This window comes from Nocardioides pantholopis (genome assembly GCF_003710085.1).
In the GTDB taxonomy this organism is placed as follows: domain Bacteria; phylum Actinomycetota; class Actinomycetes; order Propionibacteriales; family Nocardioidaceae; genus Nocardioides; species Nocardioides pantholopis.
The window spans coordinates 1,920,491-1,976,188 of record NZ_CP033324.1 but is presented as its reverse complement, the minus strand read 5'-3'; the positions used below and the strand labels follow the sequence as shown (position 1 = coordinate 1,976,188).

Annotated in this window: 53 protein-coding genes (1 of these 53 running past the window's edge); 28 read left to right on the top strand and 25 right to left on the bottom strand. The window is 73.4% G+C overall.

What is annotated here, in order from left to right; all coding sequences use genetic code 11:
- Positions 1 to 34: 34 nt before the first annotated feature.
- Positions 35 to 199: a hypothetical protein gene (locus EBO35_RS19455; RefSeq protein WP_164477893.1), complete on the top strand. Its 165-nt coding sequence runs from the start codon at positions 35 to 37 to the stop codon at positions 197 to 199.
- 13 nt (positions 200 to 212) lie between these two features.
- Here EBO35_RS19455 and EBO35_RS20195 read toward each other — a convergent pair whose 3' ends face one another.
- Positions 213 to 1,079 (bottom strand): hypothetical protein, encoded by an 867-nt coding sequence (locus EBO35_RS20195; RefSeq protein WP_127481146.1) that lies wholly within the window; start codon positions 1,077 to 1,079, stop codon positions 213 to 215.
- 41 nt (positions 1,080 to 1,120) lie between these two features.
- Between EBO35_RS20195 and EBO35_RS09430 the strand changes: the two genes are divergently transcribed.
- Both EBO35_RS09430 and EBO35_RS09425 read left to right on the top strand, forming a co-directional pair.
- Positions 1,121 to 1,888: an HAD family hydrolase gene (locus tag EBO35_RS09430; RefSeq protein ID WP_206422729.1), complete on the top strand. Its 768-nt coding sequence runs from the start codon at positions 1,121 to 1,123 to the stop codon at positions 1,886 to 1,888.
- Positions 1,885 to 4,467 (top strand): glycoside hydrolase family 65 protein, encoded by a 2,583-nt coding sequence (locus EBO35_RS09425; protein WP_122817483.1) that lies wholly within the window; start codon positions 1,885 to 1,887, stop codon positions 4,465 to 4,467. The genes EBO35_RS09430 and EBO35_RS09425 overlap by 4 nt, the downstream gene beginning before the upstream one ends.
- A gap of 117 nt (positions 4,468 to 4,584) precedes the next feature.
- Here the strand turns inward: EBO35_RS09425 and EBO35_RS09420 are convergent, their stop codons facing one another.
- The 9 genes from EBO35_RS09420 to EBO35_RS09380 all read right to left on the bottom strand — a co-directional run bounded on the left by EBO35_RS09420 (position 4,585) and on the right by EBO35_RS09380 (position 13,665).
- Complete coding sequence (locus EBO35_RS09420; RefSeq protein ID WP_122817482.1) at positions 4,585 to 5,232, bottom strand: hypothetical protein; 648 nt, start codon at positions 5,230 to 5,232, stop codon at positions 4,585 to 4,587.
- 135 nt (positions 5,233 to 5,367) lie between these two features.
- Positions 5,368 to 6,876: a hypothetical protein gene (locus tag EBO35_RS09415; RefSeq protein WP_122817481.1), complete on the bottom strand. Its 1,509-nt coding sequence runs from the start codon at positions 6,874 to 6,876 to the stop codon at positions 5,368 to 5,370.
- Complete coding sequence (locus tag EBO35_RS20190; protein WP_164477892.1) at positions 6,873 to 9,221, bottom strand: penicillin-binding protein; 2,349 nt, start codon at positions 9,219 to 9,221, stop codon at positions 6,873 to 6,875. The genes EBO35_RS09415 and EBO35_RS20190 overlap by 4 nt, the downstream gene beginning before the upstream one ends.
- Positions 9,222 to 9,243: 22 nt before the next feature.
- Positions 9,244 to 9,483, bottom strand: coding sequence for a DUF3099 domain-containing protein (locus EBO35_RS09405; protein WP_122817479.1), 240 nt, complete (start codon positions 9,481 to 9,483; stop codon positions 9,244 to 9,246).
- A 32-nt stretch (positions 9,484 to 9,515) separates the two neighbouring features.
- Complete coding sequence (locus EBO35_RS09400) at positions 9,516 to 11,303, bottom strand: thiamine pyrophosphate-requiring protein (RefSeq protein WP_122817478.1); 1,788 nt, start codon at positions 11,301 to 11,303, stop codon at positions 9,516 to 9,518.
- On the bottom strand, positions 11,300 to 11,812 hold the full coding sequence (locus EBO35_RS09395; protein ID WP_122817477.1) for a DUF2243 domain-containing protein: 513 nt from the start codon (positions 11,810 to 11,812) through the stop codon (positions 11,300 to 11,302). The genes EBO35_RS09400 and EBO35_RS09395 overlap by 4 nt, the downstream gene beginning before the upstream one ends.
- Positions 11,813 to 11,873: 61 nt before the next feature.
- Positions 11,874 to 12,287 (bottom strand): ATP-binding protein, encoded by a 414-nt coding sequence (locus EBO35_RS09390; protein WP_164477890.1) that lies wholly within the window; start codon positions 12,285 to 12,287, stop codon positions 11,874 to 11,876.
- 48 nt (positions 12,288 to 12,335) lie between these two features.
- Positions 12,336 to 12,641 carry an STAS domain-containing protein gene (locus tag EBO35_RS09385; protein ID WP_122817475.1) on the bottom strand — a complete coding sequence of 102 codons (306 nt, stop codon included), beginning with the start codon at positions 12,639 to 12,641 and terminating at the stop codon, positions 12,336 to 12,338.
- Between the two features lie 82 nt (positions 12,642 to 12,723).
- Positions 12,724 to 13,665, bottom strand: coding sequence for a universal stress protein (locus EBO35_RS09380; RefSeq protein WP_164477888.1), 942 nt, complete (start codon positions 13,663 to 13,665; stop codon positions 12,724 to 12,726).
- A 175-nt stretch (positions 13,666 to 13,840) separates the two neighbouring features.
- Between EBO35_RS09380 and EBO35_RS09375 the strand changes: the two genes are divergently transcribed.
- Positions 13,841 to 15,019 carry an acetate/propionate family kinase gene (locus EBO35_RS09375; RefSeq protein ID WP_122817473.1) on the top strand — a complete coding sequence of 393 codons (1,179 nt, stop codon included), beginning with the start codon at positions 13,841 to 13,843 and terminating at the stop codon, positions 15,017 to 15,019.
- Between the two features lie 25 nt (positions 15,020 to 15,044).
- Here EBO35_RS09375 and EBO35_RS09370 read toward each other — a convergent pair whose 3' ends face one another.
- Together EBO35_RS09370 and EBO35_RS09365 are read right to left on the bottom strand one after the other, a co-directional pair.
- Positions 15,045 to 17,468 (bottom strand): phosphoketolase family protein, encoded by a 2,424-nt coding sequence (locus EBO35_RS09370; RefSeq protein ID WP_122817472.1) that lies wholly within the window; start codon positions 17,466 to 17,468, stop codon positions 15,045 to 15,047.
- Positions 17,469 to 17,564: 96 nt separating this feature from the next.
- Positions 17,565 to 20,375 (bottom strand): cation-translocating P-type ATPase, encoded by a 2,811-nt coding sequence (locus tag EBO35_RS09365; protein ID WP_122817471.1) that lies wholly within the window; start codon positions 20,373 to 20,375, stop codon positions 17,565 to 17,567.
- A 107-nt stretch (positions 20,376 to 20,482) separates the two neighbouring features.
- Between EBO35_RS09365 and EBO35_RS09360 the strand changes: the two genes are divergently transcribed.
- The 5 genes from EBO35_RS09360 (at position 20,483) to EBO35_RS09340 (ending at position 25,489) form a co-directional block, all read left to right on the top strand.
- Positions 20,483 to 21,160, top strand: a complete 678-nt coding sequence (locus EBO35_RS09360; protein WP_241153946.1) for a nucleoside/nucleotide kinase family protein — start codon at positions 20,483 to 20,485, stop codon at positions 21,158 to 21,160.
- The gene (locus EBO35_RS09355; protein WP_122817470.1) at positions 21,157 to 22,629 is read left to right on the top strand and encodes a mannitol dehydrogenase family protein; all 1,473 of its coding nucleotides are present in this window, start codon (positions 21,157 to 21,159) and stop codon (positions 22,627 to 22,629) included. The genes EBO35_RS09360 and EBO35_RS09355 overlap by 4 nt, the downstream gene beginning before the upstream one ends.
- A gap of 28 nt (positions 22,630 to 22,657) precedes the next feature.
- Complete coding sequence (locus EBO35_RS09350) at positions 22,658 to 23,368, top strand: YoaK family protein (RefSeq protein WP_241153945.1); 711 nt, start codon at positions 22,658 to 22,660, stop codon at positions 23,366 to 23,368.
- Positions 23,369 to 23,538: 170 nt separating this feature from the next.
- Positions 23,539 to 23,967: a hypothetical protein gene (locus EBO35_RS20185; RefSeq protein ID WP_164477886.1), complete on the top strand. Its 429-nt coding sequence runs from the start codon at positions 23,539 to 23,541 to the stop codon at positions 23,965 to 23,967.
- A 190-nt stretch (positions 23,968 to 24,157) separates the two neighbouring features.
- Positions 24,158 to 25,489, top strand: a complete 1,332-nt coding sequence (locus EBO35_RS09340; RefSeq protein WP_122817468.1) for a hyaluronate lyase N-terminal domain-containing protein — start codon at positions 24,158 to 24,160, stop codon at positions 25,487 to 25,489.
- A 7-nt stretch (positions 25,490 to 25,496) separates the two neighbouring features.
- Here the strand turns inward: EBO35_RS09340 and EBO35_RS09335 are convergent, their stop codons facing one another.
- Entirely contained in the window at positions 25,497 to 26,030 is a 534-nt protein-coding gene (locus tag EBO35_RS09335; protein WP_122817467.1) for a pyridoxamine 5'-phosphate oxidase family protein, read from the bottom strand.
- 207 nt (positions 26,031 to 26,237) lie between these two features.
- Here EBO35_RS09335 and EBO35_RS09330 point away from each other — a divergent pair, with 207 nt between their 5' ends.
- Together EBO35_RS09330 and EBO35_RS09325 are read left to right on the top strand one after the other, a co-directional pair.
- Positions 26,238 to 27,677 (top strand): basic amino acid/polyamine antiporter, encoded by a 1,440-nt coding sequence (locus EBO35_RS09330; RefSeq protein ID WP_122817466.1) that lies wholly within the window; start codon positions 26,238 to 26,240, stop codon positions 27,675 to 27,677.
- Between the two features lie 53 nt (positions 27,678 to 27,730).
- Entirely contained in the window at positions 27,731 to 28,984 is a 1,254-nt protein-coding gene (locus EBO35_RS09325; protein WP_122817465.1) for an arginine deiminase, read from the top strand.
- A 69-nt stretch (positions 28,985 to 29,053) separates the two neighbouring features.
- Here EBO35_RS09325 and EBO35_RS19445 read toward each other — a convergent pair whose 3' ends face one another.
- Complete coding sequence (locus EBO35_RS19445) at positions 29,054 to 29,227, bottom strand: hypothetical protein (protein ID WP_164477885.1); 174 nt, start codon at positions 29,225 to 29,227, stop codon at positions 29,054 to 29,056.
- Between the two features lie 3 nt (positions 29,228 to 29,230).
- A complete protein-coding gene (locus tag EBO35_RS09320) occupies positions 29,231 to 30,310 on the bottom strand; it encodes a glycosyltransferase family 2 protein (RefSeq protein WP_122817464.1) in 1,080 nt (359 codons plus the stop codon).
- 214 nt (positions 30,311 to 30,524) lie between these two features.
- Between EBO35_RS09320 and EBO35_RS09315 the strand changes: the two genes are divergently transcribed.
- The 5 genes from EBO35_RS09315 to EBO35_RS09295 all read left to right on the top strand — a co-directional run bounded on the left by EBO35_RS09315 (position 30,525) and on the right by EBO35_RS09295 (position 34,724).
- The gene (locus EBO35_RS09315) at positions 30,525 to 31,190 is read left to right on the top strand and encodes a class F sortase (RefSeq protein WP_122817463.1); all 666 of its coding nucleotides are present in this window, start codon (positions 30,525 to 30,527) and stop codon (positions 31,188 to 31,190) included.
- A gap of 9 nt (positions 31,191 to 31,199) precedes the next feature.
- The gene (locus EBO35_RS09310; RefSeq protein ID WP_122817462.1) at positions 31,200 to 32,345 is read left to right on the top strand and encodes a sensor histidine kinase; all 1,146 of its coding nucleotides are present in this window, start codon (positions 31,200 to 31,202) and stop codon (positions 32,343 to 32,345) included.
- Positions 32,342 to 33,037 (top strand): response regulator, encoded by a 696-nt coding sequence (locus tag EBO35_RS09305; protein WP_241153944.1) that lies wholly within the window; start codon positions 32,342 to 32,344, stop codon positions 33,035 to 33,037. The genes EBO35_RS09310 and EBO35_RS09305 overlap by 4 nt, the downstream gene beginning before the upstream one ends.
- A gap of 137 nt (positions 33,038 to 33,174) precedes the next feature.
- Complete coding sequence (locus EBO35_RS09300) at positions 33,175 to 34,215, top strand: AI-2E family transporter (protein WP_122817461.1); 1,041 nt, start codon at positions 33,175 to 33,177, stop codon at positions 34,213 to 34,215.
- The gene (locus EBO35_RS09295) at positions 34,212 to 34,724 is read left to right on the top strand and encodes a potassium channel family protein (RefSeq protein ID WP_122817460.1); all 513 of its coding nucleotides are present in this window, start codon (positions 34,212 to 34,214) and stop codon (positions 34,722 to 34,724) included. The genes EBO35_RS09300 and EBO35_RS09295 overlap by 4 nt, the downstream gene beginning before the upstream one ends.
- Here the strand turns inward: EBO35_RS09295 and EBO35_RS09290 are convergent.
- Complete coding sequence (locus tag EBO35_RS09290; protein WP_122817459.1) at positions 34,651 to 35,541, bottom strand: YhjD/YihY/BrkB family envelope integrity protein; 891 nt, start codon at positions 35,539 to 35,541, stop codon at positions 34,651 to 34,653. The two genes, EBO35_RS09295 and EBO35_RS09290, sit on opposite strands and share 74 nt — an antisense overlap.
- A 181-nt stretch (positions 35,542 to 35,722) precedes the next feature.
- On the opposite strand from EBO35_RS09290, the gene EBO35_RS09285 reads away from it, so the two are divergent.
- From EBO35_RS09285 to EBO35_RS09265, 5 genes are read left to right on the top strand one after another with little or no spacing between them, the layout of a single operon-like run.
- Positions 35,723 to 37,336 carry an ABC transporter substrate-binding protein gene (locus EBO35_RS09285; protein WP_122817458.1) on the top strand — a complete coding sequence of 538 codons (1,614 nt, stop codon included), beginning with the start codon at positions 35,723 to 35,725 and terminating at the stop codon, positions 37,334 to 37,336.
- 1 nt (position 37,337) lies between these two features.
- Positions 37,338 to 38,357 carry an ABC transporter permease gene (locus tag EBO35_RS09280; protein WP_206422728.1) on the top strand — a complete coding sequence of 340 codons (1,020 nt, stop codon included), beginning with the start codon at positions 37,338 to 37,340 and terminating at the stop codon, positions 38,355 to 38,357.
- Positions 38,354 to 39,256 (top strand): ABC transporter permease, encoded by a 903-nt coding sequence (locus EBO35_RS09275; protein ID WP_241153943.1) that lies wholly within the window; start codon positions 38,354 to 38,356, stop codon positions 39,254 to 39,256. The genes EBO35_RS09280 and EBO35_RS09275 overlap by 4 nt, the downstream gene beginning before the upstream one ends.
- Positions 39,253 to 40,170, top strand: a complete 918-nt coding sequence (locus EBO35_RS09270) for an ATP-binding cassette domain-containing protein (RefSeq protein WP_241153942.1) — start codon at positions 39,253 to 39,255, stop codon at positions 40,168 to 40,170. Before EBO35_RS09275 ends, EBO35_RS09270 begins: the two co-directional genes overlap by 4 nt.
- Entirely contained in the window at positions 40,164 to 40,766 is a 603-nt protein-coding gene (locus EBO35_RS09265; RefSeq protein ID WP_122817457.1) for an ABC transporter ATP-binding protein, read from the top strand. The genes EBO35_RS09270 and EBO35_RS09265 overlap by 7 nt, the downstream gene beginning before the upstream one ends.
- Positions 40,767 to 40,787: 21 nt before the next feature.
- On the opposite strand, the gene EBO35_RS09260 is transcribed toward EBO35_RS09265, so the two are convergent.
- From EBO35_RS09260 to EBO35_RS09240, 5 genes are read right to left on the bottom strand one after another with little or no spacing between them, the layout of a single operon-like run.
- Complete coding sequence (locus tag EBO35_RS09260) at positions 40,788 to 41,171, bottom strand: nuclear transport factor 2 family protein (RefSeq protein ID WP_122817456.1); 384 nt, start codon at positions 41,169 to 41,171, stop codon at positions 40,788 to 40,790.
- Positions 41,172 to 41,225: 54 nt separating this feature from the next.
- On the bottom strand, positions 41,226 to 41,588 hold the full coding sequence (locus EBO35_RS09255) for a DoxX family protein (protein WP_206422727.1): 363 nt from the start codon (positions 41,586 to 41,588) through the stop codon (positions 41,226 to 41,228).
- Positions 41,585 to 42,070, bottom strand: a complete 486-nt coding sequence (locus EBO35_RS09250; protein WP_122817455.1) for an SRPBCC family protein — start codon at positions 42,068 to 42,070, stop codon at positions 41,585 to 41,587. Before EBO35_RS09250 ends, EBO35_RS09255 begins: the two co-directional genes overlap by 4 nt.
- Before the next feature lie 3 nt (positions 42,071 to 42,073).
- Positions 42,074 to 43,588 carry a DHA2 family efflux MFS transporter permease subunit gene (locus EBO35_RS09245; protein WP_122817454.1) on the bottom strand — a complete coding sequence of 505 codons (1,515 nt, stop codon included), beginning with the start codon at positions 43,586 to 43,588 and terminating at the stop codon, positions 42,074 to 42,076.
- On the bottom strand, positions 43,585 to 44,190 hold the full coding sequence (locus EBO35_RS09240) for an NADPH-dependent FMN reductase (protein WP_122817453.1): 606 nt from the start codon (positions 44,188 to 44,190) through the stop codon (positions 43,585 to 43,587). Before EBO35_RS09240 ends, EBO35_RS09245 begins: the two co-directional genes overlap by 4 nt.
- 94 nt (positions 44,191 to 44,284) lie before the next feature.
- On the opposite strand from EBO35_RS09240, the gene EBO35_RS09235 reads away from it, so the two are divergent.
- Together EBO35_RS09235 and EBO35_RS09225 are read left to right on the top strand one after the other, a co-directional pair.
- Positions 44,285 to 44,689, top strand: coding sequence for a MerR family DNA-binding transcriptional regulator (locus tag EBO35_RS09235; protein WP_122817452.1), 405 nt, complete (start codon positions 44,285 to 44,287; stop codon positions 44,687 to 44,689).
- A gap of 609 nt (positions 44,690 to 45,298) precedes the next feature.
- A complete protein-coding gene (locus EBO35_RS09225; protein ID WP_122817450.1) occupies positions 45,299 to 45,856 on the top strand; it encodes a hypothetical protein in 558 nt (185 codons plus the stop codon).
- Positions 45,857 to 45,949: 93 nt separating this feature from the next.
- On the opposite strand, the gene EBO35_RS09220 is transcribed toward EBO35_RS09225, so the two are convergent.
- A complete protein-coding gene (locus tag EBO35_RS09220) occupies positions 45,950 to 47,191 on the bottom strand; it encodes an HNH endonuclease signature motif containing protein (protein WP_164477884.1) in 1,242 nt (413 codons plus the stop codon).
- A gap of 197 nt (positions 47,192 to 47,388) precedes the next feature.
- On the opposite strand from EBO35_RS09220, the gene EBO35_RS09215 reads away from it, so the two are divergent.
- From EBO35_RS09215 to EBO35_RS09200, 4 genes are all read left to right on the top strand, one after another.
- A complete protein-coding gene (locus EBO35_RS09215; RefSeq protein ID WP_122817448.1) occupies positions 47,389 to 48,507 on the top strand; it encodes an AI-2E family transporter in 1,119 nt (372 codons plus the stop codon).
- A gap of 49 nt (positions 48,508 to 48,556) precedes the next feature.
- Positions 48,557 to 49,018 (top strand): SRPBCC family protein, encoded by a 462-nt coding sequence (locus EBO35_RS09210; protein WP_122817447.1) that lies wholly within the window; start codon positions 48,557 to 48,559, stop codon positions 49,016 to 49,018.
- Positions 49,019 to 49,123: 105 nt separating this feature from the next.
- Positions 49,124 to 50,638, top strand: coding sequence for an MFS transporter (locus EBO35_RS09205; protein WP_122817446.1), 1,515 nt, complete (start codon positions 49,124 to 49,126; stop codon positions 50,636 to 50,638).
- Positions 50,635 to 51,213 (top strand): TetR/AcrR family transcriptional regulator, encoded by a 579-nt coding sequence (locus EBO35_RS09200; protein ID WP_122817445.1) that lies wholly within the window; start codon positions 50,635 to 50,637, stop codon positions 51,211 to 51,213. The genes EBO35_RS09205 and EBO35_RS09200 overlap by 4 nt, the downstream gene beginning before the upstream one ends.
- Positions 51,214 to 51,239: 26 nt before the next feature.
- Here EBO35_RS09200 and EBO35_RS09195 read toward each other — a convergent pair whose 3' ends face one another.
- Both EBO35_RS09195 and EBO35_RS09190 read right to left on the bottom strand, forming a co-directional pair.
- Positions 51,240 to 53,078, bottom strand: a complete 1,839-nt coding sequence (locus EBO35_RS09195) for a carboxypeptidase regulatory-like domain-containing protein (RefSeq protein WP_164477883.1) — start codon at positions 53,076 to 53,078, stop codon at positions 51,240 to 51,242.
- Between the two features lie 63 nt (positions 53,079 to 53,141).
- Positions 53,142 to 53,753: a TetR/AcrR family transcriptional regulator gene (locus EBO35_RS09190; RefSeq protein WP_122817443.1), complete on the bottom strand. Its 612-nt coding sequence runs from the start codon at positions 53,751 to 53,753 to the stop codon at positions 53,142 to 53,144.
- A gap of 73 nt (positions 53,754 to 53,826) precedes the next feature.
- Between EBO35_RS09190 and EBO35_RS09185 the strand changes: the two genes are divergently transcribed.
- A complete protein-coding gene (locus EBO35_RS09185) occupies positions 53,827 to 54,864 on the top strand; it encodes a hypothetical protein (RefSeq protein WP_122817442.1) in 1,038 nt (345 codons plus the stop codon).
- 14 nt (positions 54,865 to 54,878) lie between these two features.
- Here EBO35_RS09185 and EBO35_RS09180 read toward each other — a convergent pair whose 3' ends face one another.
- Positions 54,879 to 55,698 carry the 3' portion of a site-specific integrase gene (locus EBO35_RS09180; RefSeq protein ID WP_164477881.1) on the bottom strand. It continues 50 nt past the right edge of the window, so only the last 820 of its 870 coding nucleotides appear in the window; its start codon lies off the right edge, out of view; its stop codon occupies positions 54,879 to 54,881.

Below are 55,698 nucleotides of genomic sequence, written 5' to 3'. Positions count from 1 at the left end.
TGCGTCCGGCCGCCGGCTGGGTACCGGCGCGGGCATGGGAATCTTCAAGAAGGCAGCCACGCTCGGGATCGTCAAGAAGGTCTATGACGAGTCGCGCAAGCCGCAGAACCAGCAGCGCATCAAGAGCGCGGTGGACCGGGTGCAGTCGCAGGTCCGGTCCCGCCGCGGCGGGGGCGGCCGGCCTCCGCAGGGCCACTGACCCGGCCGGCTCCTCACAGGCCGCAGTGCACGGCGAAGAACCCGCGCAGCGCGGACCGGTCCGGCTCCCCGAGGGGCAGGTAGTACGACGAGCCCGGCGGCAGCTCGGGGGCGTCGACCCGGACCCCGACCAGCGTGCCGACCTTGTCCTCGGCCAGCGCGTGCGGGTCGCACCGGGCCGGCACCAGCCGAAGCACCACCCGCACCGGCTCCCCCGTCACCGGCACCGGCTCTCCGCCGGCCGTCGGTGACCGGGGGGCGTTGCGGAACAGCACGGTGTCCTCGAACCCGGCGAACGCCACGTCCGCGCGCTCGCCGGTAGGCACGAAGCGGACCGGCAGCTCGAAGACCGCGCCCCGCCCCCGTCCGGTCACCGACGGCTCGCCGACCTCGACGTCGGCCGCCTCGGCCAGGGTGGCCTCGGCGCAGTCGCGGGCCAGGAACAGGCCGATCGCGCCGTACCGGTCGCGCGCGGTGGTGGTGGAGACCCGCTCGGGCCCGTCGTCGAGGCGGTACGTCAGCCGCACCGTCGCGTCCGAACCCCGGCCGCAGCGCCCGGGCGGCAGCTCGAACTCCAGGTCGGCCTCGTTCACGAAGGACTTCTCCCCCGTCCAGGTGCGCTCGGGGAACCGCGGCGAGCCCACGACCGCCTGCGTCACCGTGACCCGCTGCCCGGTGTCGTTGATCAGCCGGACGAAGACCGTCCGGCCCTGGCGCTGCACCCGGGACTGGTCGACGAAGGCGGTGAGCCCGTCGGGGAGAGCTGTCTGGTCCGGGCCGGTGCCAGCGCCCTCGTCGGCGCAGCCGGCAGCCGTGAGTCCCGTGGCGATGCTCACGCCGAGCAGCGCCCCGGCGACGACGGCTCGGCGACGGCCCGGCACGGGATCCACCATAAAGCCTGTCCGACCCCTAGCCTCGTGGAATGCAGACCGGAGCTGACCTGGTGGACTGGACCGCCTACCGTGCCGCCCTCTTCGACCTCGACGGCGTCGTGACGCCGACCGCGGAGGTCCACATGCGGGCGTGGGCGGAGATGTTCAACGCGTTCCTGACCCACGACGCGCCGGTGCTGGCGCCGACGGCCGACCTGACGCCGTACACCGACGCCGACTACTTCGCCCACGTGGACGGCAAGCCGCGCTACGACGGGGTCCGCGACTTCCTCGCCTCCCGCGGCATCGTGCTGCCCGAGGGAAGCAGCGACGACCCGGCCGAGGAGACCACCGTCCGGGGCCTGGGCAACCGCAAGAACGAGGCCTTCAACGCCGTCCTCGAGCGGGACGGCGTCACGGCGTTCCCGGGCTCGGTGCTGCTCCTGGACCACCTGCGGAGCCTGGGGATGCCGCTGGCCGTCGTCTCGTCCTCGGCCAACGCCCCGGCGGTGCTGCGCGCCGCGGGGCTCGCCGACCGGTTCGCGACGGTCGTCGACGGCCGGGTGGCCGGGGAGCTCGGACTGCCGGGCAAGCCGGCGCCGGACACCTTCACCCACGCCGCGCAGGCTCTCGGTGCGAGCGCCCCCAAGAGCGTGGTCCTCGAGGACGCGGTCTCCGGGGTCCGGGCCGGCGCCGCTGGCGGCTTCGGCCTGGTGATCGGCGTGGACCGGGGCGCCGGTGTCGAGGTGCTGCGCGAGGCCGGTGCCGGCGTCGTCGTCGCCGACCTGGCCGAGCTGGTGCCCGGGAGGTCGTCGTGAACCGCCGCACCCACCTGCGCCGCCCGCTGAACAGCGGCCGCTTCCCCATCGACCCGTGGCGGCTCGTCGAGACCTCCTACGACCCCGAGGACCTCGGCACGACCGAGACGCTCTTCAGCGTCGGCAACGGCTACCTCGGCTTCCGCGGCAATCCCGAGGAGGGCCGCAACGCCTACGCGCACGGCACCTTCATCAACGGCTTCCACGAGACCTGGCCGATCCGGCACGCCGAGGCGGCCTTCGGGTTCGCCCGCACCGGCCAGACCATCGTCAACGCCCCGGACTCCAAGCTGATGAAGCTCTACGTCGACGACGAGCCGCTGATCCTCGGCTCCGCCGACCTCGAGGACTACGAGCGCAGCCTGGACTTCCGCGACGGCGTGCTGCGCCGCCGCCTGGTGTGGCGCACGCCGTCGGGCAACCGGGTGCTGGTCGAGTCCAGCCGGATGGTCTCGATGGCCCAGCGTCACCTCGCGGTGCTCAGCCTCGAGGTGACCCCGTTGGACGCCGACGTGCCGATCGTCATCTCCTCGCAGCTGCTGAACCGGCAGGACGGCGAGGACGAGTACCACGTGCCGCACGCCGCGATGGGCGAGGGAACCGACCCGCGCAAGGCGGCGATGTTCGACGAACGGGTGCTGCTCCCCCGGCTCTCCTACGTCCGCGACGACCGGATGCTGCTGGGCTACCAGTGCGCCCGGTCGCAGATGACGATCGCCGTCGCCGCCGACCACCGCATCGACACCGCCGACGAGGTCGAGACGGTCGTGCGCGGCGACGAGGACCAGGCCAAGCTGATCCTCCGCGTCGAGGCCGGGCAGGGCCGGACGGTGCGGCTGGACAAGATGGTGGCCTACCACACCTCGCGCGGGGTCCCGGTCCGCGAGCTCGCCGACCGCTGCGACCGGACCCTGGACCGGGCCCGGCGGCACACGCCGGAGCACTACCGTGCCGAGCAGCGGGAGTGGTACGACCGGTTCTGGGCCACCAGCGACGTCGAGGTCGACGCCGGCGCCGGGATCCAGCAGGCGATCCGCTTCAACCTGTTCTCGCTGGCCCAGGCCAGCGCGCGGGCGGACCGCCAGGGCGTGCCGGCCAAGGGGGTCACCGGGTCGGGCTACGAGGGCCACTACTTCTGGGACTCCGAGATCTACGTGGCGCCGTTCCTGACCTACACCCAGCCCAACGTGGCCCGCAACCTGATGCACTTCCGGACCCGGATGCTGCCGGCGGCCCGCACCCGGGCCCGCGAGATGGCCCAGACCGGGGCGCTCTTCCCGTGGCGCACGATCAACGGCGAGGAGGCCTCGGCGTACTACGCGGCGGGCAGCGCCCAGATGCACATCAACGCCGACATCGCCTACGCGCTGGTCCAGTACGTCGGGGCGACGAACGACCTGGGCTTCATGCTGCGCGACGGGGCCGACCTGCTGGTCGAGACCGCGCGGATGTGGGCCGAGCTGGGCTTCTGGCGCAGCAACGGCACGCCGTCCTTCCACATCCACGGGGTCACCGGGCCCGACGAGTACACGACTGTCGTCAACAACAACCTGTTCACGAACGTGATGGCCCGCTACAACCTCGAGCGGGCGGCCCTCGTCGTGGAGCGCATCCGGGAGCGCTACCCGGAGGCGTACGAACGGCTGGTGAGCCGGGTCGACCTGCACCCCGAGGAGGTCGAGCAGTGGCGCCGCTGCGCGGCCGGGATGGCGATCCCGTTCGACGCGGGACTGGGCATCCACCCCCAGGACGACTTCTTCCTGGACCGGGAGGTCTGGGACCTCTCCCGGACCCCCCAGGAGCTGCGTCCGCTGATGCTGCACTACCACCCGCTGGTGATCTACCGGTTCCAGGTGCTCAAGCAGGCCGACGTGGTGCTGGCGATGTTCCTGCAGGGCGACCGGTTCTCGCTGGACCAGAAACGGGCCAACTTCGAGTACTACGACCCGATCACGACCGGTGACTCCACGCTCTCCGCGGTGGTGCAGTCGATCGTGGCGGCGGAGGTCGGCTACCACGAGGTCGCCATGGACTACTTCCACGACGCCCTCTACGTCGACCTCGGGGACCTGCACGGCAACACCGTCGACGGCCTGCACATCGCCTCGGCCGGCGGCGTCTGGAGCGCCCTGGTCTTCGGGTTCGCCGGCCTGGGCGACCGCAACGGCCGGCTGCGCTTCGACCCGCGCCTGCCCGACGGGTGGGGCGCCATCCGCTTCTCCCTGGCCTGGCGCGGGTCCCGGATGCGGGTCGAGCTGGACCAGGAGTCGATCACGTTCACGGTCACCGAGGCGAACGAGCCGGAGGTGCGGGTCCGGGTGCGCGGCGAGCGCTACTCGGTCACCCTCGACAGCCCGGTCCGGGTCCCGCTGGAGGGCCAGGGGCCGCGCATCGACGGCCTGCTCGGCGACCGCCCGCAGACCGGCGGCCGGCGCGCCGACGGGACCCGGATCACCGCCGGGGTGCCGGAGCCGATCGTGCTCGCCGAGGATGCCGCGGCCATCGACCACGAGACGCCCCCGGAGCCCGAGCCGCAGCCCGAGACCCCCGAGCTCGGCCCGCACGACCCCGGCTCCTGAGCCGACCCGGAGACGACGAACGGCCGGTCCCGCAGTGCGGGACCGGCCGGTTTCGTCACCGGGTCTTGCTGGTGCGAGGGCTCAGTACTTGATGCTGTACTCGGCCCAGTACTTGGCTCAGTACTTGTACGTGTAGTACCGGTGCACCGTCTTCGAGAACGCCTTGTTCGCGGGCAGGATCAGCCGGTAGTTGGTGCGCGAGCCGAAGACCTTGTGCGTGGTCGAGAACTTGCCCTTCTTGTTGGCGCGCATGGTCTTGTACTTCTTCCACTTCTTGCCGACCTTGCGCTGGATCACGACCTTGCCGCGCTTGTACTTCGGCTTGACAGTGCCCTTGATGAGCGTGCCGCGCGGGTTCTTGATCGCCAGCTTGCGCTTGACCTTGATGTTCACCGCAGCGGAGGTCGACGGGGAGAACCGGGCGCTGCCGACGTAGGCGACGCGGTACAGGGCGTTGCGGGTCGCCTTCACGTTGAAGTAGAGGTAGCCCGGAGCGGTGTCGACGGCGACGTTGGTCCAGGTCGAGCTGCCCTTGGGCAGCATCTGGAGGTACGCCGCACCCTCGTACGCCGTGCCGGTGGCGGTGTTGACGGAGCCGCCGAGGTACAGGCCGAGCGGGTCGCCGTAGGTGAAGGACTTCTTGGTGGCCGAGAAGGACGTGGACGTGCCCTCAGCGGCGGCGGCCGGGCTGGCCGAGGTGGCGAGAGGGACGAGACCGAGGAGGGCCGCCGAGATGAGGCCGGCAAGCGGTCGGGAGATCCGCACGGAGGTTCCTTTTCTGACTGGAGCGGGAGGACTGGAGCAGACCCCGAGGTCACCCAGCCGGGCGCCGTGCGCCCGGACCCAGTACCTGTCCCGTAAGAGCGGTCTTGAAACCTCGGTGGACGAACTTCGTGCCGGCTACTGTCCGGCCGGACGAGGATCGGCCGGCGGCTGCGGCTCGGGCAGCGGGACCGGGACCGGGATCGAGAGCACCTGCGGCACCTCGGGCGGGCAGTTGAGGAGGTAGTCGACGCTGTTCGGGTCGGCTTCGTACCAGACCAGGCACTGGGCCCCCTGGTCCGCGTACTGCTCGCGGGCTTGGTCCTGGTCCTCGAGCAGGTCGGTGCGGTCCTTCTCGGTGACCTCCCACTGCGCATGGGCGGCCTCGTAGGCCGCCCAGGCCTGCTCGGTCACCGCCCAGGCGGCGGCGACCGCCTCGACCTCTGCGGCGTAGGCGTTCCAGGCGGCGACCTGGTCCAGGTAGGTCCGGTGGGCGATCCAGTAGGCCAGCACGTCGACGCGCCAGCGCTCGCCGTCGGCGGTCAGCGCCTCACGGGTCCGGCGGATCGCGGCGGTGTTCTCGCGCTCCACCGACGCCGTGTCGTAGTCGGGCTCCGCGGTCGCGGTGAACGCCCACCCGCAGCCGGGCCCGTCCGCGTCGGGCACCCGCTGCGGGGCCCGCATCTCGGTGCGCTGCGGCACCACCGGCTCCGGGCGGACCGGCTCGGCCACGGGCGCGGGCAGGTCCGGCCAGTGCGGATGCGCCGGCACGGCCGGCAGGTCCACCTCGACCGCCTCGGCGGGCGGGGCGGGCAGCGGGGTCGCCACGACCCCGGCGGTGGCGTACGCGGGCGGGACCTCCGGCACCGGCACCCGGTCACCGCGCAGCAGCCGCCGCTCGACGCGACCGGTGAACCGTCCGCCGGCGTACGCCGCGTTGCGCAGCGCGTCCTCACGGGTGGAGCCCTCGGTGACGCAGTGCGCGGCCAGCTCGGGGGCGAGCGCGTCGTCCGCGGCGGCCGCGGCGGCGTCGAGGGACTGCTCCACCGTGCCCGAGACGAAGCCCAGCACGTCGCCGCGGCGCCAGACCAGCACCCGGTAGTCGGTGTCGGTGCCGGACACGGCGAGCCGGACCCCCTCGGCGCCGAGGTCGAGCTCGCCCACGGGGGTGACGCCGACGGCGCTGGGGGCGCATGCCGCCACCTCCTCGACCATCCGGGCGAGCGCGTCCGCGCCGACGCCGGCGGCGTACGCGGCCACCGTGACCTGGACGTCGTCGCCGCCGAGCTGATGGGTGCGCGACAGCGCGACCGTCGGCACCACGTCCACGCACGCCAGCGGGTGCGGCACCGACGCGGCGGCGAGCAGCTCGCCCTGGGGCTCCCAGTCGCCGGGCAGCGCGGCGAAGGTGCGGGCGAGGACGCGGTGCGCCGGGGTGCGGGCCGCGGCGACGGAGAGCCCGTCGGGTCCCGCGGGCGTCGCGTCGGGGCCGCCACGCTCCCCGTCGTCGCCGCCGCCGAGGCCGAGCACCGGAAGGCCGAGCAGGACCAGGCCGACCACGCTCAGCAGCGCGACCGCGGCGGCCGCGGCCGGCAGGCCGACCAGCGGGTTGCCCACCCAGGCGCGCCAGCGACGGGGCGGGCTCACGGCGACCGCTCGTTCCGGTCCAGCCCGCTCAGGTCCAGGTCGGTGCGGGAGCCGTCGGTGAGGGTGAGCGTCACGACCTGCTCGCGGCCCGCGGTCGCGCCGGCGGCCGGCTCCTGGTCGGCGACCACGTCGGCGGGCAGGTGGTCCGCGGCCGCGGTGCGGCGCCGCACCCGCAGCTCGAACCCGGCGTCGGCGAGCAGCGTCGCCGCCTGGGCGGTCGCGAGCCCCTGCACCGAGGGCACTGTCCGGTTGACCAGCGTCGCCGCGGCTCCGGCGACGCTCGGGTACCACCGTGGCTCGAGCCCCTCGTGCACCGCCTCCATCGTCTGCCGCCACACCGGGCCGGCCCCGGAGCCGCCGTACAGCACCGAGTGCGTGTACCCGTGCGCCCAGACCCCGGTGAGCGGGTGGGCCTGCCCGCCCCGGGGGTCGCCCACCCACACGGCCGCGGCGTACTGCGGGGTGTAGCCGGCGAACCAGACGGCTGCGTTGTCGTCGGTGGTCCCGGTCTTGCCCGCCGCCGGCCGGCCGCCGGCGAGGCGGACGGCCCGGGCGGTGCCGCCCGGGTCGAACGGCGCCTGGAGCACGTCCGAGGCCTGGATCGCCACCGCGGAGCTGATCGCCTGGTGGCAGTCCCCGTCGGGCACGGGGAGGTCCTCCCCGGTCGTCACGGCCTTCGCGGAGAGCACCAGCACCGGGTCGCAGCGCTTGCCGCGCGCGGCCAGCGTGGCGTACGCCGTGGCGAGCTCCAGCGGCGAGGACTCGTAGGCGCCGAGCGTGAGCGCCCCCTCCCGGCCGCTGAGGTCGTCCGGGATGCCGGTGAGCCCGAGGCGGCGAGCGACCGAGGCGGTCTGCTTCACGCCGACGTCGGCCAGCAGCTGCACGAAGTAGGTGTTCGTGGAGTTCCGCGTCGCGCCGTAGGCGTCCAGCACGCCGTGGCCGCTGCGATCGTCGTTCTTGAACCCGCCGTCCGGCTCGTCGAGGGCGTCGAGGTAGAGCCCGTTCGGGGTGTCGTAGGCAGTGCGCACGCCCAGGCCCTGCTCCAGCGCCGCCGCGAGCGTGAGCGGCTTGAAGGTGGACCCGGTCTGGAACCGCCGCCCCGCGTAGACCACCTCCGTGTGCGAGCGGTCCTCGGCGTCGTCGGGGGCGCCGAACGTGCGGTTCTGCGCGACGGCCACGACCTGCCCGCTGCCGGGCTGCATCACCGCCACCGCCGCAGCCACCCGGTTCTCCCGGCCGAAGCCGGCGTCGGCCGCCTGCTCGGCTGCCCGGGTCGCCGCCGGGTCCAGCGCGGTGCGGATCACCAGGCCCCCGCCGCTGAGCAGGTCCTGGCGCTGCTCGCGGGTCCGGCCGAACTCCGGGGAGGACAGCACGTGCTCGATCAGCAGCGCGCAGTAGTAGGGGAACTGCGAGGCCGCGCACCCCGACCGGGGCCGCGACTCGGTGAGCCGGGTCGGGCGGGCCCGGAGCCGCTGGTAGGTGTCGCGGTCCAGGAAGCCCTCCGCGACCATCCGGGCCATCACCACGTCACGGCGCTGGCGCGAGGCGGCGGGCCGGTCCACCGGGTCGTACGCCGCCGGCGACTTCAGCATCGCCACGAGCGTCGCGGCCTGGTCCGCGCTGAGCTCGCGGGCCGAGGTCGAGAAGTACCGCCGCGCGGCCGCTTCGACGCCGTACGCGCCGTTGCCGAGGTACACCGCGTTCAGGTACGCCTCGAGGATCTGGTCCTTGGTGTAGGTCCGCTCGAGCTCCGTGGCGAGCTTGAGCTCGGCGAGCTTGCCGCCCAGCGAGGCCGCCTTCGCCTCGCCGCGCTGCTCGTCGGTGGTGGCCGAGAGCACCCGCAGGTTCTCCACCAGCTGCTGGGAGAGCGTCGAGGCACCCTGGAGGTCGGCGCCCGCCACGTTGTTGACCACGGCCCGGGCCAGGGCCCGCAGATCGAGGGCGCCGTGGTCGTAGAAGCGCCGGTCCTCGGTCGCGAGCAGCGCGTCGACCACGTGCGGGCTGATCTCGTCGAGGCTGGTGGCCACGCGGTTCTCGGTGAACAGCTGGCCCCACTTGCGCCCGTTCCGGTCCAGCAGCACTGTGCGCTGCTTGGCGACCACCGGCGGCAGCTCGGCGTCGATCTCCTCCCACCCCTCGACGGCCCGCTGCGCAGTGCCGCCCAGCACGAGCGTCGCCGGCAGCAGTCCGAGCGCGAGGACCAGCGTGAGCGACCCCAGGACTGCCAGCAGGGGGCGCAGCAGCTGGCGGGCGCGGACCCGCGGGGCGGCGACGGGCTCCCAGGTCAGGTCCTCCAGCCCAAGGCCGGTCGGACGCGCCTCGTCCCGGCCCGAGCTCTCCCCCACGCCTATATCGTATCGTCGGGAGTCAGCCACCGGCGCGCCAGTTGGCCACGAGCGCCGCGACAGGTGCCAGCACCGCGGCCACCGCCGACATCGCCACGGCCGCCGGAACGGACCAGAACCGCACCAGGTTCCAGGCCAGGACGATGAGCAGCAGGCAGGTGCCCATCAGCGCGAAGTACCAGCGCCGCCGGCGCTGCTGGCGCTCGCTCAGCGCCACCTTCGCATCGGTGACGCGCGGTACGGGGGGACGGTCCCGGAGCATCTGCCCAGTCTGCCCCGCGGCCGTGGCGCAGGTCACGACCGGTGCGGAAGCAGCTCCTGCGCCTTGGTCCTGATGCCCTCCTTGATCACCTGCCACCGACCGACGTCGCCCTGCGCCAGCGCCGAGACCAGGTCCTTCATCTGCTCGAACGTCGCGTGCGGCGGGATCGGCGGCACCTCGGGGTCGCAGTGCACGTCGAGCAGGAAGGGCCGGTCCGCGGCCAGCGCCTCGGCCCAGGCGTCCCGCAGCTGCTCGGGCGCCGTCACGGTGATGGCGCCCAGCCCGAGCGAGGCGGCGAAGCCGGCGTACGAGACGTCCGGCAGAGCCTGGGACTCCACGAACTTCGGCGTGCCTCCCATCGCGCGCAGCTCCCAGGTGACCTGGGTGAGGTCGTTGTTGTGCAGGACGGCCACGACCAGCCGGGGGTCCGCCCAGTCGCGCCAGTACCGGGCGATCGTGATCAGCTCGGCCAGACCGTTCATCTGCATCGCGCCGTCACCCTCGAAGGCGATCGCCGGGCGGTCGGGATGGGCGAACTTGGCGCCGATCGCGTACGGCACCGCCGCCCCCATCGACGCCAGGGTCCCGGAGAGGGACCCCCGCATCGCGCCCCGGAAGCGGACCTGGCGGGCGTACCAGTCCGCCGCCGACCCGCTGTCGGAGGTCACGATCGCGTCCTCGGGCGCCTGCCGGGAGAACTCGCTGAAGATCCGCATCGGGTTGACCGGGTCGGCGGCGACGTCGGCCTCCGCGTCGACCACCTGCCACCACCGCCGCACCGTGTCGGTGACCTCGTCGCGCCAGGAGCGGTCCTCCTGCCGGCGCAGCAGCGGCAGCAGGGCGCGCAGGGTCGCGCCCGCGTCCCCGACGAGGTTGACCTCGTAGGGGTAGCGCATCCCCACCATCGTGGCGTCGAGGTCGATCTGGACGGCCCGGGCCTGGTCGTACGGCGGCAGGAACTGGGAGTACGGAAAGCTGGAGCCGACGGTGAGCAGCGTGTCGCAGCCCATCATCAGGTCGTAGCTGGGCCGGGTACCGAGCAGCCCGATGGCGCCGGTCACCCATGGCAGCTCGTCGCTGAGCACGTCCTTGCCCAGCAGCGCCTTCGCGACCCCGGCCCCCAGCACCTCGGCGACCTGCGCGATCTCGGCCTCGGCGCCCCGGGCGCCCTGCCCGACCAGCATCGCCACCCGGGTGCCGGCGTTGAGCACCTCGGCGGCCCGGCGCAGGGCCTCGTCGTCGGGGACGACTGTCGAGCGGCTGAGGTCGAGGCTGCTCGGGACCATCTTGAACTCGTGGCCGGGCGCGACGTACTCCAGCTCCTGCACGTCGTTCGGCACGATGATCGCCGTGGGCGCGCGCCGGGTGATCGCGATCCGCATCGCCCGGTCCAGCACGTTCGGGAGCTGCTCGGGCACCGTGACCATCTGCACGTAGTCGCTCGCCACGTCCTTGAACAGCGTGAGCAGGTCGACCTCCTGCTGGTAGCTGCCCCCGATCGCGGTGCGGTTGGTCTGGCCGACGATCGCGACCACCGGCACGTGGTCGAGCTTGGCGTCGTAGAGGCCGTTGAGCACGTGGATGGCGCCCGGCCCCGACGTCGCCAGGCAGACCCCGGGCCGGTCGCTGAACTTGGCGTAGCCGACCGCCTCGAACGCGCTCATCTCCTCGTGCCGCGACTGGACGAACCGCGGCTGGTCCTCGGCGCGGGAGAAGGCGCCCAGGATGCCGTTGATGCCGTCGCCGGGATAGCCGAAGACGTGCTCGACGCCCCAGGCACGCAGCCGCTCCAGCAGGTGGTCGGCGACCGTGGTGCTCATGCGCGGGCCGGGTCCGGCAGGGCGGCGATCCGGCGGGCGCCACGGCGCTGTAGGGCCCAGCCGGCGAGGGCGAGGGCCGCGCCGAAGGCCAGGAAGCCCAGGTCCCAGGAGAGCGGGGACCCGAGGTCGTCACGCACGTGGTGCACGCCGAGCAGCTGGTGGTTGACCAGCCCCTCGGCGAGGTTGAACAGCCCCCAGCCGAGGAGCATGCCGCCGACGTGGAAGGTCCAGGTCGGGGCCAGCCGCCCGGCGCGCCACTGGGAGTGCGTCACCAGCGAGGCGGCGAGCAGGAAGACCCAGGTCGCCACGTGGAAGAGCCCGTCGGCGAGCGTGTTGGCCTCCAGGCCCGCGAGGGTGGTGGGCGAGCGACCCTCCACATCGCTGACCATGTGGTGCCACTGGAGGATCTGGTGCAGCACGATGCCGTCGACGAAGCCGCCGAACCCGACGCCGTACAGGAGACCGGGAAGTCGCGAGGGCGGCTGCCGGTGCTCGGCCTGGGAGCTCATGGGCTCCGGGTGCCCCACCCGGAGCCGGGCGAAACGGGGCGGCGGCCCGCGCCGGGACGGCTCAGCTCGCGGTGAGGACCGTCGGGATGGCAGCCGTCACCCGGGTGCCCTCGCGGTTGTCGTAGCCCCACTGCAGGCAGAGCAGGTCGACCATGCCGAGACCCCGGCCGCCGTGCTCGGTCGGCGCCGGCATCCGCGCCTCGAGGTGGTCGACGCGGCCGCCGTCGCAGACGCTGAACTGCAGCGCGTCACCGGTCAGCGTCCAGGACACCTCGACGGTGTTGTCGCCGTGCGGTCGACCGTGACGGACGGCGTTCATGACCAGCTCGCCGACCACGATGTTCGCGTCGTCGATCACGCGCCGATCGACGCCGCGGTCCGCCAGAGCCCGGGTGACCGCACCGCGAGCCACGGTCACCGACGCCACATCGAAAGGCAGCCGCAACGTGGCCTCCTCCTTGCCTGCCTCGCTCATGCCCGTCATGGCGTCCTTGTGCCCCGACCCGGCCGCGCGCATTCGGGGTCAGGCCGTCCGGTGCGGCAGACCGCACAGCTGGAGGACCCGCTGCGCGATCGTGCCCTGCCCGGCGACCAGCTCGACCTTGCCGGCGCCAGCGTCGTTCCTCATCAGGTCCACCAGGACGCTGACCGCGACGCTCGGGAAGTAGTCCACGTCGGTCAGGTCCACGACCAGGACGTCGGAGACCTGGCCGGCAGCGACGGCCAGGTCGCTGCTGAACGCCGACCGGGCCACCTCGTCGACGGCGCCCACGACCCTGAGGGTGCCGGTGGACTCGTGGAAGGTGGAGGAGAAGGGCCGTTCCTGCATGGCTCGACTGTATCGAGAAGCGGCCGCGCCGCCGACAGGGCCCGGGCACGCTGCTGCCGGTTGCCGCTGCCGGGGCGCCGGGTCACTCCTTCTTCAGCTGCCCGGCCTCCTCGAGCACCAGCCCGGGCAGCGCCACGACGTGGCCCGGGGGCACGACCCGGACCGGGCAGTGCGCGTCGCGCAGCACCGCCCGGGCGGTCGACCCGAGGTGGGCGGCCGCGGGAATGCCGTGGGCCCGGCGCACGAGCACGATCTCGTCGGCCTCCCGCGAGGCCTCGATGAGCGCGTGGGCGGCCTGGTCGTGGACGGGGCGGATCTCCAGATCGACCTCCGGGTAGCTGGAGGCCCACTCCTCGAGCAGGCCGGACAGCTCGACGCGGGCCCGGTCGGCCCACTCCTGGGGCGCGACCCGGTCGGTGATGATGTCGTCGTAGCCCGACGGCATCCGCCACGAGTGCAGGACGACCAGCCGGCTCCCCCGCGACTGCGCCAGCGCGAACGCCTCCCCGAGCAGCTCCGTGGCGTGCACGGGACTCTTCACGCCGACCACGACCGCCCCCGCACCGGTGCCGGGACGCCAGGTCTCGGGGACCGACACGACCGGCGCCACACAGCTCGCCGCGACCCCGTTGCTGGTGTTCCCGGTCAGCACCCGGGCAGCGACCGGGCGCCGGTCGGTCCCGACGACCAGCGCGCGGGCGGCGCGCGCGGCCGAGGAGAGGGTGGCCACGCGGGACCCGCGGCGCAGCACGGTCTCCATCGTCACGTCGGTGACCGGCGCGCCGAGGTCCTCCACGACGCCGCGCAGGACCTCCCGGCCGGCTTCGGCGAGGTCCTCGGGCGGGAGGGGGTAGAGCGCGGTCATCACCCCGTAGTCCGGGACGACGTGCACCAGCCGCAGCACGCCACCCCCGCGGCGGACCTCCTCCAGGGCGTACCGCACGGCGTTCAGGCTGGCGGGCGAGCCGTCCACGCCGACGACGACGTCGCCGCTGCGGGCCTCGAGCGTGATGGTGTCCGGCATCCTCATCCACCTCCGAGAGTTCCGGCGAGCTCTTCGCCTCCCCCATGCTCCGCGCAGGTGGCCCACGGCGGCAAGGACCGAAGGCGCCAACCTGCCGGCCGGGCCCGGTCGCTGCACGCCACGACGTCTCCCGCGCCGGGCACTATCGTGGCCGGAGGCGACGAAGGGACGACCCATGACCGCCAGCCCTGGCAGCCCCGCCAGCCCCGCCGGCCCCGGCACCCCGGGCGGGCCCGTGCTCGTCCTCAACGCCGGCTCCTCGTCGCTGAAGTACCAGGTGGTCAACCCCGCGGGCGGACGCGCACTGGTCCGCGGCCACGTCGAGCGCCTCGGGGCGCACGGGCTCGCCGATGCGCTGGAGCAGGTCACCGCCGAGGTCCGCGCGGCGGGCCTGAGCATCGACTCCCTCGCCGCGGTCGGCCACCGCCTGGTGCACGGCGGGGCCCGGTTCGTCGCCCCCACGCTCATCGACGACGAGGTGCTCGGTGCGCTCGAGGACCTGGTTCCGCTCGCGCCTCTGCACAACCCACCGGCGATCGCCGGGATCCGCCAGTCCGCGGCGACCTACCCGGGGCTGCGGCAGGTCGCGGTGTTCGACACCGCGTTCTTCGCGGACCTGCCGCCCGAGGCGGCCACCTACGCCCTGGACCGCGCGGTGACCGAGCCGCTGCAGATCCGCCGCTACGGCATGCACGGGATCAGCCACGAGTACGTCGCGCAGGAGGCCGCCCGGTTCCTGGGCCGACCGGTGGGCGAGCTCGACCAGATCGTCCTCCACCTCGGCAACGGCGCCTCCGCGGCCGCCGTACGGCGGGGCCGGCCGGTCGACACCTCGATGGGCCTGACTCCGCTCGAGGGGCTGGTGATGGGCACCCGCGGCGGCGACGTCGACCCCGGCGTCCTGCTGCACCTGATCCGCGTCGGCGGCCTGGACGCCGGGGACCTCGAGGACCTCCTGCACCACCGCTCCGGGCTGGAGGGACTCAGCGGGCATCACGACTTCCGCGACCTCGAGGACGCCGTGGACGCCGGCGACCAGCTCGCCGCCCGGGCCTACGCCGTCTACTGCCACCGGCTGCGCAAGTACGTCGGCGCCTACCTCGCCGTCCTCGGCGGCGCTGACGTCATCACGTTCACCGCCGGCACCGGGCAGAACGTGCCCCGGGTCCGCGCCGACGCGCTCCGGGGCCTCGAGGCCCTGGGGGTGCGCGTCGACCCGGCCCGCAACGACCGGGTGCGGGGCGGGCCGGCGCGGATCAGCACCGACGACTCCTCCGTCACCGTGCTCGTCGTCCCCACCGACGAGGAGCTCTCGATCGCCCGTCAGGTGGCCGCGCTGCTCGCCGGCTTGTGAGCGCCCGCCCGTCCCGGCAATCCGCTCAGTTGTCGTCCTCCGTCGTGCCCGGCTGGGCAGTGGTCGACGGGGACGCCGACCGGTCCGGCCGGGCCGCGGGCGTCCAGGACCAGTCCCGCACCTCGGGGAGGTCCTCGCCGTGCTCCCGGGTCCACATCCGGGCGCGCCGGCGGGTGTCGACCATCTCCTGGCGCAGGTTCGCGGCCCGAGCGCCCAGTCCCGGGACCCGGTCGATGACGTCGATCACCAGGTGGAAGCGGTCCAGGTCGTTCATCATCACCATGTCGAACGGCGTGGTGGTGGTCCCCTCCTCCTTGTAGCCCCGCACGTGCACGTTCGCGTGGTTGGTGCGCCGGTAGGTCAACCGGTGGATCAGCCACGGATAGCCGTGGTAGGCGAAGATCACCGGCTTGTCGGTGGTGAACACGGTGTCGAAGTGCCGCGAGGACAGCCCGTGCGGGTGCTCGGTGTCGTCCTGGAGCCGCATCAGGTCCACGACGTTGACGAAGCGCACCTTCAGGTCGGGCAGCCGGTCGCGCAGGATCGAGGCGGCGGCGACGGCCTCGACCGTCGGGACGTCACCCGCGCAGGCCAGCACGACGTCCGGCTCGCCGTCGGTGGTGGAGGCCCACTCCCAGATCCCGAGCCCGCGCGCGCAGTGCAGGTCGGCGGCCTCGGCGTCGAGCCAGTCGAACGTCGGCTGCTTCCCGGCCACCACGACGTTGACGTAGTGGCGGCTCTCCAGGCAGTGCCGCATCGTGGAGAGCAGCGTGTTGGTGTCCGGCGGCAGGTAGACGCGGACGACCTCGGCCTTCTTGTTCACGACATGGTCGATGAACCCGGGGTCCTGGTGGGAGAACCCGTTGTGGTCCTGGCGCCACACGTGGGAGGTGAGCAGGTAGTTCAGCGAGGCGATCGGCGGACGCCACTCCAGCTCGCGGGTCGTCTTCAGCCACTTCGCGTGCTGGTTGAGCATCGAGTCGACCACGTGGATGAAGGCCTCGTAGCAGCTGAACAGCCCGTGCCGACCGGTGAGCAGGTAGCCCTCGAGCCAGCCCTGGCACATGTGCTCGGAGAGCATCTCCACGACCCGGCCGTGCGGGCCGAGGTGCTCGTCGCTGTCCAGGATCTCGCCGGCGAACACCTTGTCGGTCACCTCGTAGACCGCGTCGAGCCGGTTGGACGCCGTCTCGTCGGGGCCGAAGATGCGGAAGTTGTCGGGGTTCTGGCGCACGACGTCGACCAGGTAGCGGCCCAGCACCCGGGTCGCCTCGTGGATGGAGACCCCGGGCGCCCCGACCTCCACCGCGGCGGTCCGGAAGTCCGCGAGGAAGAGCGGACGGCGCAGCAGGCCCCCGTTGGCGTGCGGGTTGGCGCTCATCCGCCGCAGGCCCTGCGGGGCCATGGCCCGCAGTCGCGGCACCGGCCGCCCACCTTCGGTGAAGAGCTCCTCCGGGCGGTAGGAGCGCATCCACTCCTCCAGCAGCTTGCGGTGCTCGTCGTTGTCGCGGGTGCCGGCCAGCGGCACCTGGTGGGCGCGCCAGGTGCCCTCGACCTGGACGCCGTCGACGACGTCCGGTCCGGTCCAGCCCTTGGGCGTGACCAGCAGGATCATCGGCCAGGGCCGGCGCTCGAGGTCGCCGTCCTCCCGGGCCGCCCGCTGGATCTCCCGGATCCGGTCGTGGGCCCGGTCCAGCGCACCGGCCATCTGGCGGTGCACGTCCATCGGGTCCTCGCCCTCCACGGTGAAGACCTCGTGGCCGAAGCCGTGCAGCAGGTCCAGCAGCTCCGGGCGCGGGATCCGCGCCGGGATCGTCGGGTTGGCGATCTTGTAGCCGTTGAGGTGCAGGATCGGCAGCACCGCGCCGTCCTGCACCGGGTCCACGAACTTGTTGGCGTGCCAAGAGGTCGCGAGCGGCGCGGTCTCGAACTCGCCGTCGCCGACGACCGCGGCGACCACGAGGTCGGGGTTGTCCATGGCAGCGCCGTACGCGTGGGAGAGGACGTAGCCCAGCTCGCCGCCCTCGTGGATCGACCCGGGGGTCTCCGGCGCGACGTGGCTGGGCACCCCGCCGGGGAAGGAGAACTGGCGGAACAGCGCCTGCATCCCGCGGACGTCCGCACTGACGTGCGGGTAGACCTCGCTGTAGCTGCCCTCCAGCCAGGTGTTGGCCAGGACCGCCGGCCCACCGTGCCCGGGACCGGCGAGGAAGATCGCGTCGACGTCCCGCTCCCGGATCAGCCGGTTCAGGTGGGTCCACAGCAGGTTCAGGCCCGGCGTGGTCCCCCAGTGGCCGAGCAGGCGGGGCTTGATGTCCTCATGGCTGAGCGGACGTTCCAGCAGCGGGTTGTCCATCAGGTAGATCTGGCCCACCGACAGGTAGTTGGCCGCCCGCCACCAGCTGTCGAGGTCGGCGAGCTGGTCGGCGTCGAGATCGGTGGTCGTCATGGGAGCTCCTGTGCGACAGAGAGGCGCCTGGACTTGCAGGCTAGGTCTCCGCACGGCCGATGGGAACGCCCGAATCGGGCCAGACCGCTCGCCCGCTCAGCCCGTCCGTCGCCGGGCCCCGGCCCGGAGCACCACCTTGCGCAGCTCGTCGTACCAGAGCACGGCGGAGCCGAGCGCGACGCAGGTCGCCCAGTGGACGGCGTCCATCGAGTCGGTGCCGAACGCCACCTGGAGGAACGGCAGCTCCACCACGGCGACCTGCAGCACGGCTCCGAGCACCAGCGCGCCCCACAGCCACCGGTTCGCGAACAGCCCGTGGAAGGCGCTGGAGGTCTCGGACCTGGCGTTCAGCGCGTTGAAGAGCTGCGCGAACACCAGGGTGGTGAAGCCGGCGGTCCGGGCGACGTCGAGCGAGTCGTCGCCCTCGACCAGTCCACCGGGCAGGAACACGTCGATCGCGGCCAGCGTCGCCAGGGCCATCACCAGCCCGACCGTGACGATCCCCGACCACATCCGAGCGTCGATCGCCCGGTCGGTGAGCCGGCGCGGCGGCCGGGCCATCACGTCGTCGATCTCGGGGTCCACCCCCATGGCGAGCGCCGGGGTGGAGTCGGTGATCAGGTTGATCCACAGGATCTGGGTGGCGAGCAGCGGCACCACGACCGACGCGGAGTCGCTCGCGTCGCTCAGGCCGATCAGGTCGGCGAAGACCACGCCGAGGAAGACCGCGAGGACCTCGCCCATGTTCGAGGACAGCAGGTAGCGCAGGAACTTCTTGATGTTGTCGAAGATGACCCGGCCCTGCCGGACCGCCGCCACGATCGTCGCGAAGTTGTCGTCGGCGAGGATCATCCGGGCGGCCTCCTTGGTCACCTCGGTGCCGGTGATGCCCATGGCGACGCCGATGTCGGCCGACTTCAGGGCCGGCGCGTCGTTGACCCCGTCACCGGTCATCGACACGATCTGGCCGTCGGCCTGCAGCGCGTCGACGAGCCGGAGCTTGTGCTGCGGGGCCACCCGAGCGTAGACCGACACCTCCCGGGTGACCGCCCGCAGCGACTCGTCGTCGAGGGCGTCCAGCTCGGTTCCGGTGACGGCCCGGCCACCGGGCTCGATCAGCCCCAGGTCCTCCGCGATCCGGATCGCGGTGGCCGGATGGTCCCCGGTGATCATGATGACCCGGATGCCGGCCCGGTGGGCGTCCCCGATCGCGGTCGCCACCTCCGAGCGGGGCGGGTCGATGATCCCGACCACGCCCGCGTAGGTGAGGTCGCGCTCCCAGGACTCGTCGATCCCGGCTTCGGTCGGGACCTCGTCGGGGATGACGCGGTACGCCACGCCGAGGGTCCGGAAGGCCTCCTCGGAGAGGCTCTCGACCTCGGCCAGCCGGGCCGCCCGGGCCTCGTCGGTGAGCGGTACGACCCGGTCCGCGACCTGGAGCCCGGTGCAGCCGGCGAGCAGGACGTCCGGCGCGCCCTTCGCCACCAGGACCCGGACGCCGTCAGCGCGCCGCAGCAGCACCGACATCTTCTTGCGGTCGGAGGTGAACGGGACCTCCGCCAGCCGCTGGAACCGGCCCAGCACACCCGCCTCGCCGAGCTTGCGCTCCGCGACCAGGAACGCCGCCTCGGTCGGGTCCCCCACGATCTCCCACTGGCCGTCGTGCTCGGAGAGCTGCGCGTCGTTGGCGAGCGAGCCACCGCCCAGCACGAGCCGCACCTCGTGGAGCACTGCCTCGTCCAGCTCGGCTCCGCCCCGGCGTACCTCGCCCTCCGGCCGGTAGCCGACGCCGCTGACCTGGGCCGTGCCCGACGCCGTGACGACCCGCTGGATCGTCATCTCGTTGCGGGTCAGGGTGCCGGTCTTGTCGGTGCAGATCACCGACGCCGAGCCGAGTGCCTCCACCGAGCTGAGCCGCTTGACCACGGCGTTGCGCCGCGCCATCCGCTGGACACCGATCGCGAGGACGACCGAGAGGATCGTGGGCAGGCCCTCGGGAACCGCCGCCACCGCGAGCGAGACGCCCAGCAGCAGGACCGTCACCAGGTCCTCCGCCTCGGTGATCCCCTCCGTGAGGATCACGGTGGCCATCACGACCAGCGCGATGACGACCACCGCCACGCCGAGCATCCGGCTGATGCCCGCGACCTCCCGCTGCAGGGGCGTGGGGTCCTCGACGGTCGCGTCCAGCATCCCGGCGATGGCCCCGACCTCGGTGCCCATCCCGGTCCCGGTGACGACCGCGCGCCCGGAGCCCTGGGCCACCGCCGTGCCCTTGAAGACCATGTCGAGGCGGTCGCCGAGGGGGACGGGCCCCGGGAGCGTCGTGGGGTCCTTCAGCACCGCCTCGCTCTCCCCCGTCAGCGAGGCCTCCTGCACCCGCAGCGTGCTCGCACTCACCAGGCGGGCGTCCGCGCCCACCGCGGCACCCTCGTCGAGGACCAGCACGTCCCCGCGCACCAGCTCCTCGGCGGGGATCCGGTGGAGCCGCCCGTCGCGCAGGACTGTCGAGGTCGCCGCGGTCATCCGGCCCAGGGCGGCCACGGCGTCCTCCGCCCGCGCCTCCTGGGTGTAGCCGAGCACTGCATTGAGGACCACGATCGCGGCGATCACCAGCGCGTCCACCGGGACCCCGTCGCCGCCCTCGATCAGCCACGCGCCCAGCGAGATCGCGACGGCCGCCAGCAGCAGGTAGATCAGCGGGTCCTGGAGCTGGGCGAGCAGCCTTCGCCAGGCCGGCACCGGGGGCCGCTCGCGCAGCCGGTTGGGTCCGTCGGCGGCGAGCCTGCGGGCCGCCTCCGCCTGGGTAAGCCCGGAGTCCGGGTCGACGCCCAGCTCGCGGGCGACCACGTCCGCCCCGACCTGCGAGACGTCCGTGCCCGGTGTCTTGACCTGGTCCCGATCCATGTCGTTCCCCTTCGTGCTTCGCCGTACCCGTCGACGCGCCACGGTCTCGACGCTAACGTCGGGCCCATGAGCGCGCGAGGAACGACGACCCGCCCGCTCCCCCGCCGGTGACGCGTTCCGGGCCGCCGCCCGCTCCGCTGCCGGCCGCGGACCTTCCCGAGCTGGTCCGCCGGGCCCGCGTCCTCGTGGCGGCACGCGGGGGATCCCGGACCATCCTGGGGATCGCCGGCGCGCCCGGGAGCGGCAAGTCCACCCTCGCGGCCGCGCTGGCCGAGGCGCTGGCGCCGGACGCGACCGTCGTGCCGATGGACGGCTTCCACCTCGCCGAGCGCGAGCTGGCGCGGCTGGGCCGGCGGGGACGCAAGGGTGCGCCCGACACCTTCGACGCCGCGGGGTACGCCGCGCTGCTGACCCGGCTGCGCACCGACCGCGACGACCGCGACGACCGCGACGACATCGTCTACGCCCCGGCATTCGATCGGCACCTCGAGGAGCCGATCGCGGGATCGATCCCGGTGCCCCCCGACCGGCCGCTGGTGATCACCGAGGGCAACTACCTGCTCCTCGAGCAGGGCGCCTGGGCGAGGGTCCGTGGACAGCTGGACGCGGTGTGGTTCATCGAGGCCGACCACGACCGGCGCGTCGAGCGCCTCGTGGCCCGGCACGCCCGGCACGGGAAGTCGGCCGAGGCGGCCCGCGCCTGGGTCCTGGACAGCGACGAGAGGAATGCAGTGCTGGTGCAGAGGACGAAGTTCCGGTCCGACCTGGTGGTCTCGGTCGCATGAGCCGGGACCCGGTGCCGCTGGGCACGAGCCGGCTGGCGTCCCTCGGTGAGGGCGTCGCGGTCCCCGGCTACGACCGTGCCGGTCTCGCCCCCGGCATCGTCCACCTCGGGGTCGGAGGGTTCCACCGGGCCCACGAGGCCCGCTACGTCGACGAGCTGCTCGCGGGCGGCGGCGCCCGCGACTGGGGCATCTGCGGGGTCGGGGTCCGCCCCGAGGACCAGCGGATGCGCGACGTGCTGCGCGCCCAGGACCACCTCTACACGCTGGTCGAGCGGCACCCGGACGGTTCGGCCGACGCGCGCGTCATCGGCTCGCTGGTCGACTACCTGTTCGCGCCCGACGACCCGGAGGCGGTGGTCGAGCAGCTGGCCGCGCCGACGACGCGGATCGTGTCGCTGACGATCACCGAGGGCGGCTACCACCTGCGTCCCGGCGACGGCGAGTTCGACACCGAGGACCCCGAGATCCGTCGCGACCTGGAGCCCGGCGCGCCCCCGCGCACGGCGTTCGGGCTGGCCACCGAGGCCCTGCGCCGGCGTCGTGCCCGCGGCCTCGCGCCGTTCACCGTCCTCTCCTGCGACAACATCGAGGAGAACGGGCACGTCGCCCGGCGGGCGTTCGAGGGCTTCGCGGAGCTCCGGGACCCGTCGCTGGCCGCCTGGATCTCCGAGGCCGTGGCGTTCCCGAACTCGATGGTCGACCGGATCACGCCCGCGACGACCGACGAGGACCGCTCCTTCGTCGCCGAGGCCTTCGGCATCGCGGACGGGTGGCCGGTGCTGTGCGAGCCATTCTCGCAGTGGGTGATCGAGGACCGGTTCAGCGCCGGGCGACCGCCCTGGGAGGACGCCGGCGTCCAGGTGGTCGACGACGTGCGGCCCTATGAGCTGATGAAGCTGCGGCTGCTGAACGCCGGTCACCAGGTGCTGGCCCACCTCGGGACCCTGGCGGGCCACACGTTCGTGCACGAGACCAGCGAGAACCCAGCCTTCGCCGACCTCCTCCTCGGCTACCTGGAGCACGAGGCCGGCCCGACCCTCGACCCGGTGCCGGGCGTGGACCTCGGGGACTACCGGCGCACGCTGCTGAGCCGCTTCGGCAACGCGTCGATCGCCGACACCCTGGCCCGCCAGCGCGTCGACGCCTCCGAGCGGATCCCGAAGTTCCTGCTGCCGGTGCTGCGCGAGCAGCTGCGCACCGGCGGCGAGATCAGGCGAGCGACCCTGGCGGTGGCCGCCTGGGCGCACTGCGCCGCCGGCGTCGACGACCAGGGCAGGCCGATCGAGCTCGTCGACGTACGGCGCGAGGAGATCCGCGCCGCCGCAGCGCGCCAGCGCGACGACCCGGAGGCCATGCTCTCGCTCGGCATGTTCGCGGGCCTGCGAGACGATCCGCGCTTCGTCGACGCGTTCGTGACCTCCCTGAAGTCGCTCCAGACCGGCGGGGCCCGGGCCGCACTGGACGCCTAGGTCCGCCGGTCGCGCCTACGATCACCGGGTGACCAGCCCACCGCGGGCCGCGCCTCGTGATCGGACCCACCTGGGCCTGATGCTCGCCCTCACCTTCGGCTCCGGGGTCGTCGACGCCGTCAGCTATCTCGCCCTGGACCAGGTCTTCACCGCCAACATGACCGGGAACGTGCTGATCCTCGGCATGGCGCTCGCCGGCGGCGCCGACCTGCAGGTGCTCGGTCCACTGCTGGCGCTGGCCGGCTTCATGGCCGGGGCCGCCCTCGCCGGCCGGGTGCTGCGGCGCACCGACGACGCCTGGACGGGGCGGACGACAGCACTGGTCGCGCTCGTCGGGAGCGTGCTGCTCGGGATCGCCGCCGCCCTTCTCGTCACCGGCAACGACCCGCCCCGCTCCCTGGTCCTCACCGTGACCCCGGTGCTGGCAATCGTCATGGGGGTGCAGACGGCCACGGCCCGGCACATCGCCGTGCCCGACGTCACCACGGTCGTGGTCACCTCGACGATCGCCGGGCTCGCGGCCGAGTCGGCCCTCGGGAGCGGCCGCGCCACCCGCACCGGCCGGCGCATCGCGGCCGTGCTGCTCCTCCTCGCCGGCGCCGCCGCCGGGACCGGGCTGCTGCGCTGGCACCTCGGCGCCGCACCGGTCCTCGCCGGCGCCATCGTGCTCACGGTCGCTGCGCTCGGCGCCCGGCACGAGCGCAATGCCGCTAGCCGGCCGGCCGCGGCCGGTCCCTGAGCGTCCCGGCCCCGAGGCCCGCGATCCGGTTCGTGTCGACATCCCTGTCTCGGAGGACCCGCCCGTCGGGACCGAAAGCGGTCTGGACCGGTACGCCGAGTTCGCCGCCGCCGCCCCCGGTCCACCCGGACGTGCCACACGCGACCCGGCGACCGGCATGATGGCCCACCATGAGCACCCGAAGCGTCGTCCTGGTCGTCCTGGGCGCCCTGCTCGTCGCCGGGGGCGGCGTCTCGACGGCGGTCGTGCTCACCTCGGGCGAGGACCAGCGCCCCGCGACCAGCGTGCGCGCCTGCGTGACGAAGGGGAACGTGGTCGTGGCGGCGTCCGCACGTGGCCGGTGCCCGAAGGGATCGCGGATGGTCCGGGTCGGGAGCCGCGGCCCGCGCGGCGGCAGCGGCCCGGCCGGACCGCAGGGTACGGCGGGACCGCCCGGAGCACCGGGCGAGCAGGGGACCTCCGGGGTACCGGGCGAGCAGGGGCCCTCCGGGGCACCGGGCGAGCCGGGGCCCTCCGGGGTACCGGGCGAGCCGGGGCCGGCCGGCCCCTCGGGCCCCCCGGGCGAGGCGCCCACAGTGATCGACGGAGGAACACCATGACCGAGCCACAGCGCCCGTCGCGTACTCGGACCCAGGCCGGGTCGCAGCCGGTGGCTTCGCGACCCGACCCCGCAACACGCAGCCACCGGCGCGGCCTCCTCGGCCTGGTGCTGGGCTCGGCGGCTGCGGCGACTGCGGTCGCCGCCACCCCGGCAGCGGCCGCCGACGACGTCATCGACGGCGGCGCTCCGTGACCCGGATCCAGCACCGGCGGGGCACGACTGCGGAATGGACCGCGGCGGACCCGGTCCTCGCCGCCGGCGAGCTCGGCTTCGAGACCGACACCGGGCGGCACAAGATCGGCGAGGGCACCGCCCGGTGGAGCACGCTGCCCTACTTCCTCGCGGAGAACGCGCTCAGCACCTGGGCCGAGGACCAGGACCGGCTGCTCGCGCGGGTCGCGCCGATCCGGGTCTCCCGGCGCGCCGACCGGGTGCTGACCAACACCGCTGTGGGGTTCGTCGACTGGAACAACATCGGTCGCATCGAGCAGACCACCGAACGCAAGGCCGGCGCCGGCTCGGTGGCGATCATCACCCCGGACGGGTCCGCGGACATGGCCATCGCGCTGCGCGAGTTCGACCCCGTCGACATGAGCAGCCAGCACCTCAAGATCTGGTTGCGGGTGAGCTCCTGGGGTGACCTGGGCCGGGCCCAGATCCGGGTGCACAGCACCTACAACGACTTCTTCTACCTCAACGTCGGCGACAGGCTGGCCCGCCCGGCACGCGTCGACGGCGAGTGGGTCGAGCTGGTGCTCCCCCGCTCGGCGTTCGACAGCCGGCAGGGCTCCCCCGCCTGGGGCTCGGTCACCTGCCTGGCGCTCACGGCATGGTCGCCGGTCGGGACCAGCGTCACGGTGCTGGCCAACGAGGCGGTCCTGATCCCGGACGCGGCTGCGGGCGTGGTCACGCTGTCGTTCGACGACGGCTGGGCCAGCCAGTTCCGCGCCGCCCAGATCATGGACGAGCACGGGTGGCCCGGGACGGCGTACGTCATCGAGAACCGGATCGGCACCGACGGCTACCTCACCGCCGCCCAGGTCGACGACCTCCACGACCGGGGCTGGGACATCGGCGGTCACGACAGCGTCCCGCTGCGCGGCCTCACCGACGAGCAGCTGCTGGACCGGGTCAGCCGCAGCGCGCAGTGGCTGCGCCAGCGCAACTACCGGGGACGCCAGCACTACGCCTATCCGAACGGCTCGGTCGACGACCGGGTCGTCGGCGTGGTGCGTCGGTACTTCGCGACCGGCCGGACCATCGACCCGATGAACCAGTCGCTGTCCTGGGTCCAGGAGCACCGCCTCGCCGGGGTCTCGGTCTACGCCGAGCAGGACGACGCGGAGGTCCGCGGGCTCGTCGACGCCGCGGTGGCCAACGGCGAGTGGGCCAACATCGTCTTCCACAAGATCGGCGACGAGGGCGACGACATCTCGTGGACCGAGGCCCGGTTCCGGGCCTTCCTGGAGTACGTCGCCGGCAGCGGCGCCACCGTCCAGCCCGTGGGCGCGGTGCTCTGAGCCCGGCTCAGAACCGCCAGCGGGTCGCGCCGAACGGCTCCTCGGTCTGCAAGGCGTGGGCCGAGCGGGCCTCGATGCCGAAGAGGTGCCACGGCGGCGGGCCGGCGGACTGGGCGCTGTACGGCGCGGTCAGGGCGGTGCCGGACTCGTCGACCTCGCACGGCCAGCCCTCGTCGGCGGCATAGCGCCGTGCCAGGCGGGCCACCACCGCCGGGTCGTCGACGCGCTGCGCCCGCCCCTCCAGGACCAGGTCGAGCTCGCGCAGGCTCAGGGTCATCAGGCACCGGGGATCTCGCGCGAGGTTGCGTCCCCGTCGGGTCGAGAGCCCGGTCACGAACCAGAACCGGCCGTCGTCCCACAGCGCCCCGAGCGCGTTCGCGTGCGGGCTGCCGTCGGCGTTGAGCGTGGTCAGCCAGCAGCTGTGCCGGCCCGGCCCCTCGCTCCCGGGCGCCTGCGCGAAGCCGGCGTCGAGTCGGCGCCGGACGTCCTCCCAGGCCATCGGCGGCGCCTGGTAGAGCTCAGCAAGGTTGATGGTCTCCATGACTGGTGGGACCCGGGACGGCGGGCGGACTCATCGGCCGGCGTACCTATCGGGCAGTTGCCGCGCTTCTCGGCGTCTGCACTGCCCGATAGGCGCGGGGATCCCCGCCCGACTCCCCGCCCGACCTCCCGGACCCGCCCCTGTACACCGACGCGACCGAGCGAGTAGAACGGATCAGCGTCCCATCGCCTCGCACGCGGGAGCGGCATGGCAGCCACCGAGACCGACCTCCAGCACGCATCCAAGCTCTCGCTCGTGACGCTGACGGCGCTGGTCGTCGGATCGATGGTGGGCGCCGGCGTCTTCTCGCTCCCGCGTCTCTTCGCCACCGAGACCGGGGTGGCCGGTGCGCTGATCGCGTGGACCATCGCCGGCACCGGGATGCTGATGCTGGCCCTGGTCTTCCAGAACCTCGCGATGCGCAAGCCGCACCTCGACGCCGGGGTCTACGCCTACGCCAAGGCGGGCTTCGGGGAGTACCTCGGGTTCTTCTCGGCGTTCGGCTACTGGGCCAGCTCGTGCGTGGGCAACGTGACGTACTGGGTCCTCATCATGTCGACGCTGGGTGCGATCGTGCCCGGCCTCGGCGACGGGGACACCCTGCTCGCGGTGGCAGCCGGCTCGGTCGGCGTGTGGGTCTTCTACTTCCTGATCCGACGCGGGGTGCGTGAGGCCGCCGCCATCAACCGGATCGTGACGGCGGCCAAGCTGGTGCCGATCGTGGTGTTCGTCCTGCTCGCGCTCTTCGTCCTCGACCCGGCGGTCTTCGCCGACAACTGGTCGGGGTACGGCGACCTCGGGTCGCTGATGGACCAGGTCCGCGGCACCATGCTCGCCACGGTCTTCGTCTTCCTCGGCGTCGAGGGGGCCAGCGTGTACTCGCGTCACGCGCAGCGTCGCGAGGACGTCGGGCGCGCCACCGTGCTCGGGTTCCTGATGGTGCTGAGCATCTTCGCCTCGGTCACGATCGTCTCCTACGGCGTGCTGCCGGCGGCGGAGATCGCCGAGCTGCGCCAGCCGTCGATGGCCGGCGTCCTCGAGGAGGCCGTCGGCGAGTGGGGCAAGGTGTTCGTCAGCGCCGGGCTGCTGGTCTCGGTGCTGGGCGCCTACCTGGCCTGGACGCTGATGGCCGCGGAGGTCCTCTTCGTCGCCGCCGCCGACCGGGACATGCCCCGCTTCCTGGGTCGGGCGAACGCCGCCGATGTCCCCGGCCCGGCGCTGCTGATGACGACGGTGCTGGTCCAGGTCGTGCTGGTCGTGACCCTGTTCTCCGAGGACGCCTTCAACTTCGCCCTCGACATGACCAGCGCCCTGTCGCTGGTCCCGCTGCTCCTGGCCGCGGCGTACGCGCTGAAGCTGGCCGCGACCCGGGAGACCTACGAGGAGCGCCCGCAGGGACATGGTCGCGAGTACGCCATCGCCGGCGTCGCGACCCTCTACCTGGTGTTCCTGCTCTGGGCGGCCGGCCTGGACCTGCTGCTGCTGGCGTTCATCGTCTACGCCCCGGCGACCGTGCTGTTCGCGATGGCCCGCCGCGAGCAGGGCCGGCGCGTGTTCAGCCCGGCCGAGCTGGTCATCTTCGCTGCCTCGCTGATCGGGGCGGCCGCCGGCGTGCTCGGCCTGGTCCAGGGCTGGATCGACATCTGAACCCGCCTGCACAGCAGGTCAGACCAACGAGGGAAGACAACGGAAGGAACCAGATGACCACCACCACGCCCGCGTCGTACGGCGTCCACTCCGAGGTCGGCCGGCTCCGCAAGGTGCTGGTCTGTCGCCCCGGGCTCGCGCACCGCCGGCTGACGCCGACCAACTCCGACGACCTGCTCTTCGACGACGTGCTGTGGGTCGAGAACGCCCAGCGCGACCACGCGCAGTTCGTCGCCGAGCTCCGGCGGCGTGGGGTCGAGGTCGTCGAGCTGCACGACCTGCTCGCCGAGACGCTGGCCGTGCCGGGGGCGCGGGCGTGGGTGCTGGACCGCAAGGTCACCGCCAACCAGGTCGGCCTGGGTCTGGTCGAGGGCACCCGGGACTTCCTGGAGGACCTCGACGACCCGGACCTCGCCGACCTGCTGATCGGCGGACTGGCCACGACCGACCTGCCCGAGGACTTCCGCTCCGGGTACGTCGCCCTGGCCCGCGAGTCCATCGGGGCCCGCGACTACCTGATGCCGCCGCTGCCCAACACCCTCTACACCCGCGACACCACCTGCTGGCTCTACGGCGGCGTGACGCTGAACCCGCTGTACTGGCCGGCGCGGCACGACGAGACCCTGCTCTACCAGGCCATCTACACCTTCCACCCCGACTTCGTCGGCTCGACCGTCTGGTGGGGCGACGCCGAGCGGGACTGGGGCCAGGCCACCTTCGAGGGCGGCGACATCCTCCCCGTCGGCAACGGGGTGGTGCTGATGGGGATGAGCGAGCGCACCTCGCGACAGGCCATCACCCAGGTCGCGGCCGCCCTGTTCGCCCGGGGCGCCGCCGAGCACGTGGTGGTGGCGGGGATGCCCAAGCTGCGCGCCGCCATGCACCTGGACACGGTGTTCACGTTCGCCGACCGGGACGTCGTCACGCTCTATCCGCGGATCGTCGACGCGATCCACTCCTTCTCGCTGCGGCCCTGCGACACCAGCCCCGGGGTCGAGGTCGTGGACGAGGGCAGCACCCCGTTCGTCGACGTCGTCGCCAAGTCCCTGGGGCTTCCGTCGCTGCGGGTGATCGAGACCGGCGGCGACGTCTACGCCTCGGAGCGCCAGCAGTGGGACTCCGGCAACAACGCGGTCGCCGTCGAGCCGGGAGTGGTCTTCACCTACGACCGCAACACCCAGACGAACGCGCTGCTGCGCCAGGCCGGGATCGAGGTGATCCCGATCGTCGGGGCCGAGCTGGGTCGGGGCCGGGGCGGCGGGCACTGCATGACCTGCCCGATCATCCGAGACCCCGTCGACTTCTGAGCGGCCTGCCGGAAGGGCCGGGCCAGGCGTCACGCGGCCCCGGCGCATCTATGCCGGGGCCGCTTCGGTTCACCACTCACCGTGGCGCGGGACCACCCGCCACAAGGCACTGGCAGCGGCGATCAGCGCGAACACGGCCAGGACGATCCAGGCCCAGTCCGAGCCGGACATGGCCAGCACCCCGGCGCCGGTCATCCCGGCCGGCACGGTGCCCGGCAGCAGCGTCGTCGGCGTGTCATACATGGATTACCACCTCCTCTCGCGGTGTAGGACCGCATCCGCGTACGCCTTCGCGTGCACGGCTTGCAGGAAGATGTCGTAGCCGAGCTCGTACATCGTGGCTGCGGGCAGCATGTGCAGCAGCCCGCGGTCCTTCACGGTGACGACCCGCTCGACCACGAAGATTGCGGTGACGGCCAGCCAGAACGGCCGGATGTTGAGCTCGCCGTACACGGCCAGCGACCAGACGATGCTCCCCAGGTACAGCGCGGTGACCAGGATCCCGAGCGCGGTGAACAGCTGGCGGCCCCAGTAGCGCCAGGTGACCCTGGTGAGGCCGTACTGGGCGCAGTTCTCCAGGGCACCGCGCTTCCAGCGCAGTCGCTGGTTCCACAACGTCCGCCAGGTCGGCATCACCTCGGTGCTCAGCGTGCACTCCTTCGGCGAGAGCACCGTGTAGCCCAGGTGCTTGAGCGCGAACGTGAGCTCGTTGTCCTCGGTGAGCACCGTGGTGTCGTAGACCCCGCCCCGGCCGTCGCCGGGCGGGATCCGGCCGTCGAGCCGGGCGCGCGACACCTCGCGCAGGGTCCGCACCCGCAGCACGGCGGCCGTGCCGGTCACCACCAGGCACTTGCCCCCGAGCCGACGCACGTCGCGGGCGTAGCGGGCGTACTCGTTGCGCTGGAGGTGACCGACGAACGTGTGGTCCTCCCGGCCGCGGAACGTCCCGCCAACGGCGCCGAGCCGCGGGTCCTGGCTGAGATGGCGCACGGCGGCGGACACGAACCCCTGGTCCAGGGCACTGTCGGCGTCCTGGACCAGCACGGCGGCGGCGTCGTCCAGGGCGGGCAACAGCGCGGCGAGCGCCTGGTTGAGGGCGCCGGCCTTCTTCGCGGTGTTCCCGACCGTCTCGAGGACCTCGGCGCCGTTCTCACGCGCGACCCGGGCGGTGTCGTCGGTGCAGTTGTCGGCGACGACGACGATCCGGCCGGGCCGCACGTCCTGGACCTGGAGACCGCGGATCGCCTCGGCGATCGTCTCGGCCTCGTTGTGGGCGGGGATGAGCGCCACGACCTGCCGCACGGTGCTGACGGACCCGGTCACCATCGTCCTCCCTGCCTCTCCTGTCTCTCCTCGTGGTGGCTGCGCCTCCTCCGGCGCATCTCCAGGTTCCTGCGATCGGGCCCGCCGGCCCTCGGTCCCAGGTCGCATCCGCCGGTCCGGAGGTGGAGAGCTCGCTCGACCCTCGGACCGACCTTCGTCGCGGCGGTCCCGACCCGTGGCCGAGGTCGCGGCCGGCGAGCGGCGAGACGCTGGAGGCGTGAGGAAACGTCCGGAGCTGCACCCCCTGATCGGCCCCCTGATCGGTCGCCTGGTCTGCGCCCTGCTCAGCCTGGTGCTGCTGGCGGGGGTGCTGACGCAGCTGCCGTGGGCGACCCTCGGTGCCGCCCTCGGCCGGGGCCCGGCGACGTACGACGAGGAGGCCCTCGCCACGACGAGCGAGCACGCCGCGCCCACCGACGACGCGCCGTCCGCCACCGTGTCGCCTCGACCGTCGGGACCGCTGACCCTGCGCGTCGCGGCCTGGGGCCGCAGCTTCCGCGTCGTGGACGTCGGTCTCGGCGACGACGGCGCACTGGTGCCGCCCCACGACGTGTCGACAGTGGGCCGCTGGGACGGCGGCGCCCTGCCCGGCGACGGCACCGGCGCTGTCGTCCTGGTCGTGCACCGCGACAGCGCCACGCAGGGGCGCGGTCCCTTCGCCGAGCTCGAGGACCTCGCCGTGGGCGCCCGGGTGACCCTGGACGGCCGGCCCTACCTGCTCGAGAGCGTGGAGACCTACCGCAAGGACGGCCTCCCGGCCGAGGAGGTGTTCGGGCAGGACCGCCCCGAGCGGCTGGTCATCGTGACCTGCGGCGGCAGCTACTCCAGCACCCGGGGCTGGGACTCCAACGTCGTCGCGACCTTCCGGCCGGCTGAGACCTAGGCTGGCCGGGTGGCGACGAGGTGGGCCCGGTTCGTCGCGTCGAGCCGGATCCTCGACGTGGGCGTCGTGCTGCTCACCCTCGCCATCGCTCTCAACGCGATCGACGGGTCCGGCCCGTTCGAGCCGACGGCGCTCAACCTCGGCATCGTGGCCCTCTCCTGCATCACGATCGGCTGGCGCCAGCGCTACCCCGAGCTGGTGCTCGCGACCGCCCTGCTCGCCGTGCTGGTCACCGCGCAGCCCGCGCCGATCGTGCTCGCGGCCGGGAGCCTGGCGGCCAAGTTCGGCAGCGGACCGCGGACCTGGATCCCGATCGCGCTCGCCTCGGTGCCGATGCTCCTCGGTCTGGGCATCGACGACTACGGCCCGGTGGGGCTGACCCTGATCTGGGGCTGCCTGATCGCCCTGCCCACGACCGTGGGCCTCTACCTGAACTCGCGCCAGCTCGCGATCGACGCCGCGAACGCCCGAGCCGAGGAGCTCGCGGCCGCCCAGCAGACGCTCGCCGAGGCGGCGCGGCTCGACGAGCGGACCCGGATCGCGCGCGAGATGCACGACATCGTCGCCCACCAGGTCAGCCTGATCGCCCTGCACGCGGGCGCCCTCGAGCTGGCGACCGAGGGCACGCCGGCCGAGGCCTCGGCGAGGATGATCCGGGAGACCGCCCGGCAGGCGCTCGAGGAGTTGCGTACCGTCGTCGGCGTGCTGCGCACCGATCCGAACGCCGCCGACGCCGAGCGAGCGCCCCAGGCGTCGATCGACTCGCTCGGGGACCTCGTCACGGAGTGGCGGGACGCCGGGGCCGACGTGACGCTGCTGGACCGGACCCCCGCCGGCTTCCTGGCCGACGTCCCTCCCCAGGTGGGTCGGGCGGCACACCGGGTCGTCCAGGAGGCGCTGACCAACGTCAGCAAGCACGCACCCGGGTCGCGGTCCGAGATCGTGCTCGCCGACCGGGACGGCTGCCTGAGCGTCACGGTCCACAACACCGCCGGCACCCGGGTCTCCTCACGCGCCGCGACCGGCTCGGGCACCGGCCTCTACGGGCTGCGCGAACGGGTCGAGCTGCTCGGCGGCAGCTTCGAGGCCGGGCCGGACGGCGAGGGCGGCTACCGGGTCTCGGCCCTGCTGCCGGGACGGGGCGCAGCGCCGTGACCACTGCCGCGACCACCGTCGACGGCGCGACCCCCGAGCGCCAGATCACGATCCTCCTCGTCGACGACGAGGCCCTGGTCCGCGCCGGGCTGCGGATGATCCTGTCGACGGCCCCCGACCTGGAGGTGGTCGGCGAGGCGGAGGACGGCACCGAGGTGGTGGAGCGGGTCCGCGCGCTCCACCCGGACATCGTGCTGATGGACATCCGGATGCCGCACGTGGACGGGCTGCGCGCGCTCACCCTGGTCCGCGCGCTCCCCGACCCGCCGCAGGTCGTCATCCTGACGACGTTCGACCTCGACGAGCACGTGTACGAGGCGCTCGAGAACGGCGCCGCCGGCTTCCTGCTCAAGGACACGCCGCCGCACGCCCTGATCCAGTCGATGCGCACGGTGGCCAGCGGCAGCGCGATCCTGTCCCCCACGCTCACCCGGCGCCTGTCGGCGACGTACTCCCGCAAGGTCCCCACCGACCTGCAGGACCGGATCGCCACCCTCTCCGAGCGGGAGCTCGCGATCCTGCCGCTCATCGGGCAGGGCCTCGCCAACGCCGAGATCGCCAGCGAACTCTACCTGAGCGAGGCCACGGTCAAGGCCCACGTCACCCACATCCTCACCAAGCTCGGTGTCGCCAACCGGGTGCAGGTCGCCATCGCGGCCTACCGCGCCGGCCTGCTCGACGACCGGGCCTGACCGCAGAACCGCGCGGAGCGGGGTACCCGGAGACACCGGCCGGTCTAGGTGGGCCGGCACCGCCACCCGGATCGTCGTCGGCCTCCGTGGAGGCGGTGAGCGGCGTAGCCCCGGGCCGACCGGCCCAAGGAGCGCCCATGACCCGGACGAGCAGACTGCTGATCGGTGCCGCCAGCCTGGTGATCGTCATCGCCGGGCTCCGCTCGGCCTCCGGGATCGTCGGTCCGGCGATGCTGGCCGTGGCCCTGACCATCGTCTTCCACCCACTGCGGGCCACCCTCGAGCGCTGGATGCCGCGCTGGGCGGCCTCCGTGGTCGTGGTCGTCGCGTCGTACGTGCTCCTCCTCGCGCTGGCGCTCTCGCTCGTGGTGTCGCTGGGCCGGCTGGCGACGCTGATCCCGAGGTACGCCGGCGACCTGGACCGGATGACCGAGCGCGCCCTGGACCGTCTCTCGAACCTGGGGGTCGCCGAGTCCCACGTCCGGGCGGCGAGCGACTCCCTCGACGTCGGCCGGCTCCTGGACGCCACCGGCGCCGTGGTGTCGAGCCTGTCGTCGGTGGTCACGAACCTGTTCTTCGTGATCACCCTGCTCCTGTTCCTCGCCTTCGACAGCGCGCAGGCCTCCCGGCTGGCCGACCAGGCCCGCGCGCATCGCCCCGAGCTCGTCGACGCGCTGGTGACCTTCGCCCAGGGCACCCGCAACTACCTGTGGGTCTCGGCCGTGTTCGGCCTGATCGTCGCGGTCATCGACACCGGCCTGCTGTGGGCGCTCGGGGTGCCCGGTGCGTTCGTGTGGGGGGTGCTCTCCTTCGTCACGAACTTCATCCCCAACATCGGGTTCGTCCTCGGTGTCGTGCCCCCGGCCCTGATCGGGCTGCTGGAGGGCGGCGTCGGCCTGATGCTGTGGGTGATCGTGCTCTACTCCGTCGTGAACGTGGTCGTCCAGTCGATCATCCAGCCGAGGTACGTCGGCAGCGCGGTCGGACTGTCCACCAGCCTCACCTTCGTGTCGCTGGTGTTCTGGGCCTGGGTGCTCGGCCCGCTGGGTGCGCTGCTGGCCGTGCCGATGAGCCTGCTGGTCCGCGCCCTGCTGGTGGATGCCGACCCCGACGGTGCCTGGCGGCTCCCGCTGATCAGCGGACGACCGGAGGACGAGCCGCCGGCGGCGGCGTCATGAGCCGCGGCGGCGGCATCCTGAGCCGCGGCGGGGCCGCCCGGCGGCGGCCGGTGTGGAGCGCCGCCGGACTGCTGGTGGCCTACTTCGCCTTTCCCCTCGAGCTGCGCACCTCGGCCGGCGTCGTGGTCGGACTGGTGCTGACGGTGGTGGGCCTGGGCGTGCTCGGCCGGATCATGGTGCTGGAGCTCCAGCACCTGCACGCCGGCAGCCGAGGGTGGGGCATCGGGGTGCTGATCATGGTGCTGGAGCTGCTCGTGATCTGGTTCTCGCTGGCCTTCTTCCTGGTCAACCGGCTGGCACCCGAGCAGTTCGAGGGTCTCGGCACCCGCACCGACGCGCTCTACTTCACGCTGAGCACGATGACGACGATCGGGTACGGCGACGTGCATGCCGAGGGCCAGCTGGCCCGGCTGCTGACCTGCGCGCTGATCGTCTTCAACGTCGTCGTGGTCGCCTCGGTCGTGCGCGCGCACACCCAGACCCGGGCGGCCCCTCAGCAGCAGCCCTGACCGGGCCGCCACCCCCGGTGCCGAGCACCGCTCCGAGGATCGCGGCGCCGACGACCACCGAGGCCACCGTGACCAGCCAGGTCACCAGGGCCAGGGCGACGCCGACGACGCCGTACCGCTCCGCGTTGCGGGCGAACAGGTCGGGGAGGTAGATCGCGGTCCCCCATCCCACGATCAGCTGGAGCACGGTGCTGAGCACGGCCCCGGCCAGCAGGTCGCGGGCCGGGACCCGCCGGGACAGCATCAGCGAGGTCCCGACCAGCCAGCCGACCACCCCGATCGCGGCCTGGCCGACCAGGCCCAGGAGCACCCGCGACTCCAGGGAGTCCAGCGGGCGCCCGACCCAGCCGACCGTGAACCCCGTCGTCAGCAGCACGGCGAGCCCGGCGGCTCGGTACGCCGTGCCCCGGATCCCCATCCGCGGCAGCCCCCAGGCTCCCTCGAAGGTCTGCTGCACCGAGCGGGCGAAGCCGTTGAGGGAGAAGATCAGCAGGGCCAGGCTGAGGACCGTGGCGCCGCCCGTGGTGCCCGGCGGGTAGGCGAACAGGGTGCTCACGGCCTCGGCGGCGTTGCCCGTCAGACCCATCCGGCGGTTGATCTCCTCCCCGACCCGTCCGGCGCCCGAGGAACTGGCGAAGGAGGCCAGGACCAGGAGCATCGGAATCAGCGCGAGGAACCCCTGCCCAGCGAGCATGAGCACCCGGTCCCGCCCCTCGATGTGCAGGAAGATCCGCAGGCACCGGACCAGGAACCGGGTCGGCGGATAGCGCTCCAGCGCGTCCAGCCAGCCGCCCAGCCGGCTCGAGACACGCGCCATCGTGGTCCCCTTCGTCGGGTCGTCCTGCCCGTCGAGTCTGGCGCCGGTCGACTCCGCTGGCGATCCCCCGCGGGCGGGGACGAGCCGTCCGCGTCCAGGACTGCGGGCCAGGACGGCGTACGGACTGCGACTGCACTACGCTTCTTGTTGCAAACTGGTGGCAACAACGAAGGCGGGACAAATGCGGCGATCTCGTGGGCGGGCGGGCCGGCTGGCCGGGCCGTGGGCCCTCGCCCTGTCGGTCGCGGCACTCACCGCCTGTGGTGGCGGGTCCGGACCCGCCGAGAGCGGGGAGCAGCCTACGGTGCTGCGGCTCGCGATCGGCGGCGAGTCCGAGGAGGGCTACGACCCCACCCTCGGCTGGGGCCGGTACGGCGCCCCGCTGTTCCAGTCCACGCTGCTGACCCGCGAGGCCGACCTCGGCGTCGGGCTCGACCTGGCCACCGACTACCGGGTGAGCGCGGACGGGCTGACCTGGACCGTCGACCTGCGCGACGACGCGATGTTCACCGACGGCACGCCGGTCACGGCCGCGGATGTCGCCTACACGTACAACGCGGCCGCCGAGCAGGGCGGACTGACCGACGTCACCGCCCTCGAGGAGGCCGTCGCGGTGGACGAGGACACCGTGGAGCTGCGCCTCGACGAGCCGCGCAGCACGTTCGTCAACCGGATGATCAGCCTCGGCATCGTCCCCGAGCACGCCCACGGCGAGAGCTACGCGCAGCAGCCGGTCGGCTCCGGCCCGTTCCGCCTCGTGGAGTGGAAGCGCGGCCAGCAGCTGGTCGTGGAGCGCAACGAGGACTACTACGGCGACCAGCCGGAGTTCGACCGGATCGTCTTCGTGTTCACCGACGAGGACGCCACGCTCGCCGCCGCCCGCACCGGCGAGGTCGACGTGGCCGCGCTGCCCTCGGCGCTCGCCACCCAGGACATCGCGGGCATGCGCCTGGAGGCGGTCACCTCCATCGACAACCGCGGCATCTCGTTCCCGACGGTGCCGGCGGGTGCGCCCCGCAGCGACGGGGTGCCGGTGGGCAACGACGTCACCGCCGACCTCGCGGTCCGCCGCGCCGTCAACCTGGCGGTCGACCGCCAGGCGCTGGTCGACGCCGTCCTCGAGGGGTACGGCTCCCCCGCCACCGGTCCGGTCGACGGCGCCCCCTGGTACGAGCCGGCCTCCGCGATCGAGGACGCGGACGTCCCCGCCGCCGAGGCGGCCCTGGCGGACGCCGGATGGCGCGACGCCGACGGCGACGGGATCCGGGAGAAGGACGGCACCCCCGCCTCCTTCACGCTGCTCTACCCCGCCGGCGACACCCTGCGCCAAGGCCTGGCCCTGAGCGTCGTCGACATGGTGGCCGAGGCGGGCGTCGAGATCCGCACCGAGGGCGTGAGCTGGGACGAGATCGACCGGCGCCTGCACACCGACGCCGTGATGTTCGGCTGGGGCAGCCACGACCCGACCGAGATGTACAACCTCTACCACTCCTCGATGGCCGGCTCCGACCTGTTCAACCCCGGCTTCTACCGCAGCGCGGCGGTCGACCGGCACCTGGATGCCGCGATGGCGGCCACCGACACCGAGACCGCGAACCGCGAGTGGCGCGCCGCGCAGCTGGAGGGCACCGAGGGCTTCACGGCCTCGGCCGACGCCGCCTGGGCCTGGCTGGTCAACCTCGAGCACACCTACTTCGTCGACGAGTGCCTGGACCTGGGCGAGCCGCGGATCGAGCCGCACGGACACGGCTGGCCGATCACCGCGGGCATCGCCGAGTGGACCTGGACCTGCTGACGTGGGGACTGCGGATCGGGCAGCGGAACGGGCAGCGGGGCGGGCTGCGGGCGCGCTGACCGGGCGGGCGCTGCGGCTGCTGAGCCTGCTGGTCGCGGTCGCGATCGGCTCGTTCGCGCTGATGGCGGCCTCGCCGATCGACCCGGTCGAGGCGTACGTCGGGGCCGACGCGGCCGCGCTGGGCAGCGAGCAGCGCGCCCAGATCGAGGAGCGCTGGGGCCTCGACGAGCCCCCGGTGGAGCGGTTCGTCACCTGGGCCGGCAACGTGCTCGGCGGCGACCTCGGCACCTCCCAGGTGTACGGCGTGCCGGTCACCGAGGTCATCGCCGAGCGGCTTCCCGCCAGCCTCGCGCTGATGGGGCTCGCCTGGCTGTTCTCCGGGCTCCTGGGCTTCGGGCTCGGCCTGCTCGCCGGCGCCCGGCACGGCCGCCCCGTGGACCGGGTGCTCACCTGGTGGGCCTACACCCTCGCCTCGTCCCCGACGTTCTGGGTCGGTCTGGTGCTCCTCTACGTCTTCTCGGTCTCGCTGCAGTGGACGCCGGTGTGCTGCGCCGCTCCCATCGGCACCCTGAGCGGCGAGGCCTCGCTGCTGGACCAGCTCCACCACCTCCTGCTGCCCGCGCTCACCGTCAGCGTCGTGGGCATCTCCCCGGTGCTGCTGCACACCCGCGAGGCGACCGTGTCGATCCTGGCCAGCGACCACGTGGCGTTCGCCCGGGCCCAGGGCGAGCGGCTGCCGGGGCTGGTGCTGCACCGGGTGGCGCGCAACGCGGCCGGGCCGGCGCTGATGCTCCAGTTCGCCTCCGTCGGCGAGCTGTTCGGCGGCTCGGTGCTCGCCGAGCAGGTCTTCACCTACCCCGGGCTCGGCGAGGCCACCACGACGGCGGCCCTGCGCCAGGACGTCCCGCTGCTGCTCGGCGTCGCGCTGGTCACCGCGCTCTTCGTCTTCGTCGGCAACGCCCTCGGCACCCTGGCCCACCGTGCGGCCGTGCCGCTCGCCCGCCAGGAGGTGGCGCTGTGAGCACCGACCTCCGGCCGCCGAGCTCGGCCGCGCAGCCGGGCCGGCCCGAGCCCGCCGGCGACGGCTCGCGGACCCCGCGGTGGCGCGACCGGCGTACCCGCACCATGACCGCCGTCGCGATCGCACTCGCGCTGGTCGTGGCCGTCGCGGTGGCCGGCACCCTCGCCGCCGGGCCCGCCGCCACCACCGACCTCGCCGCCCGCCACCAGGCGCCGTCGTGGGGGCACCCGTTCGGCACCGACGCCTACGGCCGCGACCTGCTGCTGCGCACCCTCGTCGGGCTGCGGCTGAGCCTGCTCGTGGGCCTCACCGCGGCGGCGATGTCCGGCCTGATCGCGCTCGTGCTGGCCCTGGTGGCCACGGTGGGCGGACGGGCCGCCGCCGCCGTCGTCGGCTGGCTGGTCGACCTGTTCCTGGCCCTGCCGCACCTGGTGCTGCTGCTCCTGCTGGCCTTCGCGCTCGGTGGCGGCACCCAGGCCGTGATCCTCGCGGTCGGCCTGACCCACTGGCCGCGGCTGACCCGGGTGCTGCTGGCCACGTCCCACGAGGTCGCCGGGTCCGACTACGTGGCGACCTCGCGGGCGCTCGGGCACGGACGCCTGCACGTCGCGCGGCGCCACCTCGCCCCGCACCTGGTCCCGCACCTCTCGGTCGGCGCCGTCCTGATGTTCCCGCACGCGATCCTGCACGAGGCGGCGCTCTCGTTCCTCGGCCTCGGCATCGACCCCGGCCAGCCGGCGGTCGGCGTCCTGCTCCAGGACGCGATGCGGACCCTCTCGGCCGGCCACTGGTGGCTCGCCGTCCTGCCCGGCCTCGGGCTGCTGCTCGTCGTCAAGCTCGTCGACCGCATCGGCGAGGACCTCCGTCTGCTGCTCGCCCCGAGGAGTGCCCACCTGTGACCACCGATTCCGCGTGCCTCGCCACCCGCACCCCTGCTCACCCGGGCACCGGGCCGGGCCCGGACCGGCCGCTGCTGGAGGTGCGCGACCTGCGCGTCGAGTTCACCCAGTACGAGCGCGGGCTGCGGCGCCGCACCGTCACCGGGGTGGAGCGGATGAGCCTCGACGTCCGAGCCGGCGAGGTCGTCGCGCTGGTCGGCGCCAGCGGTGCCGGCAAGAGCCTGCTGGGGCACGCGGTCCTCGGTCTGCTGCCCCCCAACGGCAGGGAGCAGGGCACGATCAGCTGGTGCGGCACGCCGGTGGACGCCGCCGCCCGGCGCCGGCTCGCCGGCCGCGAGATCGCACTGCTGCCCCAGTCGCTCTCCCACCTCGACCCGGCCGCCACCGCCGGCGCCCAGCTGCGTCGCGCCGCACGCCTGGCGGGCGCCGACCGCGCGAGCGCGCGCCGGTACGTCGCCGAGGCGCTGGCCGCCCAGGGGCTCGGGCCCGAGGTCGCCCGGCGCTATCCCCACCAGCTCTCCGGCGGGATGGGCCGCCGGGTGCTCACCGCGATGGCCCTGGCCGGGCAGCCCCGCGTCGTCGTCGCCGACGAGCCCACCCCGGGCCTGGGGCCGGCCGAGGTCCGCACGGTGCTGGGCCGGCTCCGCTCGCTGGCCGACGAGGGGCGCGGCGTCCTGCTGATCACCCACGAGCTGGTCGGCGCCCTCGGGGTGGCCGACCGGGTGGTCGTCGTCGACCGCGGCCGCACCGTCGCCGAGGAGCAGGTGCGCGACTTCAGCGGGTCCGGCGCCGGACTGGGGAACCCCTACAGCCGCGCGCTGTGGCGCGCGCTGCCCGCCAACGGCTTCCAGGTCACGACCGACCGCGCGGCGCAGGTCGGGCCGGTGCAGACCCCGGAGCGCGCCGCGTGCTGAGCGCCCGGGACGTGTGGGTGCGCTACGGGCGGCGCTCCCCCTGGGTGCTCGAGGGCGTCGACCTGGACCTGGCGCCGGGCGAGGTGCTCGGGCTGCACGCGCCCAGCGGCCGGGGCAAGTCGACACTGGCCGCCGCGCTCGCCGGGCTGCGGCGCCCGGACCGCGGCGAGGTCACGGCGGACGGCGTACCGGTCGGAGCCGGGCGGGGACCCCGCCCCGTGCAGCTGGTGGGCCAGCACGCGGACCGCGCCGTCAACCCGCGCTGGCGGATCCGGGAGGTGCTCGCCGAGGCCCGGCCCGACGGCCCCGAGCGGGCGGTCGCCGAGCAGGGCCTGGTCGATGAGGGGTGGCTCGAGCGCTACCCCCACGAGATCAGCGGCGGCGAGCTGCAGCGGGTGAACCTCGCCCGCGCGCTGCTCGTCGAGCCTCGCTATCTGCTCGCCGACGAGATCTCCAGCAGCCTGGACGCGCTGACCCAGGCGGTCCTGTGGCGCCACGTTCGCGCGTACGTCGACCGGACTGGCGCCGGGGTCCTGGCGATCTCCCACGACGCCCCGCTCCTGGACCAGGTCGCCGACCGGGTCGTCACCCGCTGAGCCGGCCCGCTCCGGGACGGCTCAGTCGGAGCCGAAGAAGCCGGTGATCGAGACCAGCCGGCCGCTGGGGCCGACCTGCCCGAAGTCCCGGGAGACCGGCCCCGGAGGCCGCCCGGGCCGCAGCTGCCGCCAGCGGAAGTGGACGACGTCGTGGTGCTGGTCGACGTCGCCCACGAGCTCCAGGTACGACCCCGGCCGGCTCGCCTGTACCCGGCCGATGTGCTCGCCGAGCGCCGCGGGGCCCTGGGTGCGCACCGTCGGATCGAGGTACACACCGGCGGGGTCCCAGCAGCGGGCCAGCAGGCCCGACCGGACAGCGGCGTCCGGCTCGTTCCAGGCGGCCAGGTAGTCGGCGACCAACGCGCCGACCTGCTCGGGGGTCGGCCCCGGATCGGTGTGCGGCATCGGGTGTCCTCTCTCGCCCGGGGACCTCTCTCGCCCGGGGACGTCACGCTCGGGTCAGGCGGCCAGGGTCCCGGCGACCGCGACACACAGCACCAGCATGCCCAACGCGTTCACGGCCAGGTTCCGGCCGAGGTCGCGGGCCCGGAGGTGACCGCCGATCGCGGCGACGAAGTACGCCACCAGGCAGCAGGCGGTGACCAGGGCGAGGTGCGGGACCCAGAGTCCGAGCAGCAGGCCGGCCGCCGCGGCGAACTTGATCGGCGAGAGCACCCACCAGAAGCGCCGGGGGAACCGGACGTCGTCGAGGCACGCGGCGACGAACGAGACCGGCCCCAGGCACAGGACCCCGTCCACGACCTGGATCGCCGCGAGCAGCACGACCGGCCACCACGGATCCACGACCATGCTCGCGCTCACCCACGTCCTCTCTCCCGGCCGGCCGCACTCGGCGCGGATCCCCGGGCGGCGCGGGACCCGATGTCGGCGAGCATCCGCCGCACCGCCAGCACGTGCCCGCCGGTCCCGAGCAGGAGGCCGCGGTAGATCCGGCCGCGCAGGCCCGGGAACGCGGCGTACGAGAGCACCGTCAGCGTCGTCCCGCCCTGGTCCACGCCGTCCACGCCGTCCGTGCCGTCCACGCCGTCCGCGCCGTCCACGCCGTCCGCGGCGAAGACCAGGCGGTACTCCGAGAACCGGTGCCGTCCGGAGAGCGACACCTCCCCCTCGGCCGGCTCGTCGTCGATCCCGAACCCAGCGGGCGGCTCGGTGCCGAGCAGCAGGTGGAGGAGCGGGTGGTCGGGGTACGCGAGTCCCCGGGCGTAGCGCGCGGCCACCTCCAGCACCACCGCCGGCGGGGCCGCGATGACTGTGCTGTGGCGGTCGAGGAGTGGCAAGGCCATGAGTCAGCGTGACCTGATCGTCCGTCGTTGGCCACGGGTTTGCGTGCGGTCCTCGTTCGGGCGGGCGGCGAGGCCCACCAGGGCGGCCAGCATGCTCAGGGCGACGAACCCGGCGGCGACCGCATAGCTGCCGCCGACAGCGAGGGCCAGGCTGTCCTCGAGCCGGGCCCGCGACCGCGGGTCGAGCGCGAGCATCGCGGCGAGGCCGTCGCGCTCCGCGGTGGCCAGGGCGGGCACCCGCTCGGCGACGAGGAGCGTCAGCGAGCTGGCGATCACGGCGCCGCCCACGGCGCCGGCGAGCTGCTGGACGAGCGCGAGCAGCGTCGTGCCGCGGGCGGTGTCGTCGTTCTCGAGGTCGCGCACGGCGACAGCCATCGTCGGCATCAGCGTCGCGCCCGACCCGACGCCGAGGACGGCGCCCGCGGCGGCGATCAGCGGGTAGGAGGCACCGCTCGTGGTGGCGAGCAGCAGCGCGAGGGTTCCCAGGAGGCCGAGGGTCACGCCGCTGAGCACGATGCGTCGGGGCGGCACCCGGTCCACGAGGCGAGTGGCGACCTGCATCGTGAGCCCGACGGCCAGGGCCATCGGGATCGTGATCGTCGCGGCGAGGCTGGCTGGATCGCCGCGGACCCCCTGGACGTAGACGGGCAGGACCGTCATCGCACCGAAGTACCCGGCCCCGAAGCAGCCGAGGACGCCCAGGCCGGCAGCCAGGGGCGGGTGGCGCAGCAGCCGGAGGTCGACCAGGGGCGCGTCGGTCCGCACGGTCCGGGCGCCGAAGCCGACGAGGAGCAGCAGCCCGGCTCCCAGCGCGGCGCCGGTCCGGCCCGTCATCGAGCCGGACTCCCCGACCAGCGTGCAGCCGAGCACCAGCAGGACCGCGCCGCCGCAGACCAGCACCAGACCGGGCCAGTCGATGCGGGTGACCACCGTCCGGTCGGTGGTCGGCGGCAGCAGGTAGGCGCAGAGCAGGATCGCCGCTGCCCCGATGGGGAGGTTGATCAGGAAGATCCAACGCCAGGAGGCCGTGTCGACCAGCCAGCCGGCCAGGAGCGGGCCGAGCACCGGGCCGATCAGCACCGGCAGCCCGAGCAGGCCCATCATCCGTCCGCGGACCTCGCGGGGCACCGCCCGCAGGGCGATGGCCTGGCCGACCGGGTTGAGCAGCCCGCCGCCGAGCCCCTGCAGGATCCGGAACGCCGTGAGCGACCCGGCGTCCCAGGCCAGCCCCGCCAGGACCGACGACCCGGTGAAGACCACCAGGGTCAGCAGGTAGACCCGCCGAGCGCCGAACCGGGCGGCCGCCCAGCCGGCCACGGGGACGACGGCGACCACGCCGAGCAGGTAGCCGCTGGTCACCCACTGCACGGCCGGCAGCGTGGAGTCCAGGTCGGCGACGATCGCCGGCACGGCCACGAAGGCGACGGTGGTGTCGACCGTGACCATGAGGCCGCCCAGGGCCAGCACCAGCCCGATGGTGCGGGCCCGGACGTCCAGGGCCGGCGGAGCGGTGGTCATGGCTGGAAGGGCCGGTCACGGCGGGCGGCGCAGAGGACCTCGCCCCACCAGACCAGCTCGCCCAGCGCCTGGTCGAGGGCCGCGCCGGCATCGGGCGGCGGGTCGAACCCCCGGTCGTGGACGTCGTTCCACGGCGCGCGCAGCCCGACGCCGCGCCGGGTCGTGACGACGTGCAGCTCGGCGAGGACGCCGCGCAGGTGCTCGGTGGCGAGCAGCCCGCCGTGCACGCCGTACGACACCACCGTGGCGGGCTTGAACATCCACTCCCGGTAGTGCCAGTCGATCGCGCGCTTCAGGCTGGCGGGATAGCTGTGGTTGTACTCGGGCGTGACGACCAGGTAGCCGTCGGCCCGCTCGATGCGGTGGGCGATCGCCGAGCGCGGCCCGCCCCCCGGCTGCAGCAGCTCGTCGTCCGGCAGCTCGGACTCGGCCAGGTCGATCAGGTCCACGGTGCCGGCGACCTCGGCGGCCCGGCCCGCTGCCCAGTCCCCCAGGGTGCGGCTGAGCCGGTCCCGGCGGACGCTGGCGGCGAGGACGGCAAGGTGCAGGCCCGACTGTTCGGCTGCAGCGGCGGATGCGGTGATGGGTTCGGTAGGAGTCATGCCCGCCACGCTGAGCCTTGACCATTTGTTGAAGTCAAGGGCGTTGAAGTCAAGGCTGTTGAAGTCGGGAAGCCTGCGGAGGCACGCTGGAGCGATGACCACCTCCGTGGAGACTCCCCCGGACTTCGACCTCTCGGTCAAGGACGTCGCTGCCGCGGCGGGCATCGCCCCGTCGGCCGTGCGGTTCTACGAGAAGCACGGGCTGATCACCGCCCGTCGCACCGCGGGCGGCCAGCGGCGCTTCGACGACACGGCGGCCTGCCGGATCAGGGTCGCCAAGGTCGCCCAGCGCGTCGGCCTCACCGTCCGCCAGATCGCCGACCACTTCGAGTCCCTGCCCGACCGTCCGCAGCCGCAGGACTGGGAGCGCTTCGCCGATGTCCTCATCGACGAGGCAGAGTCCCGCACCGCCGCCCTGCGGAACTGCCTGGGCGACCTGGGCTCGGGGACCCAACTGTGCGAGATCGGTCCCGGGACCGTGCCCGCCGGGCACCGCTGACGCCGGCCGTCCTACAGACGCTCAAGGTGGGATGAGGCCCTCGCACGTCGCCACCCCATCGGCGTCCAGCTTCGGCAGCTTCTTGAAACCCAGGTGCGGGTCAAGTACGCCGTGCGAGTTGATCGTGACGGTCGCGTCCCGGTAGTCGCCGCCCACACGCGCCCGCGTTGCACCACGCGCCGACGATCGTGGGACGGCTGGACGAACAGGAGAGAGTTCGCCCTGGCAACGAGCACGGTGGGCACCGCGAGGTGGCCCGCGACCCCGCCCGGCCGAGGACGGGCCGGCCAACCTGGCCCAGCTGCACGCCTGCCTCTCCGACACGGTGCTGCTCACCGGTGATGACTTCGACGCGCCGGCCGCAATTCCGACCTGCCCCGGTCGACGCGGGTCCCTGCCACCGCCAGCCTGCCGCGGGTCGGGATCCTCGACTACCGTGCCCGGTGCTGCACGTGCTGGCCATCGAGATCCCGCCGGCCTCCGCCGCCTGGCACTCGTCGTGAGCCACCGGCCTGCGTTGCGACGCCTCGGAGCTGGTGCGCTGCGCATCCCGCGCTAGCCACCTCACGGGACCTACGCTGCTGGGACCACCGGACCGGAGGGACCGAGATGATCGCCCGACAGCTAGTCCCCGTGTTGCTCACCGCATTGCTCAGTGCCGGCGGACTGGCGTCGGCTCCGGCGCAGGCGGCGACGGAGGTATTCGACGATCCGGCTCGCGACTCCGCGGCCCGTGGTGCTGACCTGGTCAAGGTGCGGGTGGCGAACAAGCGACGATCAATCCGCGTCATGTCCTTCCATCGCAACATCAGGCAGGGCATTCCGGCCAGCATCTCGGTGGAACTCGACATCGACCCGCGACGCAGAGGTCCCGAGCTCGGCATCGGGACCAGCCTGGGTGGTGACTCCGACTGGCAGCTGCGGCGAATGCGGGGAAGCCGCTACGTCGGTCCGCCGCTGTTGTGCCCGACCACGCTGGCGCTGAACTACCAGAGGGACACGTCAAGGTTCACCATCCAGAGGAGCTGCCTGAGGCGGTGGAGGAAGGCGCGGGTGCGGGTCGAGGCCTCCTACCTCGTCGTGAACCGCGCCACCGGCACCGGTCGGTCCTTCTCCGACTACGTGCCCTCGAAGCACGGCTTCACTTCCTGGATTCGTCGAGGCTGACTCCGGGCACTCGCCGGTCGGCCGACACTTCCTGACCTGAGGCCCGAAGCGGGCAGGCTGCAGCTCCCTCCGCGACGCGGAGTACCCAGCCTGTTATGTCCGCCGGTGGAAGCGGAGGTCGCCGTTGGCGAGCCGGTCGGTGGAGTACCGGTCGTCGTGGGCCCGGTGATGGTGGTGGGAGCACAGCAGCATCCCGTCGGCGAGGTCGGTGCGGCCGCCGGTGGACCAGGGATCACGATGATGGGCCTCGCACCAGGCAGCGGGGATCTGGCAGCCCTCCGCACGGCACTCCCGGTCCCGCAGCGCGAGGGCACGACGCTGGGCCCGGGTGAACAGCCGCTGGGTCCGGCCCAGGTCGAGGACCTCGCTGTCGCCGCCGAGCACCGCGGGCACGATCTGGGCGGTGCACGCCAGCCGGCGGGCCTCGGCCGCGGTGATCCGGTCATGGGACTCACCCGGCGCCGGGTTCCCCAGCGTCGCTGTCCCGAGCCGCTCGCGCAGCGATGTCAGCGAGATCGTGACCACCAGGGTGGTGGCATCACCGCCGTGGATCGGCAGCCGGGCCGGGTCCAGGACCTCGAGCAGGTCGCAGAACGCCTGCGCCGTCTTCCGTCCGTACGGGACTGCCCGCTCCGGCTCGGCCGGGGTGGGCGCGTTGTCGCGGCGGGGGTTGGTGAACGCGTGCAGGTAGGTGGCCAGCCGGGCCGCCGAGGCGTCCGGGATCAGGCCGCTGATCCGCGTCGTGCCGTCCCCGAGGGCGTGGATCCGCAGCCGCATCCGCTCGTGTGCGGACGCCTCCAGGGCGGCCAGCTTCCGCGCCTCCGCGGCCTCCGCGACCTCGGGGGCGACCAGGTCCAGGATCCGCCGGCCCAGCCGGCGCAGCTCGATCGGGCCGTACGTCGCGGCGTACGCCACGAGCGCCGCCTCGGCCTCGTCGACCACCGCCTCGTCCACCCCGGACGGCAGGTCGGCCAGCGAGGCCGCGATCGCCTGCGCCTGGTCCAGGTTTACCCGCCCCTCGCGGACCCCGGCCGCGAGCACCGGCCGGTCCGCCAACGCCAACGCCAACCGCAGCTCGCAGGCGCAGTCACCCCGACGCCGCCGGGTCTCAGCCGCAGCCCACACCCCCACATCGCGCGTGCCCGCCGCCTCGGCCACGTCACCCGCGTCCGCACAGACCCGCAACCGCAGCTCGGCCACCCGCGACTCCACCGCCGCCAGCTCGACCAACGCAGCCGCCTTGTCAGCGGTCTCCATGAACGCCGGGTTCACGTCCACGACCGACTTCAGCACATCGCCGAGCTCACGGGCGGCGACCCGGATCGGATGGACCATGCGAGCCTCCAACAGCTCAACAGGCGATGTCGTGACCCCCATCCTACTCGAACACCTGTTCGAACGCAAGCCCTTCCCGACCGCCCGACCGGAGCGCGACCCGGACCGCTGCACTAGTCCTCCACCGGGTACCCGAGCGGAACCAACCCCCAGGCCATACGGTCGGGTCGATATTCCTCAACGCGAGAGAGCAGGGCATGGACCACGAGAAGACTGGCCGTCCGGTGACCACGCCGGCCCCCGTACCGGGCCGGGAGCAGGTCATCGGCAACGGCCTCGCCTGGCTGGCCCGCTGGAGCGGCCGCTGGGTCCTGATCGCCCTCGGCGCGGTGCTGCTCGGCCTGCTGGTGCGGGAGCTGTGGAGCATCCTGCTGCCGGTCCTGCTCGCGATGATCGTCGCGACCGTCCTGGAGGGGCCGGCGCGGTTCCTGGAGCGGCGGCTGCGGTTCCCGCCCGCACTGGCCGCCGCCGGCGTGCTGATCGGCTCGATCATCGTCGTGGTCGGGGTCGGCGCCGCCATCGCGCCGTCGGTGAGCGGGCAGACCGGCGACATCGCCGACGACGCCGTCGCCGGCCTGCAGAAGCTCCAGCAGTGGACCGAGGACACCGGCCTGGTCACCGCCACCCAGATGGACGCCGCGGTGGCAGGCGCCCAGGACCGGTTGACCAGCAGTGCCGACGCCATCGCCTCCGGAGTGCTCACCGGCGTGGGCGCAGTCTCGTCGGCGGCGATCACGCTCCTGCTCACGCTGGTGCTGACGTTCTTCTTCCTCAAGGACGGCCGGAACTTCGGGCCCTGGATCGGTCGGCTCTCCGGCTCGCGGGTCGGCCCCCACCTGCGCGAGGTGATGAGCCGCTCCTGGGGCACCCTCGGCGGCTACATCCGCACCCAGGCACTGGTCAGCTTCATCGACGCGCTCTTCATCGGCGCGGCGCTGCTGCTGGTCGGCGTACCGCTGGCCGTGCCGCTCACCGTGCTGACGTTCTTCGGCGGCTTCATCCCGATCGTCGGCGCCGTGGTCGTCGGCGCCATCGCCGTCCTCGTGGCCCTGGTGTCCAACGGCGTGACCGGTGCGCTGATCATCCTGGCCGTGATCCTCGCCGTCCAGCAGCTCGAGGGCAACGTCCTCTCGCCGTGGCTGCAGTCACGCAGCATGCAGCTGCACGCCGTGGTCGTCCTGCTCTCGGTCGCCCTGGGCTCGACCCTGTTCGGGATCGTCGGCGCCTTCCTGGCCGTTCCGGTGGTCGCCGTCGCCGCGGTCATCCTGCGCTACCTCGACGAGGAGGTCACGCGGGCCGCCGTGAACCGGTCCTGACGGCCCGGTTCCGCCCCGCCGCGGGCCTGACTGGTGCGAGGCTGTCTCCATGGCCCGCGTCGACTCCGCCGCCCGCGTCGTCCGCGCGCCGGTCGACCGGGCGTTCCGGGCGCTCGTCGACCCGGAGGCGCTGGTCGCCTGGCTGCCGCCCGAGGGGATGAGCGGCCGGTTCGAGTACGTCGACGCGCGACCGGGCGGGTCCTACCGGCTCGTGCTCACCTACGACGACCCGCTCACCGCGGCCGGCAAGACCACCCCCGGGTCGGATGTCGTCGAGGCCCGCTTCGTCGACGTCGTACCGGGCTCGCGCATCGTCCAGGTCGTCGACTTCGTCTCCGACGACCCGATGTTCTCCGGGACCATGACCATGACCTGGGAGGTCGTCCCGGAGGACGGCGGGACCCGCGTGGAGTTCCGGGCCACCGATGTCCCGCCCGGCATCTCCGCGGAGGACCACGCTGTGGGCCTCAGGTCGTCCCTGGCGCAGCTCGCGGCGTACCTCGAGCACTGACCCGCCCCGGTCCGACGCCGCCGTCTCAGCGCCCACCGCGGCGTGGTGGACCTAACAACCACTTGGATTGTTTAACCGTCCGAATGGACCGTAAGCGTCGTCGGCATGACGCAGACGTACGTGGCGCCCGCCCGCGCCAGCCGCCGGGAGTGGACCGCACTCGTCGTACTCGTCCTGGTCGTCCTCCTGCTCGCGATCGATGGGACGGTGCTCTACCTCGCGGTGCCGTCGCTGGCCGAGGATCTCGCTCCCTCCTCGAGTCAGCTGCTCTGGATCGGCGACATCTACTCCTTCGTGCTCGCCGGCCTGCTGATCACGATGGGCAACGTCGCCGACCGGATCGGTCGCAAGCGACTGCTGATGATCGGCAGCGCCGCCTTCGGCGCAGCGTCGGTCGTCGCGGCGTTCTCCCCCAACGCCGAGACCCTGATCGCGGCACGCGCCCTGCTCGGCGTCGCCGGCGCCACACTGATGCCCTCGACGCTCTCGATCGTGCGCGCCATGTTCCGCGAGCCGGCGCAGCGCACCCGGGCCATCGCGGTCTGGTCGGTCGGCGCCACCGCCGGCGCCGCGCTCGGGCCCCTGGTCGGCGGAGTGCTCCTGGAGCACTTCTGGTGGGGCTCGGTGTTCCTGATCAACGTGCCGATCATGGCGCTCGCGCTGGTCGGAGGCTGGCTCCTGCTGCCGGAGTCGCGGGGCATGGCCGGCCAGCCGATCGACGTGGTGTCCTCCCTGCTCTCGATCCTGACGATCGTGCCGGTCGTGTACGGCGTGAAGCACTGGATCGCGTCGGGGTTCGACAGCGTGGTCGTCGGGACTGTCCTGCTCGGCGTCGCCTGCGGCTGGTGGTTCCTGCGCCGGCAGGCGCGGCTGCGGGTCCCCCTGCTCGACGTGTCGCTGTTCCGCGTGCCCGCGTTCACCGGAGCCGTGTGCGCGAGCCTGCTCTCGATCTTCGCCTTCCTGGGCCTGCTCTTCTTCTTCTCCCAGTACCTGCAGCTGGTCCGCGGCTTCGGTCCGCTGGACGCCGGCCTCGCGGAGCTGCCCGCCACGTTGGCGTCGATCGCGGTGATCGGACTGATCGGCGTGCTGGTGACCCGGCTCGGCGCCGGCCGCTCGATCGGCCTGGGGCTCGCGGTGGCCGCCCTCGGTCTCGCCGGGATCGGCGCGACCACCCAGTGGACCTCCTTCTGGGGGCTCGGGGGCGCGCTCGCCGTAATGGGGCTCGGCATCGGGATCGCGATGACCCTCTCCACCGACGCGGTGGTCAGCGCCGTACCCAAGGAGCGCGCGGGTGCCGCGTCGGCCGTCGCCGAGACCGCCTACGAGCTCGGTGGCGCCCTGGGGATCGCCGTGCTCGGATCCCTGCATCTCGCGATGTACCGCTCCGGGCTCGAGCTGCCAGCCGGCCTGGACGCCGAGGAGACCGCGACCGTGCACGACTCGCTCGCCTACGCCGTCACCACCATCGACGACCCGTCGGTCATCGCCGCCGCGCAGGAGGCGTTCGCCGCGGCCATGCAGACGACCTCGTTCGTCGCGGCGGCCATCCTGCTGGCGGCGGCTGTCGTCGCGTGGCGGATGATCCCCTCCATGACCCCGGTGCGAGAGACGCGGCGATGACGCCGCCCGAGCGGGAGCTGGTACGGGACCGCGAGCGCACCCGGCGCGCGATCCTCGACGCTGCCGAGCAGGCGATCGTGCAGAAGGGGACGAGGGTCAGCCTCGCCGAGATCGCCGCGCTCGCCGGGGTGACCAAGAGCGGGCTGATGCACCACTTCCGCAGCCGCGAAGAGCTTCTCACCGCGCTGATCGAGCACACGATCACCCGGATCTGGGAGGAGGTGCGCGCCCACGTCGACCTCAGCGAGAACCGGGCCGGCAAGTTCACCCGCGGCTACGTGCGCGCCCACACCGGAGGCAGCGAGTACCTCACCCGGATGTTCAGTCCCGCCGGGCTGCTCTCCGCGCTGGGGGCAACCGACGCAGCCGCCCTGTCCGCGCCCCTGGAGGAGGAGGACGCCCGAGCCTGGAACGACGCCTTCGCGGCCGACGGCCTGCCGCCGGGCCGGGCCCTGATCGTCCGACTCGCGGCCGAGGGACTCGTCGCGGCGGTCAACACGCCGTACCTGTCTCCCGAGCAGCTGACCCAGGCTCGCGAGGAGCTGCTGGCGCTCACCGAGGTCGAGACGGACTAGCCACGCGGCCCCGGGCCCGCGTGGCACTAGCGGGTCACGCGGCCGGTCTTGGCACTCCGGGTCGTGACGGTGTCGAAGTGTCGACGGCTGCCCGTTGCCCGCACGCTGATCCGCTTGCCGACGTCCTTGCGGGTCAGCCGGTACGTCGTGCCGGTGGCCTTCTTCACCTTGGTCCCGTTGCGGAACCAGGCCAACCGCACGGTGACCTTGCCCGGCCCCCACGCTCCAGCCCTGGCGCGCAGCTTCCGCCCCACCTGCGCCTTGCCGGTGACCTTCGGCCGGGCCGCGGTCAACACGCCGCGCACCTTGACGGTGTAGTTCGAGGAGACGACGGTGCTCGCGCCGCCGAGCTCGCCCCGCACGACGAGGAGGACGGACTTGCCGGCCAGCGCATTGGTGACCTTCAGGTAGCGCCCAGTGCCGACCTGCTTGCCTCCTGCCGTCCAGACCCAGCTCAGGGTCACGCCCGCGGGGAACCAGGTGCCGGGGATCGCCGCGAGGACGTGTCCCACCTCGGCCCGTCCGGTGATCTTGGGGATCCCGGCGACCATGTCGGTGCTGCCGTCAGAGGGCAGCACCTCCCCCGTCCACGGGCTCACCCGATCGACCGCGGGCTGGCCGGGGACCCTGCCGGTCACCCGCACCGAGACCCCGTGGCTGCCGGCCATGGTGGCCGGGATCGTGAAGCTCGACCCGGTCGCACCCGGGATGACGAAGCCACTATCGAGCCACTGGTACTCCATCTCCACGCCGCTCGGCCCCCACCCAGGGGTGTAGGCCGTGAGCGTCCTTCCCACCCGAGCGACACCTCGGATGCCCGGAGTGACCGCCTGGACCGCGGTCGGGGCCGAGCCGAGGCGGACCGTGATCTCGCGGCGCAGCGGAGCGCCGGCCGGGAAGGTCAGCGACCGAGCCTCGGCGAACGAGTACGCGCCGTCCCACCACTCGCCGACCGCGGAGCCCTGGTACCCCTCGGGCAGGCCGACGAAGACCTTCACCTCCTCGAAGGAGTCGCCCACCAGATAGCGCCCTGAGGCGTCGGTCTCGTGGGGCCCGGACTGGATCGGCCCGAACACGCCGTTCTTGAAGTCGGGCGTTCGGACCTGCAGGTGGAGCGGCGCGTTCGCCAGCGGCTGGCCCTCCTCGTCGAGCACCGTCATGACGATCGCCGGCCTCTCCACGAGCGTGACGTCGTGGGTGGCGCCCGCTCCGGCGCTCACGGTCACGCGAGCCTCGCTCTCGCGGTAGACCGGGTCGTCGAGGTCGTCGCTGTACCACCGGACGGCGACCAGGTAGCTGCCCGGCAGCAGCGCGTCGGTGTGGTCGCCGGTGCGGCTGTCATAGCGTCCGTCGGCCCCGGTCTCCAGCCCGTAGCTCCCCGAGCTCTCCGAGGCCCGGAACGAGACGAAGGCGCCCACGACCGGCCGGCCGGCCTCGTCGACGACCCGACCCTGGACCCAGCCGGGGGTCTCCAGGACGATCGGGCGCGGGAGCCTGACGGCGTTGCCGTCGACCCGGACGGGCGTCACCTCGTAGGGGCTCCAGGCGTTCTCCCAGTACTCCTCGGCCGGGGAGCCTTCGGGGGCGATCACCCGCACGAAGTAGTACCCGTCCTCGAGACCCGCGGCGCTCCAGGAGCCGTCGGCCCCGGCCCGGACGGACCGGACCAGCTCCCCGCTCCACTCGGTCGTCGCGGAGCGGTACAGGTGCACGTCGGCGCCGGCCAGCGGCGCCACGGGGCCACCGGCCGGCTTCACCTGAACCACGCCCGAGAGCGACCCGTCCGCGGCGGACGCGGGCGACCCGACCAGGAGGCCGGCGAGAACGGCGGCAACGGCGAGCAGGACGACAACAAGGCGGGACATGCGTGGCATGGGGACCTTCCGGAGGGCGCGCAGGGGTGATCCCCACGGTCCCACGATCCCCTCTCAGTCGCCGGCGAAACCGGGCGAACCGGCGCACCGCACCACCTGCTCGAGGTGATGGTCCAGGACCGCCGCAAGCCGAGCCGGGGTGGCCGAGGCAGGGCGCAGCGCGGCGTGGACGGCCAGCCCGTCCACGAGGGCGAAGAGCCGCTCGGACTCGAGCTCGTGCTCGGCCGCCCCCGCGTCGGGGAGCAGCCGCGCGATCCAGGCGGCACACCCCGCCTGGAGACGGTCGTAGGCCTCGTCACGCAGCTCCCGGAGCCGGCCGTCCGCCAGGGCGCGAGCCGTGAACGCGAGCCACACCTCGTTCTCCGCGGCTCGCTCGTCGTCCAGCGGCAGCAGCTCGGCCAGCACGGCCTTGGCCGCCACCAGCGGGTCGTCCGGTCGGGGCACCGCGGCGACCCGGTGCTCGACCCGCTCCATCACCGTGGCCATGGCGAACGCCAGCAGCTCGGTCTGGCTGCCGAAGTAGTGCCGCAGCGACCCGGCGGACAGGCCGGCCTCCCGGGCGACGGTGCGCACCGAGGCGTGCTCCACGCCCTCGCGGCGGATGACGCGCCAGGTGGCGTGAGCCAGGTCCCGGCGCCGCTGGTCCGGATCCACCATCTTGGGCATGGCCCTTTGTAACACAGGCGTGCTAACTTCCGATGTAGCACAGGTGTATTGCCAACAGGCGGAGGTGGACGCCATGGGCGTCGACATCGAGACCCCGCGCGGGTCCGAAGGTCTGCAGCGACAGTCCCGTCGGTCCGCCCGCGGGATCCTCAGGACCGCGATCGCGGCCTGGGTGGGCGCCAACGTCGCGGTGGCGCTCACCGCCCCGGACGACCTGCCCTTCGACTGGCCGGCGCGCGCCGACTCCGCGCCGTGGGAGCTCCTGCTGGAGACCAACCTCGCCCTGATCCAGGTGCTCCTGATGATCGGCGTCGTCTACTGGCTGACCCGTCGACGCCCGGACCCCCGGGTGCTCGACCGGGCACCGGAGCGCACGCGCGCGCTGCGGGAGACCGTGGGACTGCTCGCGTACGGCGCCCTGGGCCTGCTCGGAGGGTTCGTCCTGGCCCGGGCCTTCGGATGGCACCCGTTCGGCCTGCATCTGGCCGGCAGCCTGGTCGGCACCCACGAGCACGTGGCCCGCGCCGAGGTGCTCGCCTGGGCCGGATACAACCTGGTGGTCTACGCCGTCGTTCCACTGCTCTACTTCCGCCGCCGCTACTCGCCGACCGCGCTCGGACTGCGCTCCACCGCGCCCCGCAACGACCTGCTCGTCATCGGCGTCGTGCTGGTGTTGGAGACGTGGTTCCAGGTCGTCGTCGGCCGGCCCGACCTCTTCGAGCTCCCGGCGGGGCAGCTCCTGCGCGGCGCGTCCCTGACCTTCGCGCTCTACTTCGTCGGGACCGTGCTCCCGGCCATGGTCTTCGTGTACGCGATCCTCATCCCCCGGTTCCTGCGGCTGACCGGGTCGGCCACGGCGACGGTCCTGTACGGCGGGCTGACCTACGCCGGACTGCACCTCTGGGACGCCTGGACCAGCTTCGACTCCCCCGGATCGGCCGCGCTGTCGGTCGTCTTCGTGGTCTTCACCTACCTCGGCCCGGGCATGGTCAAGAGCTTCCTGACCCTGCGCACCGGCAACGCCTGGGTGCACGTGTGGGCCTACCACGCCTTCTCGCCCCACACCCTGATCGATACCCCGCACATCGTGGAGGTGTTCCGGGTGCGCTGAGCGGCGGTCGGCCGTCAGGCTCCGGCCGTCTCCGGGTGGTAGGCGAGCCGGCCGAGCGACAGGTCGCTCGCGCTGAGGCCCGCGCCCGCGGACCGACCCAGGGCCAGCCAGTTCTCGGCGGCCAGCAGGTGCGAGCGGTTCAGGCTGCGGGCGGTCACCGGCAGGCCGCGCGCGTACACGCTCCCCCGCCGGCTCGCCGGCCGCAGCGTGACGAAGAGCGCCCGGACCCGGGGTGAGACGACGACGCCGTCCCGGACCCGGAGCCAGGCCGTCACCGCCTCGCGGGCGTACGCCGGCAGGGTGACCGGCGCCAGGAACGGAGCGCCCGGGCCTGGTGGGTTCCGGACCAGGTCGGCCAGCGTCCCGTCGGAGCCCATGCTCGCGTCGATCAGCCCGACCATCTCGCCCACCCGCACGCCCGCCGAGGCGAGCGCCGCGCACGCGTAGGTGCGCGAGCCGAGCTCGGAGGCGTCGGCACGCAGCCAGGTGAGGAACGCGCGCCGGGCGTCGCCGGGCGTCCACTGCCGGTCCGGCGCCTGACCGATGCCCGCTGCCGGCCCCTCCGCACCGGCGTACGCCGCCAGCTCGCGCAGCACCGAGGCGCGCACCCGGACGGAGGCCGGCGTCGACGGGCGGCCCGGCCGGCCGCGGGTCCGGAGCCGCCCCTGCGACGCCGCCACGAGGTAGAACCGGGCTCGATCCCCGACCAGCCACTCCGCGCACCCGCCGGGGCCGGCCTCCGGCTGCTCCCCCAGCTCCTGGGCCCGGTGCAGCTCGGTCGCCACCCAGCTCAGCTGCCGGACGCGCGCCGGGCCGGCGGACCGCGACGCCGAG

What these genes read in the sequence shown, in the direction of transcription:
- EBO35_RS09400 (WP_122817478.1), bottom strand. Translation starts at nt 11,303, where the DNA reads ATGAGCACCACGGTCGCCGACCACCTGCTGGAGCGGCTGCGTGCCTGG.
- EBO35_RS09215 (WP_122817448.1), top strand. Translation starts at nt 47,389, where the DNA reads ATGGACCACGAGAAGACTGGCCGTCCGGTGACCACGCCGGCCCCCGTA.
- EBO35_RS09250 (WP_122817455.1), bottom strand. Translation starts at nt 42,070, where the DNA reads ATGGCCTTGCCACTCCTCGACCGCCACAGCACAGTCATCGCGGCCCCG.
- EBO35_RS09200 (WP_122817445.1), top strand. Translation starts at nt 50,635, where the DNA reads ATGACGCCGCCCGAGCGGGAGCTGGTACGGGACCGCGAGCGCACCCGG.
- EBO35_RS09300 (WP_122817461.1), top strand. Translation starts at nt 33,175, where the DNA reads ATGACCCGGACGAGCAGACTGCTGATCGGTGCCGCCAGCCTGGTGATC.
- EBO35_RS09245 (WP_122817454.1), bottom strand. Translation starts at nt 43,588, where the DNA reads ATGACCACCGCTCCGCCGGCCCTGGACGTCCGGGCCCGCACCATCGGG.
- EBO35_RS09375 (WP_122817473.1), top strand. Translation starts at nt 13,841, where the DNA reads ATGACCGCCAGCCCTGGCAGCCCCGCCAGCCCCGCCGGCCCCGGCACC.
- EBO35_RS09205 (WP_122817446.1), top strand. Translation starts at nt 49,124, where the DNA reads ATGACGCAGACGTACGTGGCGCCCGCCCGCGCCAGCCGCCGGGAGTGG.
- EBO35_RS09295 (WP_122817460.1), top strand. Translation starts at nt 34,212, where the DNA reads ATGAGCCGCGGCGGCGGCATCCTGAGCCGCGGCGGGGCCGCCCGGCGG.
- EBO35_RS20185 (WP_164477886.1), top strand. Translation starts at nt 23,539, where the DNA reads ATGAGCACCCGAAGCGTCGTCCTGGTCGTCCTGGGCGCCCTGCTCGTC.
- EBO35_RS09240 (WP_122817453.1), bottom strand. Translation starts at nt 44,190, where the DNA reads ATGACTCCTACCGAACCCATCACCGCATCCGCCGCTGCAGCCGAACAG.
- EBO35_RS09365 (WP_122817471.1), bottom strand. Translation starts at nt 20,375, where the DNA reads ATGGATCGGGACCAGGTCAAGACACCGGGCACGGACGTCTCGCAGGTC.
- EBO35_RS09395 (WP_122817477.1), bottom strand. Translation starts at nt 11,812, where the DNA reads ATGAGCTCCCAGGCCGAGCACCGGCAGCCGCCCTCGCGACTTCCCGGT.
- EBO35_RS09355 (WP_122817470.1), top strand. Translation starts at nt 21,157, where the DNA reads ATGAGCCGGGACCCGGTGCCGCTGGGCACGAGCCGGCTGGCGTCCCTC.
- EBO35_RS09320 (WP_122817464.1), bottom strand. Translation starts at nt 30,310, where the DNA reads ATGGTGACCGGGTCCGTCAGCACCGTGCGGCAGGTCGTGGCGCTCATC.
- EBO35_RS09430 (WP_206422729.1), top strand. Translation starts at nt 1,121, where the DNA reads ATGCAGACCGGAGCTGACCTGGTGGACTGGACCGCCTACCGTGCCGCC.
- EBO35_RS09185 (WP_122817442.1), top strand. Translation starts at nt 53,827, where the DNA reads ATGGGCGTCGACATCGAGACCCCGCGCGGGTCCGAAGGTCTGCAGCGA.
- EBO35_RS09290 (WP_122817459.1), bottom strand. Translation starts at nt 35,541, where the DNA reads ATGGCGCGTGTCTCGAGCCGGCTGGGCGGCTGGCTGGACGCGCTGGAG.
- EBO35_RS09330 (WP_122817466.1), top strand. Translation starts at nt 26,238, where the DNA reads ATGGCAGCCACCGAGACCGACCTCCAGCACGCATCCAAGCTCTCGCTC.
- EBO35_RS09325 (WP_122817465.1), top strand. Translation starts at nt 27,731, where the DNA reads ATGACCACCACCACGCCCGCGTCGTACGGCGTCCACTCCGAGGTCGGC.
- EBO35_RS09235 (WP_122817452.1), top strand. Translation starts at nt 44,285, where the DNA reads ATGACCACCTCCGTGGAGACTCCCCCGGACTTCGACCTCTCGGTCAAG.
- EBO35_RS09260 (WP_122817456.1), bottom strand. Translation starts at nt 41,171, where the DNA reads ATGCCGCACACCGATCCGGGGCCGACCCCCGAGCAGGTCGGCGCGTTG.
- EBO35_RS09335 (WP_122817467.1), bottom strand. Translation starts at nt 26,030, where the DNA reads ATGGAGACCATCAACCTTGCTGAGCTCTACCAGGCGCCGCCGATGGCC.
- EBO35_RS09195 (WP_164477883.1), bottom strand. Translation starts at nt 53,078, where the DNA reads ATGTCCCGCCTTGTTGTCGTCCTGCTCGCCGTTGCCGCCGTTCTCGCC.
- EBO35_RS09190 (WP_122817443.1), bottom strand. Translation starts at nt 53,753, where the DNA reads ATGCCCAAGATGGTGGATCCGGACCAGCGGCGCCGGGACCTGGCTCAC.
- EBO35_RS09385 (WP_122817475.1), bottom strand. Translation starts at nt 12,641, where the DNA reads ATGCAGGAACGGCCCTTCTCCTCCACCTTCCACGAGTCCACCGGCACC.
- EBO35_RS09210 (WP_122817447.1), top strand. Translation starts at nt 48,557, where the DNA reads ATGGCCCGCGTCGACTCCGCCGCCCGCGTCGTCCGCGCGCCGGTCGAC.
- EBO35_RS19455 (WP_164477893.1), top strand. Translation starts at nt 35, where the DNA reads ATGGGAATCTTCAAGAAGGCAGCCACGCTCGGGATCGTCAAGAAGGTC.
- EBO35_RS09390 (WP_164477890.1), bottom strand. Translation starts at nt 12,287, where the DNA reads ATGAGCGAGGCAGGCAAGGAGGAGGCCACGTTGCGGCTGCCTTTCGAT.
- EBO35_RS09285 (WP_122817458.1), top strand. Translation starts at nt 35,723, where the DNA reads ATGCGGCGATCTCGTGGGCGGGCGGGCCGGCTGGCCGGGCCGTGGGCC.
- EBO35_RS19445 (WP_164477885.1), bottom strand. Translation starts at nt 29,227, where the DNA reads ATGTATGACACGCCGACGACGCTGCTGCCGGGCACCGTGCCGGCCGGG.
- EBO35_RS09370 (WP_122817472.1), bottom strand. Translation starts at nt 17,468, where the DNA reads ATGACGACCACCGATCTCGACGCCGACCAGCTCGCCGACCTCGACAGC.
- EBO35_RS09380 (WP_164477888.1), bottom strand. Translation starts at nt 13,665, where the DNA reads ATGCCGGACACCATCACGCTCGAGGCCCGCAGCGGCGACGTCGTCGTC.
- EBO35_RS09225 (WP_122817450.1), top strand. Translation starts at nt 45,299, where the DNA reads ATGATCGCCCGACAGCTAGTCCCCGTGTTGCTCACCGCATTGCTCAGT.
- EBO35_RS09405 (WP_122817479.1), bottom strand. Translation starts at nt 9,483, where the DNA reads ATGCTCCGGGACCGTCCCCCCGTACCGCGCGTCACCGATGCGAAGGTG.
- EBO35_RS09220 (WP_164477884.1), bottom strand. Translation starts at nt 47,191, where the DNA reads ATGGTCCATCCGATCCGGGTCGCCGCCCGTGAGCTCGGCGATGTGCTG.